Raw genomic sequence first — 57671 nt, 5'->3', positions numbered from 1 at the left:
GGCACCAGCGGCCAGAAAAGCCGTATGCGCTATGACCCGCGCAGCCTCGCGGGCGCTCAGTTCATGGTCGAGCGGATCTTCAGTCATTACGGCTGGTACTCACCAGATACGCCTTGCAATTACCTGCTGCTGAGCTACGAACCGCAAGGTGCGATCACCTTGGGAACGTCGTATACCGATCAGTTCCTGTGCCGCTTTGCTCCCGTCAACCGCGTCGCCTACGCGTTACGCAGTAACGGCGACGGCCATCAATTCGATGTGTTCGGCGTCATCACGGCCCTGCAATCGTTCGCCGCAGAAGGCCTGCCCGTGCGCATTTTCGGTTTCCCGGCGTTCCTTTGGCAGACCCTGCAACACATGCAGGCCACCGGCGTGCCTGAGCTGAAACTGCCGGCAGGTTCGCTGGCATTTTTTGGCGGTGGCTGGAAAACCCGAGCCAGCGAGGAAATCCCCAAACAGCAATTGTATGGACGCATCGCCCGGCAACTGGGCATCGAAACCTCGCGGTGCCGCGACGGTTACGGTGCAGTCGAGCACGCCGTGCCGTACATCGAATGTGACCGGCATCATTTTCATGTGCCGGTTTACGCCAAGGCGTACGTGCGCAATGCGCAGGATTTTTCCATCCAGCCCTACGGCCAGCAAGGCTTGCTGGGATTCGTCTCGCCCTACATTTCGTCCAGCCCGGCGCATGCGGTGGTGATGAGCGATCTGGCGACGCTGCACCCGGGCTCAAGTTGCGGCTGTGGCCTCGCCAGCGACTGGTTCGAACTGCATGGCCGTGCGGGCACCACCGCCGGCAGGAGTTGCGCGATGGCCGCCTCCGAATTATTGGGGAGGCACTGACATGTACCTGCTCAACGGAGAGCTTTTCGCTGAAATTGACCTCGACAACGCACTGGCGCAACTGCATCAGACCTTGCCGCACCACCTCAGCACACCGCTGGATAGCGCCGTCGTTCTGACCGCCGCGGGCAACTTTGCGCGGCATCTGCACAGCGCCGAACTGCCGCTGGATGACGAACAACGCCTGGCGCTGATTGATTTCTGTCAGCCTCACGCCCTGCAAACCAAACTTGAACGCGAACTGGGTGATCAGGCCGATTCACTGCGGCGTGTTGATTATCAGCAATCGCGCTTTGAGCGCTGGAGCCCCTTGGGCCTGGTGGTTCACATCACCCCGGCCAACGCGCCGCTGCTGGCCTGCTGCGCCATGCTCGAAAGCCTGTTGGCCGGTAACCTCAACTGGCTACGCCCCAGCCGCAGCGACCAAGGCCTGACCGCGCGCCTGCTGCACGCATTGGTGCAATGCGACCCCAGCGGTCAACTATGCCATTACGTCGCAGTGTTACCCGTAGCCACGGAGCAGATCGGCCGCTTGTGCAAAATGGCCAATGGCGTATCGGCGTGGGGAGGCGAAACCGCGCTGCAAGCCATCCGCCAACAGTTGCCACCCGGATGCCGCTGGATCGACTGGGGGCACCGCATCAGTTTCGCCTACCTGACGCCAGACGCGGCCTCGCCGCCAGCACTGGACGCAATTGTCGATGAAGTCTGCCGACTGGACCAACAAGCTTGCTCCAGCCCGCAATGGTTGCTGGTCGACAGCGACGATCCCACCGTTGTGCAAGGCATCGGCAGCGCACTGGCCGAGGCATTCGAGCGTCGCGTCGGGCAATGGCCGGCGCTGACTCCGACGGTTCAGGAAGCCAGCGAGATCACCAGCCATACCCTGATGGCGCGTCTGGGCCAAAGCTTTTCCGGCAGCACCGGGCAGGTCTGGAGCGCGACGGGCTGGCGGCTGATCTGGAGCCATGATCGGTTGCTTGCGCCTTCGCCGCTGTTTCGCACATTGCTGCTCAAACCACTGCCACGGGCGCGACTGACGCAAACGCTGCTGCCTTGGCGCAACGTGTTACAGAGTTGCGCGCTGGTCTGCGGTGAGGCGCAGATCAATGAACTCGCACGCACATTGATTGCAGCGGGCGTCAGCCGAATTACGCCGATCAATGCGATCCATGACGGCTACGACGGCGAGCCCCACGACGGCGTTTACGCACTGCAACGCCTGAGCCGCCGCGTGTCGGTCAGCCTCGCGCCAACGCAGTTGCCCACCCATATGAACCTCGACCAGCCACCTTGCGCACTCACACTGACAGGTCTGCCGACCACCGACAAAGCAGCGTTTATCGGGCAACCGACGACAGCGGCGGCGCAGCTGTTTTTCCGCTCCGGCGGCAGCAGCGGCACACCGGCGCTGTCGGGCTTCAGTTACCGCGATTTTCAACGGCAAATGCGCGCGACGGCCGATGGGTTGTTCGCGGCGGGCCTTGATCCGCGCCGCGACAAGGTGATGAACCTGTTCTTCAGTGGCGGCTTGTACGGCGGCTTCTTCAGTTTTGCCAAAGTCCTGGAATTGCTGGGTGCGACGCACCTGCCCATGGGCGCGCCGGCCGACGATGATTACCGCGATATTGCGCAAGTGATCATCGAGCAGCGCGTGACCGTGCTGATCGGCATGCCCAGCACCCTGCATCGATTGTTCCTCAACGAGGGGCCGCGTCTGAGTCGTTATGGGGTGATTGAAAAGGTTTTCCTCGGCGGAGAGCACATCAGCGATCAGTGCCGCGAATTACTGCATCGCTGCGGCGTCGCCAGCATCCGTTCGGCGGTGTACGGCAGTGTCGATGCGGGGCCATTCGGGCATGCGTGCGCCGCCACCGGCGACGGCGTGTTTCATCTGATGGACGCTATCCAGCAGCTGGAAATCGTCGCACTGGAGCAGGACAAGCCGGTCATTGGCGATGAAGTCGGCCGTTTGCTGTTCACCTCCAAAGCACGTGAAGGCCAACAGGTGCAGCGCTATGAAGTCGGCGACACCGGCCGCTGGCTGCCCGGCGACTGCCCGTGCGGGCTGAGTTCGCCGCGTTTCGAATTGCTGCAACGACACGGCCGGCTGCTGCGCATCGGCAGCGATTTCATCTGTCTGAACGAACTCGCCCGGCACTTGCAGGCGCCGTTTCAGTTACACCTCGATCACGCCCCCGATGGCCTCGAGCGCCTGCTGATTCACAGCCCTGGCGAACCCGCAGACATTCTCTGCCGACTCGAGGGCTACGCGACGCTGGCGACACTCGTGCGCACCGGGCTTCTCACCGTGCAGGCGCAAACCTGTGAGCCGCAACATTTCGACAGAAACAAACACAGCGGAAAGATACCGCCAGTAATCGATTCGCGCCGTTAACAGCGATCGTCAGCCATGGCCAAAATAATTAACGAGAGCACCATGAATACAACAACAGAACTTGGCAAGTTGTTCGCTTTTGCCCGCGAACATTCAGCGTATTACGCCAGACATTTGCAAAACGTTGCGCCGCAGACAAACACCCTGGATGAACTTCCGGTAATTGATCCACAACAATACTGGGCAAGTAGCGAAAACCTGGAACAATGGCCGGTACTGACCTCAACGGTCGAACGCGCCCTGGTATTCAAGACCGGTGGAACAACCAGCGCCGGTAAACTTTCAGTATTTACCCGCGAAGAATGGCAGACACTTGTGCGGGACTTCGGCAGCCATCTCGCCGGTCAACTCAATCCCGGCGACCGGGTGGCGAACCTGTTTTTCGTCGGCGACCTGTACGCCAGTTTCATTTTTATCCACGACGCCCTGGCGCACGAACCGGCGGGTGTTACCGAATACCCGTTTACCGGCGACGTCGACCCTGCGGTGCTGGCCGACTCGATCCGCCAACACCGGATCAATGTGCTGGCCGGCGTACCCGCACAATTGCTGACATTCGCCGGCGTGCTGGAGCGTCAGGCGCGAACCCTGGGCGAAGTCGAGACAATCCTTTACGGCGGAGAAAGCCTGTTCACCGGACAATTGCAGGCGTTGCACCGGGTGTTTCCCAACGCGCGGATTGCCTCGATCGGTTACGCCAGTGTCGACGCCGGTTTCATCGGTGCCGCAAGCCGCGATTGCGCACTCGGCGAGCATCGGATGCTGGCCAGCCACAGCGTGCTGGAAATCGTCGATGAACACACCGGTGAAGTGATCGAAGAATGCGACCGAACCGGGCGACTGCTGATCACCAACCTCACCCGCCGACTGATGCCGCTGATCCGCTACCCCGTGGGTGATCTCGCTTGCTGGCGAGAGCCGGCTACCGCGTCGATGCGCAAGTTCGCCTTGATGGGCCGCAGCGCCAGCAGTCAGCGGGTGCGCGTGAGCAGCCTGACTCTGTTGATCGAAGACATTGCCGCAATCGTCGCACGCATCACCGCCAGCGACGACTGGCAACTGGTCATCAGCCAATCGGCCAACGTCGATATCGTATGCCTGAAATGGCTACCCGACACGCTGACGGCCGAGACCGCTGACGCCAACACGACCTTGCAGCGTGCACTGATCGAGCAATACCCGCTGATCATGCAACTCTGCGCTGAGCGCTTGATCGAGTTGCAGATTACCCATTGCACACCCGATGAACTCGCTCGCCATCCGCGTTCCGGCAAGCGCCAACGCGTCGTCGATCTGCGTGTCTACGCCACGCCCGGACCGGAGCAACGTCCATGGACAACTTGACGCTGCGCAGTTATCGCCGATCCGACGCCAGGGCGATCAGCCATCTGTTTCGGGAAATCTATGGCGACCACTACGTGCAGCCGCACGTGTATTTGCCGTTGATGATCAATCAGAACCATGGCGAGGGTCGCTGGCATTCGCTGGTGGCGGAATCCGGGAAAAAAATCCTCGGCCACGCCACGTTGTGCAGAAACGCGGGATCGCCTACGGCGGAACTGGCGTTGAGCGTGGTCCATCCGTCAACACGCGGGCAGAACATCGCGACGCAGTTGGGCATGCGGCTGTTGATCCATGCCCAGGCACTTGGTTGCCACGGCGTGACCATCAAACAGGTGACGCAGCATCTCTACACCCAACGCATGGCTGACCGACTCGGTTTTTGCAGCACCGGGTTGTTGCTTGACTACGTACCCTCACCGTTTGGCGAGCCACTGCCGGAGTCCATCGTCATCGGCTACACCCCTGTGGAAGGCTATCGCCGCCCGCTCCCGGCATTGTCCTGGCCGCAAAGCTGTCACGATTTCATGGCGCACTTGTGCGGCGTATACGGAACACAAGACAAAGAAGCGCGTTGGGTGGGAGAGCCGATGCAGGTTGAACAATGCTCAGGACGTTATGACGTGGTGCTGAAAAAACTCGACGCCGGCTTGCTTCAACAGCTACGACGACTGCCCGAACACTGGATGATCTCGATCAGGCTAAGGCTGGCAACAGGCTTCGCCAATGCCGTGGATAGCCTGTCGGCAATGGGCTTCGTCTTCACCGGGATTGCCCCGAATGAACGGGGTGCTGGATGGTTGGCTTTGTTTCATCGAGGCTATCGCGCGCGATCGCTGGAGCTGCGCTGCCCACACCTGCAACGACTGCATGATCAGGCTCAACAACGCGTCGCAGCACGCTGAAGCAAGGCGTTGCCGGGTTTTTGCACATAAACCAGCCCGTTCAAGCGTTGAGCGGGCTAAACGGTCAGCCTCAAGCTTTGGCTTTGACACCTTCATCGACCGGTTTCGCGGCGTTGCCTTCACCGTAGGTCTTGAGGTTCTGCAGGACATAGATCGCTTTCTTGAACTCGGGAATCAGACTCTGGCCGTAAGCGTTGCCATTGAGGCCATTATTCTGAATGGCGTCGAGCTGGGTCGCGAAATACTCCAGGGCGTTGAATTTGGCATCGATATCTTTGGTCACGCCAAAACGGTCGAACTTGTCACCGGCGTTCTTCAAGGTAAACGACGTGATCTCGGAGATCAGGCCGCGGCTGCGCAGCATCTCGCTCAGATTTCCCAATTGCTTTACCGAAACATTCGCAGGATCAAAGCCCTTGATGGCCTTGCGCATGCCCTGCTTGTCCATTTCAGCGGTATTCAGCGCGGTGGGATTGGTACCGACCTTGGTCAGCATCTGCTGCACTTTGATGCTCTGGGCCACTTGTTTTTTCGCGCCGGTGTTACGAACCATAACGCCTGCCTTGCTCTCCCAGCCGCCGACAATACCGATCGTCATGAAAAGACTCCCTGTGAAATGAACATAAAAAGTATCCGTATTGAACGGCAATAATGGACGCGAGTATCGGCGGGCGAATTGATGGCACCAACCTATTTCTGCACATTTTTACAATTCTTGTACATTCTCGATACAAAAGCCAATTAGCCCGTAACGACTGCCCCGAAGCTGTCATGGCAATGCAATGAAATTTGCTTTTTCGAGCGCTAATAGGCACTGATCAGCCGCTATGTATCAGCCATGGTACTGACCAGTCATCGGCACGCGCATTTTTTAGGACGCGAGTACCTAAAGCTTCCAGGCACCACGACGATACGCTGTAGATACCCGCACTGTTCTATCCCCGCCCCCTAATAAGAAACGCTGCTCAAGGACCGGTCTCCATGCCCGCATTCCGCACTATTCAGGCTCGCTACACGCTGTTTCTGGTTCTGTTCATCCTGCTGTTGTCGGTGTTGACCGTGGTCGGCATCAGCCAACTGGTCGCCCCCAAGTTGCGTCACACCGAAGAACAGGTGGTACTCAACCGCATCGCCGAAGTCGCCGAGCAGATTCAGGGCGAGTTGAACAAAGTGCAGGCGCAACAGCGCAGCATCACCCAGACCATCCCGCTGCTCGACAGCGCCGCCATCGACGCGGTGCTGCCAGGTCTGGTCGATCAATACGGCGAGCTCAAAGTATTCGGCGGCGGGATCTGGCCTCTGCCGGGGCAACGTGAAGCCGGGCGCAACAAATTCAGTACGTTCTGGCACCGCGATGCCTCGGGCAAACTCGCCGTCAACACGTTCTGGAACAGCGACGCGGCGCCCAACTATTACGACCAGAGCTGGTACAAGGGCGGCATGGCCACACCACGCGGTCAATGCGCCTGGGCGGCGGCGTATAAAGACGACGCCAGCGCCGAGCCGCGCACCAACTGCGCCATGGCCATCCAGAAAAACGGCAACGCGTGGGGCGTGTCGACGATTGACGTCACCCTCGGCTTCTTCAACGATCTGGTGGCGCGCAAGGAAAAAGACCTCAACGCCGAGATGCTGATCGTTGAAGCCGACGGCAAGATCATCAGTAACAGCTCGCGCATCAGTGGCCCGATCGTGCTGAAGAACATCAGCGAACTGGCCGGCACGTCGACTTTCGCCAGCCAGGTCAAAGCCGGGCTGCAAAGCCGCGATCAGGCGCAGCGCATCGAGTTCGATAACAACGGCGAAGCCAGCACGTTCTTCATGCGGCCGATTGAAGGCACGCCGTGGTTCCTCGCCACGGCGCTGCCGACGAAAATGCTCACCGCCCAGCGTGATGACGTCCTCAGCACCTTGAGCCTGTTGCAGATTCCACTGGTGATCCTGCTGGTGCTGTTGCAGGTCTACGCGATTCGTCAGTTGGTGCAACGCATGAAAGCCTTGAAAGCCAACATCGATTTGCTGTCCAGCGGCGATGCTGACCTGACCCGGCGCATCACCATTCGCGCCGAAGATGAACTTGGCGCCATCGGTCACTCGGTGAACACCTTTATTGCCTACCTGCAAAACATGATCGGTGAAGTCACCCAGGCTACCGGCGCCATGGCCTCCAGCCTCGACAACCTGCAACGCACCTCGGCACACACCAGCCAGATTCTGTTGCGTCATGCTTCGGAAACTGATCAGACCGTTACCGCCATCACCGAAATGAGTTCGACGGCAGAAAGCGTTGCGCAGAACGCCGCCGAAACCGCCGCGTTTACCCAGCGCGCCAATGAAAACGCCGACCGTTCGCGGGTGGTGGTGGGCGAAGCGACCAACAGCGTGGTCGCGTTGATCGATGAAGTGGCCAGTGCGACACACAAAGTTGAAAACATGCAGCAGGACGCCCAGCGCATCACCGAAATTCTCGGGGTGATCGGCGCGATTGCCGGGCAGACCAACCTGTTGGCGCTCAACGCGGCCATCGAAGCGGCACGCGCCGGTGAACAGGGCCGTGGTTTTGCCGTGGTTGCCGATGAAGTGCGTGCCCTCGCCGCGCGCACCCAGGCCAGCACCTCGGAAATCAACGAGATGTTGACGCGTCTGACTCAGGGCGTGAGCTCGTCGGTCAGCGCCATGGAAAACACCCAGGCCAGTTGTCAGTCCGCCGCCGACGCGACCGCACGGGTCAACTCCGGTCTGGATGAAATGGCCGGTTCGGTCAGCCACATCAACAGCCTCAGCACCCAGATCGCCACCGCCGCCGAGCAGCAAAGCGCCGTGACCGAAGAAATCAACCGCAGCATGGTGCAGATCCGCCACATGGTCGATGAGCTGGTGCAGAGTGGCAAAGCCAGCGAACTCAACACTCACCAGTTGCTTGAAGCCAACAGCCGGGTGAGCGCGATCATGGGGCGTTTCAAAGTGCGCTGATCGAAGCTCCCATAAGGGTTCTCTGCCCAACAGATAATCCTTGTGGGAGCGAGCCTGCTCGCGAAAGCGATCTTTCAGTCCCCGCTTCAGTGTTTGAACTACCGCATTCGCGAGCAGGCTCGCTCCCACAGGTTGGTGCTGCGTTTTGCAACAACTGGAAACATTGCGTTGATGCCCGGCGGCAAAAACCGGTCAAAATGCGTGCTTTCCGATTGTCACCCGAGCCGAGAATCCGTTATGCGAACCCACCTGCGTCTGCTCGCCCTGAGCGCCCTGTTCATCTCCGCAATGGCCCAGGCCGCCGACCTGATTCCGATCGAAGTCCATCGCGATGCCAATTGCGGCTGCTGCAAAAAATGGATCAGCCACCTCGAAGCCAATGGCTTCAAAGTCGAAGATCACGTCGAAAACGACATGAGCAGCTTCAAGCAGCAACATGGCGTACCGCCGCGTCTGGCCTCGTGCCACACCGCGATCATCAACGGCAAATTCGTCGAAGGCCATGTGCCCGCGGAACAGGTTCTGGCCCTGAGCAAGCGTGACGATCTGCTCGGCGTCGCCGCACCGGGCATGCCAATGGGCTCGCCGGGCATGGAAATGGACGGCATGAGTGATGCTTATCAGATTATCGGCCTGAAGAAAGACGGGGCTGACGTGGTCGTGGCGGATTACCCGGCCCATTGATCATCGCGGCGTACGGCGGCCTGTTTCTCGCCGCTTTCGGCGCGGCGACCTTGTTGCCGCTGCAATCCGAGGCGTTACTGGTCGGCCTGATCGTCAGCGAGCGTTACTGGCTGTGGGGGCTGCTGGCGGTGGCGACACTGGGCAATGTACTCGGCTCGCTGGTCAACTGGTGGCTGGGGCGCGGGATCGAGCGCTTTCAGGATCGGCGCTGGTTTCCGGTCAACCCCGCGCACATGGCCAAAGCGCGCAAACACTATGAGCGCTACGGTCACTGGTCGTTGCTGCTGAGCTGGTTGCCGATCATTGGCGACCCCCTGACACTGATTGCCGGTGTCATGCGCGAACCACTCGGGCGCTTTCTGTTGATCGTCACCCTGGCCAAAGGTGCACGTTACGGCGTGCTGGCCCTGCTGACGCTGGGGTGGCTGGGTTGAACGTTCGGGCGCGGGCATTGCCTGTGTTTAACGTCGGCGTAATCCGCTCGTTCCAGCATCGGCCGATTTCAAACGGAGTTTGACCTTATGTCTGTCATGTTTTCCCGTTGGCTTCCCTCCCTGCTCCTCTGCGCCGCCCTGCCCCTGTCGGCGCAGGCTGCGACGTCAAGCGAAGCGACGCCGGAAGGCCCGGCCTATGGCCCGGAACTGCAAGGCTTCGATTATCCCTACACCCTTAAACACTTTGCCTTTCAGTCACAGGGCAAATCCCTGCAGATGGGTTACATGGACGTCGCCGCTCACGGCAAGGCCAACGGCCGCACTGTGGTGCTGATGCACGGCAAGAACTTTTGCGCAGCCACCTGGGACAGTTCGATCAAGGCCTTGAGCGAGGCCGGTTACCGGGTGGTCGCACCGGACCAGATCGGCTTTTGCACCTCCAGCAAACCCGACAACTATCAATACAGCTTTCAGCAACTGGCGACCAACACTCAGCAGTTGCTCAAAGCGCTGGGCATTCAAAAAGCCACGCTGCTCGGTCATTCCACCGGCGGCATGCTCGCCACGCGTTTTGCCTTGCTGTTCCCCGAGCAGGTCGAGCAACTGGCGCTGGTCAACCCGATCGGCCTGGAAGACTGGAAAGCCCTCGGCGTGCCCTATCGCACCGTGGATCAGTGGTATCAGCGTGAGCTGAAAGTCACTGCCCAAGGCATCCGTGATTACGAACGCACCACTTACTACGACGGCCGCTGGAAACCGGAATTCGACCGTTGGGTAGACATGCTCGCCGGCCTGAGCAAAGGCCCGGGCAAGACTCAGGTCGCGTGGAACTCAGCGCTGATCTACGACATGATTTTCACCCAGCCGGTGTATTACGAGTTCAAGGACCTGAAGATGCCGACCCTGCTGCTGATCGGCACCTCCGACACCACGGCCATCGGCAAAGACCTCGCGCCGCCTGAGGTGAAAGCGAAAATCGGCCATTACGACGTACTCGGCAAACAAGTGGCCAAGCTGATCCCGCAGTCGACGCTGGTGGAGTTTCCCGGCATGGGCCACGCGCCACAAATGGAAGAACCGGCACAGTTCCACAAGGCCTTGCTCGGCTGGCTGAATACAACCAATCCCGTTCGTTGATGAGGTAAGGCTGATGGCGGTGCAGATTGCAGTAATCGATGACTGGCAGGACGTGGCCCGCGACGTGGTCGACTGGTCGGTGCTCGATAGCCTCGGTGAGGTGACGTTCGAGCACGATTACCCGGCGGACAATGCCACACTGGCCGAGCGACTGGGCCGCTATCAGGTGATCTGCGTGATGCGCGAGCGCACGCGCTTCGATGAGGATTTGCTCAAGCGTTTGCCTCATCTGAAGTTGCTGGTCACCGGCGGCATGCGCAACGCAGCGCTGGATATGCAAGCGGCCGCCAGGCTGGGGATCAAGGTTTGCGGCACCGACAGTTACAAGCATGCCGCGCCGGAATTGACCTGGGCGCTGATCATGGCGGCCACGCGCAATCTGGTGAATGAAGCCAATGCCCTTCGCGCCGGCCATTGGCAGCAAGGGCTGGGCGGCGATCTGCATGGCAAGACCCTCGGGATTTTGGGTCTTGGCAGCATCGGCCAGCGCGTCGCGCAGTTTGGCCAGGTGTTCGGCATGCGGGTGATTGCCTGGAGCGAAAACCTCACCGCCGAACGCGCTGAACAGGCTGGCGTGACGTACGTGAGCAAACAGGCATTGTTCGAACAGTCCGATGTGTTATCGGTGCATCTGGTGCTCAGCGAGCGCAGTCGCGGGCTGGTCGATGCGCAGGCACTGGGCTGGATGAAGCCGACGGCCCTGCTGGTCAACACCGCCCGCGGGCCGATTGTCGATGAGGCGGCGCTGATCAAGGCGTTGCAGAAACAGCAGATCGCCGGGGCGGCGCTGGACGTGTTCGAACAGGAACCGCTGCCCGCGATGCACCCGTTTCGAACGCTGGACAATGTACTGGCGACGCCGCATGTCGGGTATGTCAGCCGGCAGAACTATGAGCAGTTCTTTTCGCAGATGATCGAGGATATTCAGGCTTGGGTGGCTGGTCATCCAATCCGTGCGTTAAATTAACCCCCACTGTAGGAGCTGCCGAAGGCTGCGATCTTTTGATCTTCGCTTTTAAATGCAAAATCAAAAGATCGCAGCCTTCGGCAGCTCCTACAGGTGTTGTCTGTGGTCAGCCGATCAACTAACTGCCCGCACCACAACAGTGCAACCGCACTTTCCGCTAGCACAGAATCGTGACCGATCAGTCACCGTTTTAGCCCTCCCTCGCAGAAAAACCTGCACTTCGTCGGTGCGTTCCCCCCTCAAAAGCACGGTCGGCGTGGCCTGCCAACCGATTGTCGAACAATTTACCCATTTGCTCCGCCCCGCTCTAGGATCTGGCCTAGACTGACTTTCGCGGGGTAAAACCGACCGGTCACATCGCGGAAAAAAAGTCGAAACTTTTGCGCGCGGCGGCTGGTCATCTGAAAGACAGGGCCATAGCGACTGGTGCAATCCTTGCAACGGCCCGTTCACCCATTCTGCTTGCGCGTGTTGGGTAGCGTTTGCTCACCGATGCGTGGCGCGTTTGCGCCCGGCCACAGGACTTGGCCATGGACATCGCTTGTTCAAGACAAGAATCAGATCAACGAGACGGGAGATTCATATGATCAGTGCGGCATTGGAAATTCAGGGAGAGCGTGCTCAGCAGGCGGTTGGTGAATCGAGCACCATCAGTGTTCCTGGCAGCCGACAGATCAACATCCCCGGCACAAAAACGCTGACTCCGGTAGCGAGCCAGAATCCCAACAAGAAAAAAGTGTTGTTCGTCACCTCGGAAATCGCCGATCTGGTCAAGACCGGTGGTCTGGGTGACGTCTCCGCTGCACTGCCCCGGGCCATGGCCCATCTGCACGACGTGCGCGTGTTGATCCCCGGTTACCCGCAGGTGATGCACAGCGAAAACCCGATCCATATCATCGGCGAACTGGGTGGCCACGCAGCGCTGCCACCATGCAAGATCGGGCGCATGGACATGCCGGACGGTCTGGTCATCTACGTACTGATCTGCCCCGAACTCTACGAGCGCGAAGGTTCGCCCTACGGCGCCAACAACGGCCGCGACTGGCCGGATAACCACATTCGTTTCGCCCGCCTCGGTCTGGCCGCCGCCGACATCGCCGCCAACCTCGCGCAAATTCACTGGTGCCCGGATCTGGTGCACGCCCATGACTGGCCGGCCGGTCTCGCGCCTGCCTATATGCACTGGCGCGGGCAGCGTACGCCCACCCTGTTCACCATTCACAACCTCGCCTATCAAGGCGTGACCAGCCTCGGCTCCTGCCCGGAGCTGGGCATTCCAGCCCATGCCCTGCAACAGGAAGGCATGGAGTTCTACGGCAAGATGTCGTTCCTCAAGGCCGGCATGGCGTATTCGAGCCATATCACCACGGTCAGCGCCACTTATGCGCAGGAAATCACCACCCCGGATTTCGGCTGTGGCCTCGACGGCTTTCTCGCCGCCAAGACCCAGCAAGGTTTGCTCAGCGGCATCCCCAACGGCATCGATGAGAGCTGGGACGCTGCGACCGATCCGCACCTGTTTGCACCGTTTGCAATTGGTGACTGGGAAGGCAAAGCGATCAACGCCGCGCACGTGCGTGAGCTGTTCGGCCTCAACGATTCCACCGGACCGCTGTTCGCTGTGGTGTCGCGACTGGTCTACCAGAAAGGTCTGGACCTGACGATAGCGGTATCCGAATACATCGTGCAGAACGGAGGCCAGATCGCAATCATCGGTCGCGGCGAACCGGAAGAAGAACAAGCCATGCGCGAACTGGCGCTGCGCTTTCCTGGGCAGATCGGTGTGCGCATCGGCTTCAATGAAACCGACGCCCGGCGCATGTTCGCCGGCAGCGATTTCCTGCTGATGCCTTCGCGTTACGAGCCTTGCGGTTTGAGTCAGATGTACGCCCAGCGCTTCGGCTCGCTGCCGGTGGCGCGCAATACCGGCGGTCTGGCCGACACCATTGAAAACGGCGTCACCGGTTTCCTCTTCGATGAGTCCACCGCTGAAAGCTATCAAGAGGCCCTGAGCCGCGCGTTCAAGGTATTCGCCTTCCCCGAACTGCTCAACGCCATGCGTTGCCGCGCAATGGCTGCGCCGTTCAACTGGTGCAAAGCGGTTGAACCGTACGCCGAACTCTACGAACAACTGGTCGCCAAGGCGCTGGGTAAAGCTCACCACAAATAACCAGGGAGGTTCACCACGATGCCGTTACGGTCTACTGAAACCTGGCCCCACGGCGCGATCATGCTAGACGCCGAACACACGCAATTTGCGCTATGGGCGCCGGATGCGTTTTACGTGAGTGTCGAACTTGAAAACGGCCAGTCGCTGCCGATGCTGCCTCAGGCAGAGGGCTGGTTTGTGATCAAGGCCCGCTGTCCGGCGGGCACCCGCTACCGCTACAACATCGACGGCGAACTGGAGGTGCCTGACCCGGCCTCCAGAGCCCAGGATGGCGACCTCGACCGCCAGAGTGTGGTGGTCGATCCTCTGGCTTATCAATGGCGACACACGGCCTGGCACGGTCGGCCATGGAGCGAAGCAGTGATCTACGAGTTGCACGTCGGTGCGCTCGGTGGTTTCGCGGAAGTCGAACAACATCTGGCGCGCCTTGCAGGCCTGGGCGTCACCGCCATCGAACTGATGCCGCTGGCGCAGTTTCCCGGCGAGCGCAATTGGGGCTACGACGGTGTTTTGCCCTTCGCCCCGCAAGCCTCCTACGGTACGCCGGAACAACTCAAACACCTGATCGACAGCGCCCACGGCCATGGTCTGGCAGTAATTCTCGACGTGGTCTACAACCACTTCGGGCCGGACGGCAATTACCTGCACCGTTACGCCAAAGGCTTTTTTCGCGAAGACAAGCACACGCCGTGGGGCGCGGCGATCGATTTTCGTCGCAGCGAAGTGCGCGAGTTCTTCATCGAAAACGCGCTGATGTGGCTGCTCGAATACCGTTTCGACGGCCTGCGCCTCGACGCCGTGCATGCCATTGAGGATCCGGATTTTCTCAGCGAAATGGCCCGACGCATCCGCGCGCAGATCGATCCCAGTCGGCATGTCTGGCTGACCGTGGAAAACGAACTCAACCAGTCGAGCCTGCTGGAATACGACTACGACGCGCAGTGGAACGACGACGGCCATAACGCCCTGCACGTCCTGCTCACTGGCGAAACCGATGCGTACTACGCCGACTACGCCGCACAACCCACCGAACAATTGGTGCGCTGCCTCAGTCAGGGTTTTGTTTTCCAGGGCCACATCACCCGCCATGGCGAACCACGCGGCGAACCCAGCGAACACCTGCCCTCCACGGCGTTCGTGCTGTTCCTGCAAAACCACGATCAGATCGGCAACCGTGCGTTCGGCGAGCGCCTGCATCACCTGGCCGATCCGCGTGCCGTGCAGGCAGCGACCGTGTTGTTACTGCTGTCGCCGATGATTCCGCTGATGTTCATGGGCGATGAGTTCGCCGCCGAGCAGCCGTTCCTGTTTTTCACCAGTCATCACGGTGAACTGGCCAAGTTGGTGCGCGAGGGCCGCCGCAATGAATTCGCCGCGTTCAGTGCCTTCACCGATCCGCACAAACGCGAGCAGATTCCCGACCCGAACGCCGAAAAAACCTTTCACGCCTCACAGCCCAGGTTGATCGGCAATGGCAGCGTGAAACAGCAGGAAACCCTCACGCTGTACCAGAAGCTGCTGCAATTTCGCCATCAATACATCATTCCACATCTGTCCGGCACGCAAGCGCTCGGCGCCCATATGCTCGGTTATGGCGCGGTCAGTGCGCGCTGGCGTCTGGGCAATGGCAGCGAGCTGCGAATTGACCTGAACCTCAGCGACACGCCAGTGGTCAACCCTCCACAGACCGAGGCCGTGTGGTTGTTTCAACAGCCATCCAGCGTCGATCTATCGGAATCGGGCGAACTGCCCGCGTATTGCGCGCTTGTCAGCCTCACGGCCGCAACCCCTTTGCAACCTCTGGATGGAGAGCGCCTATGAGCGATGCGCAACTGGAAATACTTGCAAGCCGCGCCGGCCTTGCCGTCGACTGGATCGACGCCAACGGCCGCCCGCAAAAAGTCGCCCCGGCGGTGCTGCGCAATGTTCTGATCGGACTCGGCCACCCCGCCAGCACCGCGCAGGAAATCGACGCCAGCCTGCTGGAACTGCAAGCTGCCCAACAAGACCGGCACTTGCCGCCGCTGCTGACCAGCGATGTCGGCGTCGGCCTTGATCTGGGTCGGTATTTCGCCCCGCAAACCCCGTGCGAAATCCACCTTGAAGACGGCTCGCGGCTGAACCTGAAACTGGACTCTGAAGCGGTACTGCCGGGACTGATTCCGGTCGGCTATCAACAGGTGCACATCGGCGATCAATACTTCACCTTGGCCGTGGCGCCTGAGCGTTGCTTCAGTGTCGGCGATGCGGTGGATAATCCGATTCCGCGTGTTTGGGGTCTGAGTGCGCAACTGTATTCGCTGCGCCGCCCCGGCGACGGCGGCTTCGGTGACACCCAAGCGTTGGAGGATCTGGTCCGCGTGGCCGGTGAACGCGGCGCCGATGCGCTGGCAATCAGCCCATTGCACGCCATGTTCAGCGCCGATACCGGGCGCTACAGTCCTTATTCGCCGTCCAGTCGTCTGTTCCTCAATCCCCTGTACGCCGCCCCCGGCGCGATTCTCGGTGAACGCGCTTTGCGCGATGCGATCGACGCAACCGGCCTGGCCGAGCAGTTTGCGCAACTGGAAGACCTGACCCTGATCGACTGGCCAAGCGCCGCCGACGCCAAGCAAAAACTCTTGCAAGCGTTGTACGAAGGTTTCATCGCCGGTGACCACCCACTGCACCCGGACTTCGGCAGTTTCCGCCATGCCGGTGGCGAAGCACTGGAAAACCACTGCCGTTTCGAAGCGATTCAGGAAATGCGCGCCGCCCGTGGTGAAAACCTCGACTGGCGGCAATGGCCGGAACACTGGCACGACCCACGCGGCGCAGCGCTCGAAGCGTTTGCCGAGGAATATGCCGAACGCATCGGCTACTTCGCTTTTTGCCAATGGCTGATCCACCGTTGCCTGGAGCGCGCGCAAACCGCTGCACGCAGCGCCGGCATGGGCATTGGCCTGATCGCCGATCTGGCGGTGGGTGCCGATGGCGCCGGGAGCCAGGCCTGGAGTTTCCAGGATGAATTGCTCGCGTCGCTGACCGTGGGTGCGCCGCCGGACATTCTCAATCGCTCGGGCCAGGGCTGGGGCATTTCCGCATTCTCGCCGGAAGGCCTGATTCGCAATGGTTTCCGTGCCTTCATCGACATGCTGCGCGCCAACTTCGCCCATGCCGGCGGCTTGCGCATTGACCATGTGATGGGCCTGCAACGACTGTGGGTGATCCCCAACGGCGCGGCACCGGCCGATGGCGCGTACCTGTATTACCCGGTCGATGACTTGCTGCGATTGCTGACCCTCGAATCCCATCGCCACCAGGCCATCGTCCTCGGTGAAGACCTCGGCACGGTGCCCGATGGCCTGCGTGAAAAGCTCATCGCCCGTTCCATGCTCGGCATGCGCGTGCTGCTGTTCGAGCAGGACAACACCTTTTTCAAACCGATTCTCGACTGGCCGGACAACGCCTTGGCAACCACCAGCACCCACGATCTGCCGACGCTCAACGGCTGGTGGCATGGCCGTGATATCGACTGGAACGCACGCTTGGGTTTCGTCGATGCCAACGGTGAAATCGAATGGCGGCATCACCGCCAGCGTGAGCGCGAAGGCCTGCGCAACGCGTTGAGCCAGGACCCGCAAAACTTTCGCGAGGAATCCCACGAGGCCGATCAAGTGGTCGATGCCGCTGTGCGTTTCCTCGGCCACACCCGCGCGCCGTTGGTGCTGTTGCCGCTGGAAGATGCGCTGGGCATCAATGAACAGGCGAATCTGCCCGGCACGATCGACACCCATCCGAACTGGTCACGGCGCTTGCCCGGCACCAGTGAGGCGCTGCTCGATGGCGCGGATGCGGCGCGACGCCTGGAATTACTCGCCTGCGCAAGGCTCCAGGCTGCCGAGCGTGACCAATGAATCAAACGCTCATCCAGCCCCTGCGTGCGACATTGCGCCTGCAATTTCATAAAGGTTTTACCCTCGAACACGCGGTGCCATTGGTGCCGTACTTCGCCCGGCTCGGCATCAGCCATATTTATGCCTCGCCGCTGCTCGCAGCGCGGGCCGGTTCGATGCACGGCTACGACGTGGTGGACCCGACCCAGGTCAACCCGGAACTTGGCGGCGAGCCGGCGTTACGGCGCTTGGTCAGCACGTTGCGCGAACACAACATGGGCCTGATCCTCGACATCGTCTCCAACCACATGGCGGTCGGTGGCAGCGACAACCCGTGGTGGCTTGATCTGCTGGAATGGGGACGGCTGAGTCCTTATGGCGAGTTCTTCGACATTCAATGGCATTCGCCGGACCCACTGATGGAAGGCCAGTTGCTGCTGCCGTTCCTCGGCAGCGATTACGGCGTAGCCTTGCAGGAAGGCACGCTGAAACTGCACTTCAATGCGCAGACCGGCAGTTTCCATGTCGAGCACTACGACCATCACTTCCCGGTGTGCCCGAATGATTACCCTGAGCTGCTGAAATCCGCGGATGCACTGAAGCCGTTGGCCGATCGCTTCGGCGCCCTCAGCTATCAGACCGATGCCCATTCACTGGCGATGCCGCTGAAAGAACAACTGCGGCAACAGGCGACAGACCCGCAGATCCTCGAAGCGATCCAGAACAACCTGCAGCACTACGACTCGACCACCGAAGAAGGCTTCCACAAACTGCATGAGTTGCTCGAACGTCAAAGCTATCGCCTGGCGAGTTGGCGCACGGCGGCTGACGACATCAACTGGCGGCGCTTTTTCGACATCAACGAACTCGGCGGGCTGCGCGTTGAGCGCCCGGCAGTGTTCGAAGCCACCCACGGCAAGATCTTCCAGTTGATTGCCGAAGGGCTGGTCGACGGTTTGCGCATCGACCACATCGACGGTCTCGCCGACCCGCGCGGTTACTGCCGAAAACTGCGCCGCCGGGTTGATCTGCTGGCGCCGGGCAGGCATCTGCCGATCTACGTCGAGAAGATCCTCGGCGCCGGCGAAACCCTGCACCGCGACTGGGCGGTGGATGGCACCACCGGTTATGAATTCATGAATCAGCTGTCGCTGCTGCAACACGACCCGGACGGCGAATTTGTGCTCGGTGACCTCTGGCAACGGCGTACCGAACGTCCGGCCGCGTTCATCGAGGAAGCGCAACTGGCGCGCCAGCAGATCCTCAACGGCTCACTCGCCAGCGATTGCGAAAGCGTCGCCCAGGCGCTGCTGCAAGTCGCTCGCGATGACCTGATGACCCGCGACCTGACCCTCGGGGCGATCCGCCGAGTGCTGCAAGCGTTGATCGTGCACTTCCCGGTGTATCGCACGTACATCAGCGCCATGGGCCGCTCCGCGCAGGATGAAAAGTTCTTCCAGCAGGCCATGGACGGCGCGCGACAGAGCCTCGGTGAAGGCGACTGGCCGGTGCTCGACTGCGTTGCCGCCTGGCTTGGCGGTACGCCATGGCGGCGTAAACCGCGCGGGCGTTCGCGCAAGATTCTCAAGCATGCCTGCGTACGCTTTCAGCAACTGACCTCACCGGCAGCGGCCAAAGCCGTGGAAGACACCGCGCTGTATCGTTCCGCCGTGCTGCTGTCGCGCAATGACGTCGGCTACAACACCGAACAGCTCAGCGCTCCGCTCAGCGACTTTCATGCGGTCAATCAACAACGGCTGAGTGAATTCCCCGACAACTTGCTGGCCACCGCGACCCACGATCACAAACGTGGTGAAGACACCCGCGCACGTCTGGCCGTACTCAGTGAACGCAGCCATTGGTACGCCGAGCAGATCGAGCTGTGGCGCGCCCTCGCCCGCCCGGTGCGGGTGGATGATCAGATGCCATCGAGCGGCGATGAGCTGATTCTCTATCAAGCGTTGCTGGGCAGTTGGCCGCTGCAACTGCGTGACGACGACCAGGCGGGTTTCGCCGATTACGCCAAACGCATCTGGCAATGGCAACAGAAAGCCCTGCGTGAAGCCAAGCTGCAAAGCAGTTGGAGCGCACCGAGCGAAAGCTACGAAAACGCCGCGCAAGCGTTCACCGAAAAACTCCTCACCGGTGAGGAAGGCGAACTGCTGCGCGCCGCGCTGAGCAAGACCGTCAACAGCATCGCCGCCGCCGGCGCGCTCAATGGCTTGGCGCAAACCTTGCTGCGCATGACCGTGCCGGGTGTGCCCGATTTGTATCAGGGCAATGAGTTCTGGGACTTCAGCCTGGTCGATCCGGACAACCGCCGGCCGGTGGATTACGCCGCTCGCGAACACGCTTTGCAGGAGCCATTGCCACCTGTGGAGTTGCTGGCGAACTGGCGTGACGGGCGTATCAAGCAAGCCTTGATTGCCCAAGTGCTGAACCTGCGCGTGGAGTATGCCGAGCTGTTCCGCCGGGGCAGCTACCAGGCCCTGGAGGTGCTCGGCAGTCAGGCGCACAACGTGCTCGCGTTTGCCCGTGAGCACGCGGGCAAGCAGGCCATCGTGATCGTGCCGGTCCGTTGCGCGACCCTGCTGGAAAACGGTGCTGTACCTCAGGTCGATGCGCTGCGCTGGGGCGATACGCGAGTGGTTTTACCGTTCGCCGCCTCTGCGACAAACCTGAAGGGACTTTTTTCAAGCAGCGCAGTCACAAAAAACAGGGAGCTGAATATCAGCGACGCGCTGGGGGATGTCCCGGTCAATCTCTTTATCCAACACTTAACGTAAGCATGAGTTCAGTTCAGGAGCATTGCGATGAGTACCGACGATAAACGCATCCGCGAATTCGCCTATCAAATCTGGGAATCGGAAGGTAAGCCCGAGGGGCATGAAGAACGCCACTGGGAAATGGCGCGCAAGCTCGCCGAAGCGGAAGCGCTGGCACCGAAGAAACCGCCGAAAGCCACCGGCAGCAAACCGGCTGGCAAGACAGCCGAGGCCAAGGCCCCGGCCGCTAAGCCGAAACCACCGGCCAAAGCCAAACCGGCCAGCGCCGCCAAAGTGATTCCCCCGGGCGAAAAGCCTGCCGAGAAAAAGCCTCGGGCGCCGCGAAAGCCTTCGGCGATCTGACGCTTTAACGACGATTGAACTGAATGACCGTGTGGCGGGTTCGCTCGCCACCGAGGGCTCACTCGCCCTGAAGAAACACATAAACCCTGTGGGAGCGAGCCAGCTCGCGAAGACGTCGGCACATCCGACATCTGTGTCAGCTGACCCACCGCTTTCGCGAGCAGGCTCGCTCCCACAGGGGAAACAGTGTTAACCGAACCATCCCGATTTTTGCAGGAGCAATCATGACCCGTCCAAAGAATGCCGAGCCCACCGCGCACGCCGAGCCGTCGAGAATCCGTGAAGGCCTGCCCTTCCCGCTCGGTGCGACCTGGGATGGTCTGGGGGTGAACTTTGCTCTGTTTTCCGCCAACGCCACCAAGGTCGAACTGTGCATCTTCGACGATGCCGGCGAAGTTGAACTCGAACGCATCGAACTGCCGGAATACACCGACGAGATCTACCACGGCTACCTGCCTGATGCGCACCCGGGGCTGATCTACGGTTACCGCGTCTACGGCCCGTATGACCCGGCCAACGGCCACCGCTTCAACCACAACAAATTGCTCATCGACCCGTACGCCAAACAATTGGTCGGCCAACTGAAATGGTCGGAAGCGTTGTTCGGCTACACCATCGGCCACCCCGACGCCGACCTCAGTTTCGATGAACGTGACAGCGCGCCCTTCGTGCCCAAATGTAAAGTCATCGACCCGGCGCACACCTGGGGCAACGACCACCGCGTCAGCGTGCCGTGGGACAAAACCATCATTTATGAAACCCACGTGCGCGGCATCAGCATGCGTCACCCTTCGGTACCGGAGAACGTACGCGGCACCTTTGCCGGGCTGATGGTCGACGACGTGCTCGAACACATTCGCAAGCTCGGCGTGTCTACCGTCGAATTGCTGCCGATTCATGCCTTCGTCAATGACCAGCATCTGCTGCATAAAGGCATGACCAATTACTGGGGTTACAACAGCATCGCGTTCTTCGCCCCGGACCCGCGCTACCTGGCCAGCGGCAAGATTGCCGAATTCAAGGAGATGGTCGCGCACCTGCACGAAGCCAACCTCGAAGTGATCCTCGACGTGGTCTATAACCACACCGCCGAGGGCAACGAGCAAGGCCCGACCCTGTCGATGCGCGGCATCGACAACGCCTCGTACTATCGCTTGATGCCCGACGACAAGCGCTACTACATCAATGATTCCGGCACCGGCAACACCCTCGACCTGAGCCACCCGTGCGTGCTGCAAATGGTCACCGACTCGCTGCGTTACTGGGCCAGCGAGATGCACGTCGACGGTTTCCGTTTCGACCTGGCGACGATTCTCGGCCGCTACCACGACGGTTTCGACGAGCGTCACAGCTTCCTCGTTGCTTGCCGTCAGGACCCGGTGCTGCGTCAGGTGAAGATGATCGCCGAGCCATGGGACTGTGGCCCCGGTGGTTATCAGGTCGGCAACTTCCCGCCGGGCTGGGTCGAGTGGAACGACAAGTTCCGCGACACCGTGCGCGCGTTCTGGAAAGGCGACGACGGCCAGGTTGCCGATTTCGCCAGCCGCATGACTGCCTCCGGTGAGATGTTCAACCAGCGCGGGCGGCGGCCGTACTCCTCGGTGAACTTCATCACCGCCCACGACGGTTTCACTCTCAACGACCTGGTCTCGTACAACGACAAGCACAACGAAGCCAACGACGAAAACAATCAGGACGGCAGCAACAACAACCTGTCGTGGAACCACGGCGTCGAAGGCCCGACCGACGATCCCGAAATCAATGCCCTGCGCCATCGGCAGATGCGCAATTTCTTCGCCACCCTGCTGCTCGCCCAAGGCACGCCGATGATCGTCGCCGGTGATGAGTTCGCCCGTACCCAGGACGGCAACAACAACGCCTATTGCCAGGACAGCGAGATCGGTTGGGTCAACTGGGACCTGAGCGAGGACGGCAAGGCATTGCTGAAATTCGTCAAGCGCCTGATCAAGCTGCGCCTGGCTTATCCGATCCTGCGTCGCGGCCGCTTCCTGGTTGGCGAATACAACGAGGACATCGGCGTCAAGGACATCACCTGGCTGGCGCCGGATGCCACCGAGATGACCACCGAGCATTGGCACGATGCGCACAACCGCTGCCTGGGCATGTTGCTCGACGGCCGCGCGCAGGAAACCGGGATTCGCCGCAAGGGTGCGGATGCGACGCTGCTGCTGGTGGTCAACGCCCATCATGACATCGTCAACTTCACCCTGCCGGAAGTACCGGAAGGCAGTTTCTGGACCTGCATGATCGACACCAATCAGCCGTCGATCCGTGGTCAGGAACGCTTCGATTTCGGCCACGAATACTCGGTCACCGGGCGCTCGCTGCTGCTGTTCGAACTGCAACGTGATGAAGAAGACTGATATGGACCTGCACCGTTATCTGAGCCGACGACCAACGGATTATCCGCACACCGCAGCCCTCGGCGGGTGCCTGCGGGCGCTGGTCGAGGCCGGGCTGGATCGTCTGCCGTTACCGGGCAGTGGCCGCACGCTGGAGCGCTTTCAGCAGTTGGCGGAAGTCGGCGGGCATGACCTGGGTCTGTGCAAACTGTTTGAAGGCCACACCGACGCGCTGGCGATCATTGAACAACTCGGCGGCTCACCTACGCCGGGCAGCACTTGGGGCATGTGGGCAGCGGAGCCACCGCAAGCACGAGTCAAAGTCAGCCCAGTCGGGCACATGGTCGCGCTGCATGGACGCAAGGCATGGTGCTCCGGCGCCGCCGTGCTCAGCCACGCCTTGCTCACCGCCTGGGATGGCGACGATCAGCAGCAACTGGTCGCCGTCGCCCTCGACCAACCGGGCGTCACCGTCACCGAGCAAGGCTGGCAAGCGGTGGGCATGGCGGCTACTGGCAGCGTCGAGGTGCTGTTCGACGGTGCCGAAGCGCAGGCCATTGGCAATCCCGGCGACTATCTGCAACGCCCGGGTTTCTGGCAGGGCGGGATCGGTATTGCCGCGTGCTGGTACGGCGCCGCACGGCAAATCGCCGACGCGTTGCGCATCCAGTGTGAGCAACGCCCGGAACCGCACGCCCTCGCCCATCTCGGCGCGGTCGATAGCGCCTTGCAGGCCGCGGCGGATGTGCTGCGCTTCAGCGCCTTGCACATCGATGCGCACCCGGAAGACAACGCCGAATTACTCGCCCGTCGTGCCCGCGCGGTGGTCGAGCAGTCGGCTGAACAGGTGATGCGTGAGGTCGGGCGCGCCCTCGGTGCCGGGCCGTTTTGCAAGGATCGCCACTTTGCCCGGCTCAGCGCTGATCTGCCGGTGTTCCTGCGCCAGAGTCATGCCGAACGGGATCTGGCCGCGCTCGGGCAAATGGTGGCCGGGCACTCCGCGGAGGCATGGGCGCTATGAAAACCAATCCGATTGTCGGCCAGGGCACCAGCCTGCACCAATGGCAGGCTTCGCGGCATCTGGCGGAACTGGATAGCATCGACATCCTCAGTCTGGTGCCTCCGGGCGCGCGGGCGGTGATTGTCGCGCCGCACCCGGACGACGAAGTGCTCGGTTGTGGCGGTTTGCTGCAATTGCTCGCTGAGGCCGGTCGGCCTTTGCAACTGATGTCGGTCACCGACGGCAGCGCCAGTCATCCCGGTTCAAGTCGCTGGCCGGTGGAACGTCTGAGCGTGGTGCGGCCGCAGGAATCGGCCGAAGCGCTGCGTCGTCTCGGACTGCCGATGCACCGCGTGAAGTGGCTGCGCGGTGGCTTCAGCGACACCCAGGTGGCGGCTCAGGAAGCGGAGCTGGTCGATTTCATCGAACGTCATCTGCGTCCCGACGACGTGCTCTTTACCACGTGGAGCGAGGACGGACATTGCGACCACGAAGCCGTCGGCCGCGCCAGTGTCGAGGCTGCCCGTCGCGTCGGCGCGACTTGCCATGAACTGCCGGTGTGGACTTGGCACTGGGCAACTCCGGAAGACGCCTTCGTACCGTGGCAACGCGCACGCAAGATTCTTCTGACGCCGGCGCAAGTCGCGCGCAAACGCCACGCGGTGCACGCTTTCGCCAGTCAACTGGAAGGCGATCCTGACGCCGGACTCGGTCCGGTGCTCGCACCGTATGTGCTCGATCGCCTCTTACAGCCCTTCGAAGTGGTGTTTCTATGAGTGTCGAGGATCGCTATTTCGACGGTTTGTTCGCCGGCAACGATGACCCATGGGCGTTCCGTGAGCGCTGGTACGAGCAGCGCAAACGCGCGATCACCCTCGCCGCCCTGCCGCGTCCGCACTACCGGGCAATCTTCGAACCGGGTTGCGCCAACGGCGAGTTGAGCGCCGAACTGGCCGCGCGTTGTGATCGGTTGTTGTGCTGTGACACGGCCAGTGCGGCAGTGGCTCTGGCGCGCACGCGGTTGAGCGTGTTCGACCACGCCGAAGTGCGGCAAAACCGTCTTCCGGGCGACTGGCCGGAGGAAAAATTCGACCTGATCGTATTTAGCGAGATCGGCTACTACCTGGATAGTCAGGATCTGACAGAAGTGATCCGTCGAGCCAGTGATTGCCTGACTGCCGACGGCCAGTTCCTCGCCTGTCACTGGCGTCCGCCCATTGACGGCTGCCCGCTGAATGCGCGGCAGGTTCACGACCTGATTCACGAAAAACTGCATCTGCCCCGTCTGGTCTTGCATCAGGAAGCGGACTTCATCCTTGAGGTGTGGAGCCGCGAACCGCGCTCGGTGGCGGCACTGGAGGGCTTGCGATGATCGGCATTCTGATCCCGGCGCACAATGAGGAAGACTTGCTCGACGACTGCCTGAGCGCGGCCATGCGCGCCAGCCGCCACGGTTTGCTGGCCGGTGAAAAGGTTGAAGTGTTGGTGGTGCTCGACAGCTGCACCGACCGCTCGGCGCAGATTGTCAGTCGCTATCCGGTGCTGAGCCTGCACATCGACGCACGCAATGTTGGCCAGGCCCGGGCGGCCGGCGCGCAGCTATTGCTGGAGCGCGGCGCGCGCTGGATCTCTTGCTCGGACGCCGACAGCCGCGTGGCCGACGACTGGCTGGTGGCGCAACTGGGGTTGGGCGCGGACGCGGTATGCGGTACCGTCACGGTCGAACGCTGGCACGAGTCGTTCGATGAAGCGGCGCAAATCCGCTATCACCGGCATTACCATGCCAGCGATGGCCATCGGCATATCCACGGCGCCAATCTGGGCATCAGCGCCGACGCCTATCGCTGGGCCGGGGGCTTTAAACCGCTGGCCTGCGACGAAGATGTGCAATTGGTGCGGGAGTTGGAACTCGACGGCGCGAACATCGCCTGGAGCCATCGCCCGCAAGTGCTCACCAGCGCGCGGTTCGACAGCCGTGCGCGCGGTGGCTTTGGTGACTATCTGCGAAACCTGGCACAGATGGAGCAAAAAAAAGCGGATCAGATTGATCTGTGACGCGACGAACTACGCTTCATGAGCAATACTCTGCTGCGCGGCAATCCAGGGTTCGGAGCGTCGCTGGGCAATCAACCAGCCTTCACGGGTCGGCGGCGTCTGGCAATCACCGCCAAACGCACGACTGAGGGCGAAACAACACAAGGACGTCACACCATGAAACCGTTAACCCTCAGCGACAGCAGTTCGTCGGCGCAAATCTGGAACAGCGCCCCGCAACTGGACAACATTCCGGTCATCAATACTTTAAGTCTGGTACCCGCCGGCGCCCGCGCCGTGGTCATCGCGCCGCATCCGGGCGATGAAGTGGTCACCTGTGGCGGTCTGCTGCAATTACTCTCCAGCCTCGGTCATCCGTTGCAATTGCTCTCGATCACCGATGGCAGCGCCAGCCACCCGGGTTCGCGGCAATGGTCGGAAAAACGCCTGAGCGTGTTCCGCCCGCAGGAAAGCGTCGAGGCCCTGCGCCGTCTCGGCTTGCCAATGCACAGCCTGAAATGGGTGCGCGGTGGTTTCACTGACAACGCTCTGTGCGAACAGCAAGCGCAAGTGACCGAATTCATCAGCCGCTACCTGCGCCCAGGCGATGTGGTGTTCAGCACCTGGCGCGGCGATGGCAACGACGACCATGAAGCGGTGGGTCGGGCCAGCGCGCATGCAGCGGAACAAGCCGGGGCGACCTTCCACGATGTACCAGTCTGGGCCTGGCACTGGCCCGAGCGCGACCAGCAACTGATCCCTTGGGAACGCGCGCGCAAACTGCGCCTCGACACCTGGACCGTCGCGCGCAAGAGCCACGCCACCCATGCTTACGCCAGTCAGCTCAAGGGTGAACCGGCGATTGGTATTGCACCGATGCTGCCGCCGGTGATTCTCGAAAGAATGCGCCTGCCCTACGAAATCGTGTTTGTCTGATGCCGTTTCGGGTGGGAGCGAGCCTGCTCGCGAAAGCGGTGGTTCTACCAACTTATGTATTGGATTTACCGACGCCTTCGCGAGCAGGCTCGCTCCCACAGGAATTGGGTTGTCATCAACCATGATTTGCAAGGAACTGCCGCACCTCGCCATCAGTCGCATGAATAAGCGGCCCGCAATCCAGAGGAGTGAACGTGTCCAGCGAACCCAAGCGTCATGTTGCCGACGCGCCTGTCATTCATCGTCTTAGGGTGCTGACGGTCAACACCCACAAAGGCTTCACCGCGCTTAACAGGCGATTCATCCTGCCGGAGCTGCGCGAAGCGGTGCGCAGCACCTCGGCCGATCTGGTGTTTCTGCAAGAAGTGGTGGGTGAACACGAACGGCATTCGAACCGTTACAACGAATGGCCACAAACCTCGCAATACGAATTTCTCGCCGACAGCATGTGGAGCGATTTCGCCTACGGGCGCAATGCCGTTTACCCCGACGGCCACCATGGCAATGCCCTGCTGTCGAAATACCCGATCCGTGAATACCGCAACCTCGACGTGTCGATCACCGGCCCCGAGCGCCGTGGACTGTTGCACTGTGTGCTCGACGTCCCGGGTCACACCGAGGTCCACGCAATCTGCGTGCACCTGAGTCTGCTCGAAAGCCACCGGCAATTACAGCTGCAACTGCTCTGTCAATTGCTCGAATCGCTGCCCGACGATGCCCCGGTGATCATCGCCGGCGACTTCAACGACTGGCAGTTACAGGGCAACGCCGCCCTCGCCCGTCGTGACTACCTGCACGAAGCGTTCGAGCGCCACCATGGGCGCCCGGCCAAGACCTACCCGGCGCGGTTTCCATTGCTGCGACTGGACCGGATCTACCTGCGCAATGCCAGTAGTCATGACCCGCAGATCCTCGGCAACAAGCCGTGGACGCATCTGTCCGATCACCTGCCGCTCGCGGTAGAGGTGCATCTGTAAGCGCATTTCTGACAAGACCGTCCGTCAGCCATGCTTGAACCGCGAGGAAATTCATCTACACCTAAAAAAGCTCAAGGAGTAGCGCATTCAATCCGTTAGATCATGGACTTGATGTAAGGCATCAACTGTAAACGATGCCTAGACCATGACACGCTCAGGGATGAATTCCCCGAATTTGCCGTAGGGAATGACCATGCCGCGCTACTCCACGCACTTGCTGACATTACCGCACGCCTTGCTCCTGCCTGCTTCCTTGCTGATTTTGACCAGCCACCCCGTTTCAGCGGCCTGCACGCTCGTGCCCGGGCCGGGCAATGACAATTTCACCTGTGACAGCGGTACCAGCGGTTCGCTGACGGATCTCGCCGGCAACAACAGCCTGACATTCGCCGCTAACGGCAGCGGTCAGATCAATGGCAGCGTGACCTTCGGCGCTGGAGCCGACCGGGTCGAAATCAACTCCGGCGTGATTACCGGCGCGGTCAATCAGGGCAACGGTATCGATGACTTTGTCATGACGGGCGGCTCAATTGGCTCGTTGGCTCAAGGCGACAGCCGCGATACGTTCTTGATGAACGGGGGCATCATCGTCGGCGCCTTTGAGGATGGCGACGTCGCGCGCATGACGGGCGGCACCATCGGCCGCGTGGACATGAAACTCGATAACAATATTTTTGACCTGTCGGGCGGGCAGATTATTGGCAATCTGGTCACCGGTTTCGGCACTGACACCATTATCGTTTCCGGTGGCCGCATCGGCGGCAACATCAGTGTCAGCGGCGGCAACGACAGCATCACGGTGAGCGGTGGGGAAATCGTCGGCGAGGTTCGCGCCAGCGTGGGTGATGACCGTTTGCTGTGGGATGGCGGCGGCATTATCCGTTCGACGATCCTCATGGACGTCGGCAATGACACCGTCACCCTGCGCAATCTCGACGATAATATTCTTGCGCTGACGCCCAGCGTTAATGGCGGCGTCGGTAGCGATACCCTGTCACTGGATAACACCCGCACGGCCCTGCCCGCGAGCTTCATCAATTGGGAAGCGGTGAGCCTGGTTAATGGCTCGCAACTCGATCTGGGGTCGTCAGGACTGGTGCTGGGGGACGCCGGCACCGGCAGTGGCGTGTTGAACATCGATACCCGCAGCACATTGTTTGCCACACAAGGTACGGTGGCATCGGCGGTGGCGGGTCAGCCAGTGACGCTGAATAACGCGGGGATCATCGATTTGACCCGCAATAACAGCCGCACTGACGATACGCTGACCGTACAGGGCAACTACGTCGGTAACAGCGGCCAGTTACGCTTGCAAAGCTTGGTCGGTGGCGATGATTCACCGAGTGACAAACTGGTGGTCAACGATGGCAGCTTAAGCGGCGGCACGGTGATCACGGTCAGCAACCTCGGCGGACTAGGCGGCCTGACCGAGGTGAACGGCATCCAACTGGTGCAGGCGCAAGGCAGCACGCTGAGCAGCAATAACGCCTTCACCCTCAATGGCCCGGTGTCGGCCGGAGCTTACGATTACTATCTGTTCAAAGGAGGTGTCACTGCCGGCACGGAAAACAGCTGGTATCTGCGCTCCGCCATCGTTGCGCCGCAGCTGGTGAGCGCTCCCAACCCCGATCCAACGCAGCCGCCCATCCTGGTGCCGGTGGTCGCTACCCCCGTAGCGGCGGCGACGCCGGCCGGGAGCCCGCCGTTGCCGGTATTGCCCGCAGCCGTTGCGGGAGCCGAACCGATCCCTTTGTATCGCCAGGAAGTCCCGACTTGGTCGGTGTTGCCGCCCGCTGCCGCGCAACTGACGCTTAACGCCCTGGGCACCTTTCATGACCGTCAGGGCGATCAACGCCTGCTCGCGGAAACCGGTGCATTCGGCGCCGGATGGGGCCGTGTCTATGGTAAAAATCTCGAGCAGACCTGGGCCGGCACGGTCACGCCGCGACTGGATGGCTCGCTCAATGGCTTTCAGGTCGGCAACGATCTGTACAGCTCGCAGACGTCCGGCAGCCTGAATCAGCGCTTGGGTTTCTTTGTCGGTCACAGCCGCTTGCAAGGTGATGTCGACGGTTTCAACGAAGGCTTTCAGCACAACAGCGCCGGCAAGATCAAACTCGAGGGCGACAGCTATGGCCTGTACTGGACGCTGATGGCGCCCACCGGCGGGTACCTCGATACCGTAGTAATGGGCACTCGCTTCGACGGTGACAACCATTCCGATCGCGGGGTAAAACTGGACAATCGCGGGCACGCCCTGACGTTGTCCACCGAGGCCGGTTACCCGTTGCCGATCAATGACACCTGGGTGATCGAGCCGCAGGCGCAGCTCATCCATCAGAAAATCTCCCTCGACAGCCAGAACGACGGTATTTCACGCGTCTCGTTTGATTCCGACGGCGCCTGGACCGCTCGCCTCGGCGCACGCCTCAAAGGTCGATATCAGGTCAGCGGCCTTCCTGTCGAACCGTACCTGCGCGCCAATGTGTGGCATACGTTTTCCGCTACTGACTCGGTCACGTTTGGCGACAACGATGTGATTTCCAGCGAACGGAAATCCTCGACAGCGGACATCGGCCTGGGCGTAGTGTTGACCCTTGATCGCGCGGTCAGTGTGTACGCCAGTACCGATTACACCAGCAATATTGACAGCAATGACGTGCGCGGCGTGGTGGGCAACCTGGGCATTCGCCTCAGTTGGTAGACCTTCCGTCGACAATTTAAACTCTCTACCTTGCGGCTCTCAATGCGTTCTTCCATACAAACAACCACTTAGTTATGTGCAGAAAAACAAACGCTTGCAAAGCCTGTTTTGCCACTACCGCTCATCGTTCAATTTCTTGACGGCGGCGCGCGACTCTTCTTATCTCTACCTTACTACCCCCGGAATCACTACCGGGACGAGCCTTCGGACACTCGCGAAATCGAGCGGCCACGGTTCGCCCCGCTCCATTCGGTCGCCCCTCGTTCGGGGTAGGAGAGACGCCACATTGAGATGCCGCATGCGCCTGCAAGGTAGACCTCCATGAGAACTTCAATCACCCCACACGAGATCAAAATCACTTTCTGCACAGTGTCGAGTTCTATCTTGCTGTGCTCATCCATGGAGGCGCAGGCCGGTCCTGCGGCGGATGAAACGACCCCGTGGTACCGCGCGGATGTGCCCGTGATGACGTTGCCCGCCACCGTCATCACCCCCGGCCCGCAACGCTTCAGCCCACGGCCCGATCTGCAGGGCACACGCTTGATTACCGAAGACCTCGCACCGTCGGCCTGGGACGAGTTGTACGGTAGAAGCGCCCGTCAGGCGCAAACCGATGTGCTGTCGTCAGGCTACGCAATGCCCGGCAGCGGCGACTTCAAAGGGCCGGCCGTGTTGACCGTACAAGGTGGCGGGCATACCCAGACCATCGGCTTGATCGGCGGCGTCAATCAGATTCAAGCCAATGGCAACGGGGTGCTCACTAGTCGCGCCTTGGCCGATCCGAACACTGACACCCTCAATCTACAAGGCCAGAGCCTCGGGGCCTACTACAGCCTCACTGGTGCGCAAGGCTGGCACGTTGATCTGTCGGCCAGCGGTGGCCGGGTCAGCGGCTTCAGTCGCAACGGCCAAGGCGCCCGGCAAGCCACCGAAGGCAGCGCCATGACCTTCTCGGTCGAAGGCGGTTTTCCGATTGGCTTGAGCGACAACTGGGTGGTCGAACCGCAGGCGCAATTGATCAATCAACGCATCACCCTCGACACGCCGTACGCCGGCTCGGGCAATGCGTCCTCCACCGATCTGACCGCCTGGAGCGGCCGCGTCGGTGCCCGTTTGAAAGGCAGTTACGATTTGAATGGTCTGCCGCTCGAACCTTATGTGCGCACCAACCTGTGGCACACCGTTTATACCGGCAGCACGGTGACGCTGGATCAGGTCGACAAGATCAGCAGCAGCCGCAAGTCATCCACCGTTGAGTTGGGACTGGGGCTGGTGGCGCGGGTGACGCCGGTGGTGAGTCTGTATGTCAGTGCCGATTACAGCAGTGATGTCGATGACAATGATTTGAACGGGATCATTGGCAGCCTTGGGGTGCGGATGCGCTGGTGAGCGTTGAGCCGGATTTTGGAGGTGTCTGAACTGGCGCCTTCGCGAGCAGGCTCGCTCCCACATTTGGAATGTATTTCCCCTGTGGGAGCGAGCCTGCTCGCGATGGCAGCGACGCGGTCTCGGATCAGCCCTCTGGCTTGAGGATCAACACCGCCAACGGCGGCAGATTCAGCTCCAGCGACAACGACTGGCCATGACTCGGCACTTCCTCGGTAAACGCCCCGCCGCCATTGCCGTAATTGGAACCGGCATAGGTGTCGGCATCGCTATTGAGCAATTCAGTCCAGCGCCCGGCAAACGGCACACCCACGCGATACGCCTGACGCGGCACCGGCGTGAAGTTGGCCACCACCAGCACCGGTTTACCTTCCTTGCTCCAACGCAGCCAGGCATAAACGCTGTTGATCGCATCGTCACCGATCAACCACTGGAAACCCTGCGGCGCGTCGTCCTGATCGTGCAGCGCCGGCTCTTCGCGATACAGCCGATTGAGATCGCCGACCAGTTTCTGCACGCCCTTGTGCTCAGAATACTGCAGCAGATACCAATCCAGTTGCTGATCGTGATTCCACTCGCGCCACTGGCCAAACTCGCAGCCCATGAACAACAGCTTCTTGCCCGGGTGCGTCCACATAAAACTCAGATACGCGCGCAGGTTGGCGAATTTTTGCCAGCGATCGCCGGGCATCTTGTCGATCAGCGAGTGCTTGCCGTGCACCACTTCATCGTGGGAAATCGGCAGGATGAAACGCTCGGACCAGGCGTAGACCAGACCAAAACTCAACTCATTGTGATGATGCGCGCGGTACACCGGATCCTGCTGAATGTAATGCAGCGAATCGTGCATCCAACCCATGTTCCATTTGTAGGCAAAACCGAGACCGCCCTGCTGCGTACTTTGGCTGACACCCGGCCACGCGGTTGATTCTTCAGCGATCACCAGTGCGCCCGGCGCTTCCAGTTCGACCACGTCGTTCAAATGCCGCAAGAAGTCGATGGCCTCCAGATTTTCCCGGCCGCCATGGCGGTTCGGCACCCATTCGCCAGCCTTGCGCGAATAGTCGCGATAGAGCATCGAGGCCACCGCATCGACGCGCAGGCCGTCGACATGGAAATGCTTCAACCAGTGCAACCCCGAAGCGAGCATGTAGCCATGTACTTCGGTGCGGCCGAGGTTGTAGATCAGCGTGTCCCAATCCTGATGAAAACCTTCCAGCGGGTTGCCGTATTCGTACAGCGCGGTGCCGTCGAACTGGGCGAGACCATGAGTATCGGTTGGGAAATGCGCCGGCACCCAGTCGAGAATCACGCCGATCTCGGCCCGGTGGCAGGCGTCGACGAATTCAGCGAACTGCGCCGGCGAGCCGTACCGCGCACTCGGGGCGAATTGCGAGAGCAGTTGATAACCCCAGGACCCACCAAACGGGTGCTCCATGATCGGCATCAGTTCGATGTGAGTGAAACCCAGTTCCTTGACGTAGGGAATCAAGCGTTCGGCGAGTTCCGGCCAGGTGTACTGGCGGGCGACTTCACCGAGATCATCCAGTTCGCACTGCCACGAACCGGCGTGCAGTTCGTAAATCGACAGCGGCGCGGAATGCTTCTGGCGGTCACGGCGGCTGCTCATCCACTCCTGATCCTGCCAATCGATCTGCAGTGGCTCAGCGACTTTCGAGGCGGTGTCCGGCGGCAGACTGGTGGCCAGCGCCATCGGGTCAGCCTTGAGCGGCAGGATCCCGTGAGCGCCAAGAATTTCATATTTGTACAGCTCGCCTGCTTGCAGGCGCGGGATGAACAATTCCCAGACCCCGGACGGATGCCGCAAGCGCATCGGATGGCGGCGGCCGTCCCAGACGTTGAAATCCCCCACTACGGATACGCGCCGGGCATTCGGCGCCCACACGGCAAAACGCACACCGTCGACGCCATCAACGGTTTTCAATTGCGCGCCGAGACAGGCGCTGAGATCACGGTGATTGCCTTCGGCGAACAGATACAAATCCATTTCACCGAGCAACTGGCCGAAGCTATACGGATCCTCGGCAACCTGCTCGCCGCCGACCCAGCGCGTGCGCAGCTGATACGGCCGCGCCTGATCGAAATGGCCGACAAACAGCCCCGGTGTTTCAGTCTGCTCCAGTGGCCCGCGTTCTTCGCCGCTGTCCTTGTCCAGCACCACGACACTCAACGCACCCGGTAAATAAGCGCGAATGAACTGCCCACCAGCGCCATCGCCGTGCGGGCCAAGAATGGAAAAAGGGTCGTGATGTTCAGCGCGGACCAAGGCATCGATATCTTTCGCCGAGGGCAGCAATGCTTCTTTGACCGCACCCTGTTCCTTGTTCGAGAAACTCATGACTACTCTCCACCAAGATCGGAAAAGGGTTTAAGCCCCGTCAATAACCCATACAAACCGTGCAACGGCACGGGCAGCCACGTGGGGCGATTTTCGGCTTCATAGGCCACTTCATAGGCCGCCTTCTCCAGGCCGAACAACGCCAGCGCGGCGTCGGCACCTTCAGGATCTTGCCAGGCATGATCAAGACTAGCTGCCGCGCGGCGATATGCCTGAACAAATGCCTCGCGGGCCTCACGCAGATAGCGCTCGGCGACTAGACGCCGCGCCGTTTCAGACTCGGCGCTGTGGTCAACGTTGTGCACGTTGATGGTCATTGCGGCCGCATAATCGAAGGAGCGCAGCACGCCGCTGACATCCTTGTACGGACTGTGTTTGCCACGACGCTCGCCCAGTGGCCGCGCCGGTTCACCCTCGAAGTCGATCAGGTAGGCATCGCCCTTGATCACCAGCACCTGGCCCAAATGCAGATCGCCGTGGACGCGAATGCGCAAACCGCCGACGGCTTTTTTCGCCAGATCCTGCACGTGCGTGAGGATGGTTTTCTTCTCGTCGATCAGGCGTTTGACCAGTTTCTGATCCGCCGCATTGAGTTCGCCCTGATGCTGCTTGAGCAGTTTCAGCGCGTGTTCGACCTGCGCCACAACATCCTTGCCGGTGGCCTGCATGTCCTTGGCCGTCGACACCTGTGGGGCGAAGTCGGCATTGTCGGTGGGCGCGGCGAGCACCTTGTGCATCTCGCCCAGACGCTGACCGAGCATGCCAGCAAAATCCTTCAGCTCACTGAGGGCGTTGTAATGCTGTTCCTGTTCGGACATGGCATCGGCCAGCTCATCGCGCAGCGCCCGTTCAAGGTTGTTCTGCGTCCATTCCCAGGCGTCGCCCTGATTGCTCAGATAGCCTTGGGCGATCATCAGCAGATTGTCTTCGCCCTTGGCATCGCGGCGAATCACCGAGCCGAGCAGCGGAGAGATATTGGCAAATCCAGCCTCGGTCAGGTAAGCGCTCATCTCCAGTTCCGGGTGTACGCCAGAAGCGACTTTGCGTATCAGCTTAAGTACCAGGCTATTGCCGATCACCACCGAACTGTTTGATTGCTCGGCAGACAGATAACGCACTTCCGACTCGGCACTGAGGCCAAGCGTTTCCAGATGCGGCGTCGGTGCAAAGCGGATTTCGCCTTCGCTCGACTCCAGCACGGCGTTGTTCTGCATGCCTTGCAGCACCGCACGAATAAACGTTTCAAGGCTGAACGCGTCAGTAATCAAGCCGACCTGTCGCACTCGGCGTACACGGGACAAGGCCAATTGCTGCGGCAACGCCGGGCCGACCTGATCTTCGGAAATAAAACCGAACGGCAACTGATAACGACTGGTCTGCCCGCCGCTGGTGACTTCAATTTCGCTGAGCAGCACCGGATGCTGCGCATCGCCGAAACGCACGCCGTAGGCCAGATGCACCTTGTCGATGGCCGCGTCCTTGCCGGCGAACCAGCGGCGATTCTGCAGCCAGCTCGGCAGGATGCTTTGCTCCAGCGTCGTGCGCGACGGCGCTTCGAGCAATTCTTCCATGCGTTTTTTCAGCACTAGGGTGGTGAAGTCCGGCAGGCTTTGCGCCGGCTCCACGTGCCAGCTCGGCATCTGATTTTCCGCAGCCAGTGCAAACCAGTAGAAACCGTACGGCGCTAACGTCAGAAGAAAATTCAACTGGCCGATCGGCGGGAAGGCGTTACCGCCGAGCATCTCCACCGGCACCATGCCGACGTAGGCCGACAGGTCCAGCTCCACTGCTTGCGCACTGCGCGAAACGTTGGCCACGCAGAGAATGATTTCGTGTTTGCCATCGGCATCGGTGAATTCACGGGTGTAGGCCAACACGCGACGGTTGTTCGGCGAGAGCATTTTCAACGTGCCACGGCCGAACGCCTTGGACTGTTTGCGCACAGCGAGCAAGCGTCGGGTCCAGTTGAGCAGCGAATGCGGATCGCCGGACTGGGTTTCGACGTTGACCGACAGATAGCCGTATTGCGGGTCCATGATCGGCGGTAGCACCAGGCTGGCCGGATCGGCACGGGAGAAGCCGCCGTTGCGGTCGATCGACCACTGCATCGGCGTACGCACACCATCGCGGTCGCCAAGGTAGATGTTGTCGCCCATGCCGATCTCGTCGCCGTAATACAGGGTCGGCGTGCCCGGCATCGACAGCAGCAGGCTGTTGAGCAATTCGATGCGGCGGCGATCACGCTCCATCAACGGCGCCAGACGACGGCGGATGCCGAGGTTGATCCGTGCGCGACGGTCAGCAGCGTAGTAATTCCACAGATAGTCGCGTTCTTTATCGGTGACCATTTCCAGGGTCAGCTCATCGTGGTTGCGCAGGAAAATCGCCCACTGGCAGTTGGCAGGAATTTCCGGGGTCTGGCGCAGAATATCGGTGATCGGGAAACGATCTTCCTGAGCCAGGGCCATGTACATGCGCGGCATCAGCGGGAAGTGAAACGCCATGTGGCATTCGTCGCCATTGAGGCCCGCCGCATCGGTATCACCGAAGTACAGCTGAGTGTCTTCGGGCCATTGGTTGGCCTCGGCGAGTAGCATGCGATCGGGGTAATTGGCGTCGATCTCGGCGCGGATCTGCCTGAGGACGTCGTGGGTTTCCGGCAGGTTTTCGTTATTGGTGCCGTCACGCTCGATCAGGTACGGAATCGCGTCGAGGCGCAGGCCGTCGATGCCCATGTCCAACCAGTAGCGCATCACCGAGAGCACGGCTTTCATCACTTGCGGATTGTCGAAATTCAGATCCGGTTGGTGCGAATAGAAACGGTGCCAGAAGTACTGGCCGGCGACCGGGTCCCAGGTCCAGTTGGATTTTTCCGTATCGAGGAAAATGATCCGCGTGCCGTCGTATTTCTGATCGTCATCCGACCACACGTAAAAGTCCCGCGCCGCCGAGCCGGGCTTGGCCTTGCGCGCACGCTGGAACCACGGGTGCTGGTCGGAGGTGTGGTTGATGACCAGTTCGGTGATCACCCGCAAGCCACGCTTGTGCGCCTCGGCGATAAAGCGCTTGGCGTCGGCCATGGTCCCGTAATCGCTGTGCACGCCACGGTATTCGGCAATGTCATAGCCATCGTCGCGACGTGGCGAGGGATAGAACGGCAACAGCCAGATGGTGTTTACGCCGAGGTCAGCGATGTAATCGAGTTTGGCGATCAGGCCGGGAAAGTCGCCGATCCCGTCATTGTTGGAGTCGAAAAACGATTTGACGTGAACTTGATAGATCACCGCGTCCTTGTACCAGAGCGGGTCTTTGATAAAGGTGGCTGCCTTGGGTTTCTTCGCCATGTGAAACTCCTGCTGAATGCTTTAAAAGCGCCCCACGATGATCGTTCCCCCGCTCCGCGTGGGAATGCCGCCATGGACGCTCTGCGTCAGTTTCTGGGACGCGGAGCGTCCCGGGATGCGTTCCCACGCAGAGCGTGGGAACGATCATTACGTAGCGGTAATTCGCCAGATGCCGAATGGCTGGTACGCCGGGTCGATGCGCATGAACTGATACTTGCCGTGCCAGTCCCAGCGATGCCCGTTCATCAAGTCTTCGCCATGGGTCGTCGCATCGTCGGGCAGGCCCATTTCCCACAGCGGCAGTTCGAAATTCGCCTCCTGCACGTTGTGCGGATCAAGGCTGACCGCGACCAGAATGAAGTTGCTGCCGTCAAAGCTGCGCTTGCCGAAATACAGAATGTTGTCGTTCCAGGCGTTGTAGACCTTCAGACCCAAATGCGTGTGCAGCGCCGGGTTCTGCCGGCGGATGCGGTTGAGCTGGGCGATCTCGGCAATGATGTTGCCCGGCGCGGTGAAGTCGCGGACGCGGATCTCGTACTTCTCCGAGTCGAGGTATTCCTCTTTGCCCGGCACCGGTGCCGACTCGCACAACTCGAACCCCGAATACATGCCCCACAAGCCTGAACCCATGGTCGCCAGCGCCGCACGGATCAGAAAACCCGCGCGCCCGGATTCGTGCAGGAATGCCGGGTTGATGTCCGGCGTGTTAACAAAGAAATTCGGCCGGTAGCATTCGCGCCACGGCGATTCATTCAGCTCAGTGAAATACGTCGCCAGCTCAGCCTTGCTGTTGCGCCAGGTGAAATAGGTGTAGCTCTGCGTGTAACCGACCTTGCCCAGCCGCGCCATCATCGCCGGCGTGGTGAACGCTTCGGCGAGGAAGATCACTTCCGGGTACAACGCGCGAACATCGGCGATGAACCATTGCCAGAACGGCAGTGGTTTGGTGTGCGGATTGTCGACGCGAAAGATCTTCACGCCCTCTTCGACCCAGCCAATAACGATGTCGCGCAACTCGACCCACAGGCTCGGAATGGCGTCCGGCGCATAGAAGTCGACGTTGACGATGTCCTGATATTTCTTCGGCGGATTCTCCGCGTATTTGATCGTGCCGTCCGGGCGCCAGTTGAACCAGCCCGGATGCTGCTTGAGCCACGGGTGATCCTGGGAACACTGAATGGCGAAGTCGAGGGCGATTTCCAGACCGTGATCGGCGGCGGCAGCGACCAGTCGACGGAAGTCCTCGCGAGTGCCGAGTTGCGAGTGAATGGCTTCGTGGCCGCCCTCCTCGCTACCGATGGCATAAGGGCTGCCGGGATCATCGGGGCCGGCGGTCAGGGAATTGTTGCGCCCCTTGCGATGGGCGCGGCCAATCGGGTGGATCGGCGTGAAATAGAGCACGTCGAAGCCCATGTCCTGAATCATTGGCAAACGCGCGTGCACATCGTTAAAAGTGCCATGACGGTGGGGATCGTCGGTGATCGAGCGCGGAAACAGTTCGTACCAACTGGCAAATTCGGCCAGTTCGCGTTCGACGTCTACCGGGAATTCCGGACTGACGCTCAGGTAGGCACGGTGATCGGCCTCAGCCATCAACTGCGCACTGCGCGAGTGCAGGAACAGCGCGACCTGCTCGGTTTCGAGCAGCCCGGACAATTCATGGTGCAACGCGGCGAGCTGTTCGCTGAGCTGACCTTCGCTGCGCTCGGCGGCCTGTTGCACCATGCTCCGGCCTTCCTGCAACTCCAGCGACACCGGTACAGCAGCATTGTGTTTCTTCTCCAGTTCATACTGAAAACTGGCGAATTGGTCGATCCACGCCTCGATGCAATAGAGGAAGCGCCCTTGGTGTTCAGGGCGGAACTGGCCTTGCCAGCCGTTATTGCCCTGATCGGTCATGACCTCGCTTTGCCAGGTGTCTTCGCCTTCCTCGCGCCAGCGGATGCGCACCGCGAGTTTGTCGTGACCGTCGGCAAACACCTTGCTGGTGACCACCACCTCACGGCCGGCAATCGACTTCACGGCGAACTGCCCGCCATCGAGGGTCGGCATGGTGTTTTCGATGGCAATGCGCGGCAGCAGCAACGCCTGCGACAGCGGCATGTGCGGGTTGTAGCTCAGTTCAGAAGGTCTTTCAGCAGTCATTGAGCATCTCTCCTTAACGCCCCAAGGACGCTCTTGTGCCGGATCAGTGTTCACAACGAAGCGCCTGCCCCGAAATGAACTCACTTAGGTTCCGAGCGACCGGCGCCGGGAAAAGTTCAGATGAAATTGCCGTGTCAGAAAAGCGGATCGAATTGCGTGCAGGGTGGTCAATCCACTTAAGCACTTCTCACGCCATGTGCCACACGGAGGTCATCAGATGAATATCCCGATCCCGGCCGAAACGCCCGATCCGAACATCGACAAACCCACGCTGCCCGAGACCGAGCCGCAGCCAATTCCCGAGCAGGAACCACCCGGCACCACGCCACCGCCGAAAGAAGAACCACCAACGACGATGCCTCCCGTGATCCTCTGACTTGCAATAACTGATCATTCCCACGCTCCGCGTGGGAATGCAGCCCCGTACGCTCCGCGTCCCAAAGCGGACGCGGAGCGTCCATTGAGGCATTCCCACGCAGAGCGTGGGAACGATCATCCGGCGCAGGAATGATCAGTGGTCATCAGTCTTTTCCTCGTCCTTTTCGAACAGCTTCACGATGCGCGGCATCACGCTGAAAATCCCCAGCGCCAGTAAGGTACTGAGCAGCGCCGTGGCTTCCCGGCCAAGGCCGGCAGCGACACCAATGGCCGCCGTCATCCACAGCCCGGCAGCGGTGGTCAGGCCTTTGACATGGCCTTCATCGCCTTCCTTGTTTTTCAGGATAGTCCCGGCACCGAGAAAGCCGATCCCGGCAATCACCCCTTGCACCACGCGACTCATCGCATCCGATTCCGCCCCCGACGTCTGCGGCACCAGCACAAACAGCGCGGCCCCGAGCGCCACCAACATATGCGTGCGCACCCCGGCAGCCTTGCCCTTGTGCTCGCGTTCAAAACCGAGAATGCCGCCCAGAATGGCGGCCATCAGCAGGCGCACGGTGATGCGCGTCAATTGCGACGCATCCGCGACGTCGGCGAATTCCGCCTGCAGGGTTTGCCACACTTCATGCCACCACGCGTTCATCGTGCAGTCCTTGTTATTGGGTCTATAGAGGATGGACAGCGACGACCATTAATCAGTTGCGCAGAACGATCAGCGCAGCGTGCGCCCTAACATTTCAGACACCCCTGAAAAAAGGACTGCCCTCATGCCCGTTCGAGTCGATCAATCCAATCCCGAACAGAAAGTGTGTTTTTTCACCGTTGAACATGGCGAGGAAATTCGCATTTGCGACACCCTGGAAGTCATGACGGATAGCGAAAAATCCATGTCATTCGTGGAAATAGAAGGCCGGCGCGTTTACATCAGCGAAAAAGAAGCCGATGCCTTGACCGTTGCCGGTGCCAAGGACGGTCGCAAACACCTGAAAGCCGACGACAGTGATTCGGTGATTTGACTGACCCTGATCAACACCCCGCGCAAACGTCTGCGATAGGCGTTTGCGCCTTTGCCTGCGGGCTGCTTCAAGTTGTCGCAGGCGTTGCGCAGAATCGCATCTGATCCGCTTTTTATTGAAATAGCTGAGTCTGTTATGCAAACAGATCGACGCTCATAGTGCTCTGGCCTGATGGAGGCTGATGAGCGAATAACCATGAGCGAACAAATCCCCGTCCGAACCGTAGAAGCATCTCCAACTATCAAAAGTGTGCCCGCACGCCCAATGAAGGCGACGGCCAAGTCCAGCGACAACCAGATCCACACCCGCAGCTTCACCGGCCTGTTCCGCACCTTGCGCATGAGCGGCGCGGGATTTCTGTTCGTGCTGTTTTTCGGCACCGTGTGGCTGAACTGGGGCGGACGTCAGGCGGTGCTCTGGGATCTTTCCGAAAGCAAATTCCACATCTTTGGCGCGACGTTCTGGCCGCAGGATTTCATCCTGCTTTCCGCGCTGTTGATCATTGCCGCGTTCGGCCTGTTCGCCATCACCGTGTTCGCCGGCCGGGTCTGGTGCGGTTACACCTGCCCGCAAAGTTCGTGGACGTGGATTTTCATGTGGTGCGAGAAGATCACCGAAGGCGAACGCAACCAGCGCATCAAACTGCAAGCCGCGCCGTGGAGCCTGAACAAATTGGCCCGACGCGCGGCCAAGCACACCCTGTGGCTGGCGATCAGCGTGCTGACCGGCCTGACCTTCGTCGGTTACTTCACGCCGATCCGGCCACTGGCCGAAGAACTGCTGACCCTGCAAATTGGCGGCGTCAGTCTGTTCTGGGTGCTGTTTTTCACCGCCGCCACCTACATCAACGCCGGTTGGCTGCGTGAGGCGGTGTGCATGCACATGTGCCCGTATGCGCGGTTCCAGAGCGTGATGTTCGACAAGGACACCCTGGCGATTTCCTATGACGTCGCCCGTGGCGAAAACCGTGGCCCGCGCAAACGCGACGTGAAACCGCTTGAGGCTGGCTTGGGTGATTGCATCGACTGCCAGTTGTGCGTGCAGGTCTGCCCGACCGGCATCGACATTCGCGATGGCCTGCAGATGGAATGCATCGGCTGCGCGGCGTGCATCGACGCTTGTGACTCGATCATGGACAAGATGAACTACCCGCGCGGCTTGATCCGCTACAGTTCCGAGCGCGAACTGCAGGGTGGCAAAACCCACCTGCTGCGGCCGCGTTTGATCGGTTACACCGTGGTGCTGGTGGCGATGATCGGCGCATTGGCATTGGCGCTGGTCGAGCGGCCAATGGTCTCGCTGGACGTGACCAAGGATCGCGGGTTGTTCCGCGAGAATGGTCAGGGCCAGATCGAAAACATCTACACCCTCAAAGTCATCAACAAGACCCAGCAGCGCCAGGACTACAACCTGAGCCTGGTGGATGGCGACGGCTTCCAGTTGCAGGGCAAGACTGAACTGAGCTTGGCCCCAGGGGAAATTGTCGATGTGCCGGTGTCGGTGGCGATGACCACGGAACGCCCGGCCAGCAGCTCGCAGACCTTGAGTTTCAAGATTGTCGACAGCGATGAGCCTGAGGTTTACAGCGTGGCGAAGAGCAGGTTTGTTGCGCCGATGAATCGCTGAGCCGTTAGAATCCGCTCCCTCACCCCAGCCCTCTCCCGGAGGGAGAGGGAGCCGACCGAGGTGTCTGTCGCTATACATCGACCTGACAGACCGAGTCGATTATGGATTCAGCAAAGCACTTTCAGGCCGAGTCGATTACGGATTTAGCAAAGCTCTTTTCAGGCTGAGTCGATTATGGATTCAGCAAAGCACTTTTCAGGCTGAGTCGATTATGGATTCAGCAAAGCACTTTTCAGGCTGAGTCGATTATGGATTCAGCAAAGCACTTTTCAGGCTGAGTCGATTGTGGATTCAGCAAAGCACTTTTCAGGCTGAGTCGATTATGGATTCAGCAAAGCACTTTTCAGGCTGAGTCGATTATGGATTCAGCAAAGCACTTTTCAGGCTGAGTCGATTGTGGATTTAGCAAAGCACTTTCAGGTCTGTGTAGTTCGCAAGCATCCCCCAATCAGTCCCCTCTCCCTCTGGGAGAGGGCTAGGGTGAGGGGCAGTTCCCCTGACACACCTCATCATCAACCAGCACCAAGGCTCCTCGATGAAACGCTACGAAAAATTCGCCGACGACATCGCTGAACTGATCCGCTCCGGCGTCCTTGGCCCCGGCCAGCGCGTGCCCTCGGTGCGTTACGCCAGCCAGACCTACGGGGTCAGCCCGTCCACGGTGTTCCAGGCCTATTACCTGCTCGAACGCCGTGGCCTGATCCGCGCCCGGCCGCGCTCCGGCTATTTCGTCAACACCCATGCACCGAGCCCGTTCTCGGAGCCGGTGATCAGCAGCCACGTCAACGATTCCACCGAAGTCGACGTCAGCGAACTGGTGTTCTCGGTCCTCGATTCGATCAAGGACCCGAGTACCGTGCCGTTCGGTTCGGCGTTCCCCAGCCCGACCCTGTTCCCGTTGCAGCGCCTGTCGCGTTCGCTGGCCAGCGCGGCCCGCGAGATGGACCCGCGCATGGTCGTCACCGACATGTCGCCGGGCAATCCGCAACTGCGCCGGCAGATAGCCCTGCGCTACATGGTCGGCGGGCTGATGCTGCCGATGGAAGAACTGCTGATCACCAACGGCGCCCTTGAAGCGTTGAACCTGTGCCTGCAAGCCGTCACCGAACCGGGCGATCTGGTGGCCATCGAAGCCCCGGCGTTCTACGCCAGCCTGCAAGTGCTCGAACGGCTGAAACTCAAAGCCGTGGAAATTCCCGTGCACCCGCGCGATGGCATTGACCTCGGCGTACTTGCGCAAACCCTCGAACGCCATCCGATCAAGGCCTGCTGGTGCATGACCAGTTTCCAGAACCCGATGGGCGCAACCATGCCCGAGGCGAAGAAACAGGAACTGGTCGAACTGCTGCGCCGTCATCAGGTGCCGCTGATCGAAGACGACGTGTACGCCGAACTCTATTACGGCCAACAAGCACCGAAACCGGCCAAGGCGTTCGACACGGAAGGTCTGGTGATGCACTGCGGTTCATTCGCCAAAAGCCTCGCCCCCGGCTACCGCATCGGCTGGGTCGCTGCCGGGCGCTACGCGCAGAAGATCGAACGACTGAAACTGATGACCTCACTGTGTGCGTCGATGCCAGCGCAAGCGGCGATTGCCGACTACCTGCAACACGGCGGTTATGACCGGCACCTGCGCAAACTGCGTTACGCACTGGAAGAACAGCAGAGCGCGATGCTCGCGGCGATTGCCCGCTACTTCCCGGCGCAGACGCGGGTCAGCCAACCGGCGGGCGGCTATTTTCTGTGGCTGGAACTGCCACCGCAAATGGATTCGCTGAAGTTGTTTCAGATGGCACTGGCGCAGGGGATCAGCATTGCGCCGGGGCCGATCTTTTCGCCGACGCAGCGCTTCAGGAATTGTATTCGGTTGAACTATGGCAGCCCTTGGACCGAGGATTCGGAAAAGGCCATGGAGACATTGGGGCGGATTGTGCGGTCGTTCTGAAAGATTGTTGCTGACTGCACTGGCCCCATCGCTGGCAAGCCAGCTCCCACAGTGTTCTATGTCACCGCGTATGTTGTGTACGACACAGAAACCTGTGGGAGCTGGCTTGCCAGCGATGGGGCCGGATCAGGCAACACAAATCCCAACGATCAGCGCCCGCCACCCAAATCAACAAATGTCCCGGTCGCATAAGAAGCCTTATCCGACAACAACCAGACAATCGCCTCCGCCACTTCATCCGGGCGCCCGCCACGGGCCATCGGAATCGCCGACTCGAGCTTGCTGACCCGATCCGGATCGCCGCTCAAGGCGTGGAAATCGGTATAGATGTAACCCGGGCGCACCGCGTTGACGCGAATCCCCTCGCCCGCCACTTCTTTGGACAAGCCAATGGTGAAGGTGTCGAGCGCACCTTTGGAGGCCGCGTAATCGACGTATTCGTTGGGCGAACCGAGACGCGCGGCCACCGACGACACGTTGACGATGCTGCCACCCTGCCCGCCGTGCTTGGGCGACATGCGCAGGATCGCGTGTTTGGCGCAGAGAATCGGCGCCAGGACATTGGTTTTCATGATTTTGAGGATGCGGAATTCGGACATTTCGTCGACCCGCGATTTGTGTCCGACAGTGCCGGCGTTGTTCACCAGCGCGGTGACGCGGCCCAACTCGGTGTCGACCCGATGGAACAATGCGATCACTTCGTCTTCGATGCTGACGTCGGCACGCACGGCGATGGCCTGGGCGCCCAATGCGCGAACTTGCTCGAGCACGCTTTGCGCAGCTTGCTCATCCGACTGATAGTTGATGCAGATCCGATAACCTTGCTCGGCAGCCAACAGCGCCGTAGCGGCGCCAATCCCGCGCCCGCCACCGGTGATCACAATGACTTTATCCATGCTGGCCTTTCCCCCAAATGCACACGTAACAGTCGGGGGGAAGAATAACCGCCATTGGCGGGTTTTGCATGAGGTCTGTTGTGTCGGGCCGGACGCCTTCGCGAGCAGGTCGAATCGTCGCACCGTCGCTCCCACAGGGGTGTGCATTCCAAATGTGGGAGTGAGCTTGCTCGCGAAGAACGATAACGCGGTCGATCAGACCGCCGCTGACTGCTCACTGCGCGCAATATCCTGCATGAATTTTTCCGCCGGCATCGGATGCCCGAGCAGATAACCCTGCAACGAATCACAGCCCAGTTCAGTCAGAAACGCCTGCTGCACACCGGTCTCGACACCTTCAGCGACAATGCGCAAACCCAGTGCCTGCCCCAACGCGACAATCGCCGAGACAATCGCCGCATCATCGCTGTCATGCTCCAGATCGCGCACAAAACCGCGATCAATCTTCAGCTCATTGGCCGGCAACCGCTTGAGGTACATCAGGCTGGAATAACCGGTGCCGAAGTCATCGATCGACAGGTCGACGCCCATGTCCGACAGTTCCTGCAACACCATCATGCTCGCATCGGCATCGCTCATCGCTGTGGTTTCGGTGATTTCCAGGGTCAGGCTGTTGGCCGGCAAGTGGTGAGTAGCCAACGCCTTGGCCACGCTGCGCACCAGTCCCGTGTGGCAGAACTGCAACGCCGACAGATTCACCGCGATACGCCAATCGGTGTAACCGAGCACGTACCATTCGCGCATCTGGCGGCAGGCTTCGTTGAGCACCCAGTCGCCGATCGGGATGATCAGCCCGGATTTTTCGGCCAGGTCAATGAACTTGTCCGGCATCAGCATGCCGTGAATCGGGTGTTGCCAGCGCAACAGCGCTTCAGCCCCGACCGGGCGGCCGTTGGCGGCGTCGAACTTGGGTTGGTAATGCAAGCTGAACTGGCTGTGTTCCAGCGCCGCGCGCAGGTCCTGCAACAACTGCAACTGCTTGCGCGCGTTGTTGTTCATCGACGCATCGAAAAAGCTGTAACCGTTTTTGCCGCCGCCCTTGGCGTGGTACATCGCCGCGTCGGCGTTCATCAGCAGTTCCTGCGCGGTCTGGCCATTGCCCGGGTACAGGGCGATGCCAACGCTAGCGGAGATCTGCAAGTCATGCTCGGCAACGCGGAATGATTGTGCGATCAGACCGACCTGACGCGCCGCCAGTCCCAGCGCATCATTGGGTTCGCTGAGGCGCACCAGTAACACGAATTCATCGCCACCGATCCGCGCCAGCGTGTCGAGGCTGCGCAAGTCTTCACGCAGACGCACGCCGACTTCGCGCAACAACTGATCACCCATGTGATGACCGAACGCATCATTAACCGGTTTGAAGCCGTCCAGATCGATGAACATCAAGGCAAAGCAGCCGCCCTGCTCGTTGACCTTTTTCATCGCCTGATTGATCCGGTCGTCGAGCAACATGCGATTCGGCAGGCCGGTCAGGGTGTCGTGCAGGGCCAACTGCGTGAGTTCACGGTTGGCGACGGTCAACGAATGCGCCAGATCGGCAGTGCGCGCTTCAAGCCGTGCGTCGAGGATCGAGGTGAGCAAGGCAATCGACAGCACCGCCAGCGTGGTGATCAGCACCAGGCTGTCGAGGCCGCTGCCCTTCAAACCGTTGACGGTGGCACCGCAGAAACTGCCGTCTGGAAATTGCGCGGCGGCCATGCCGGTGTAGTGCATACCGACAATGGCGATACCCATGATGACCGCTGCGCCGCCGCGAATCAGGCGCACATACGGCGAGTGCTTACGCAGGCGAAAGGCAATCCACAGCGCCGCTGCCGACGCGCCGACCGCAATCAGCAACGAAGCGCCGAACAGCGTCGGGTCGTAGTCGATCCCCGGCGTCATGCGCATCGCCGCCATGCCGGTGTAATGCATGGCACTGATCCCGGCGCCCATGATCAGCGCACCGAAGGCCAGTTGCAGAACCGGCAGTTTCGGCTGGCTGACCAGCCACAAGGCGAACCCGCAGGACAACACGGCAATCAACAGTGAGAGCGCGGTCAGGGTGATGTCGTAGCCAAGGTCGATCGGCAGTTTAAAGGCAAGCATGCCAATGAAATGCATCGACCAGACGCCGATGCCCATGGCAAACGCACCGCCGGCAGTCCAGAAATGCACCGCGCGGCCCTTGGCCGTGGCAATGCGACCGGTGAGGTCGAGCGCAGTGTAGGAAGCAAGAATCGCCACGCACAACGAAATAAAAACCAGGGTGGAGGAATAACTACCGATGAGCATGGGATTTCTCGTGGCCACCCAACGCGGACTGCGTCCATTCTCGGTCGGGCAAATGCGGCGATTGTACTGATTGCACAGAAGAACGCACTGACAAAGTGAGCAATTGGCCATCAAGCCGATGAAACGCTTGCTTGATTGTTCGGCAAGGCTCTGGAGTGGGCCTTTCTGCAGCTTGCGCAACTCACTGTGGGAGCGAGCCTGCTCGCGAATAGGCGCGTTGATCGTTCCCACGCTCCGCGTGGGAATGCAGCCCGGGACGCTCCGCGTCCCTTCAAAGCCGAACGCGGAGCGTCCGTTGAGGCATTCCCACGCAGAGCGTGGGAACGATCAGTGAAGCCAGCCTTCAGCGGGTGTTATCACTTACATCCAGTTGCCCATCCCAACCGCCGCCCAGCGCTGCGATGAGTTGCACGCTGGCAATCAAGCGGCTTTGCAGAATGTTCAGCACATTGCGCTCATTGCTCAACGCTGTCGCTTGCACCACCACCACATCGATGTAGGCAATCAACCCAGCCTTATACTGGTTTTCCGTCAGGCGCAGGGAGTCGCGGGCCGCATCAAGGGCTTCCTGGCGCACCGCCGCTTCATCTTCGTACACCTTGAGCTGCACCAGATAGTTTTCCACCTCGCGGAAACCGTCGAGCACAGTCTGGCGGTACTTGGCCACGGTCTGGTCGTAGGCCGCTTCAGTGCGGTCGACTTCTGCCGAACGAATGCCACCGTCAAACAACGGCAGCGCCAGTTTTGGCCCCACCGACCAGAAGCGGTTCGGCAGGCTGACCAGGTTCTGCGAGGTACTGCTGCTGTAACCGCCGCTCAGACTCAGGCTCAGGTCCGGGTAATACGCCGCTTTGGCCACGCCGATATTGGCGTTGGCGGCAATCACCGAACGCTCTGCCGAAGCGATGTCCGGACGCCGCTCAAGCAACTGCGAGGGCAGGCTCAACGGCACCTGCGGCAGCTTTGGAATGGTCTGTACTTCGGCAATGTTGAAGTCCGCCGGCGCCTGCCCGGTCAGCACGGCAATGGCGTTTTCGAACTGCGCGCGCTGCCAGATCAGGTCGACCAGATCAGCCTGGGTGCTTTTCAGTTGCGTCTGCGCCTGCGCCACTGCATCACGCCCGGAAACCCCGGCGCGGTACTGATTCTGGGTCATTTTCAGCGAACGTTCGTAAGCGGCAACCGTGGCTTCGAGCAGGCGTTTTTGCTGATCGATCACGCGCAGTTGCAGGTAGTTCTGCACCAACTCCGACTGCTGGCTCAGGCGCATGGCGGCCAGATCGGCAAAACTGGCCTGAGCACTGGCCTCATCGGCTTCCAGACCACGGCGCAATTTGCCCCAGACATCGGCTTCCCAACTGACGCCAAGTTCGGCGTTATAGGTGTCGCGGATGCCACTGGAGGAACTGCTCAGGCTCGAACTGCTGCTGCCGGTGCCCTGACTGGAGCGGGTCTTGCCCAGGCTCAAGTCTACTTTGGGATAAAACGCGCCACGGGCACTGCGCACCAAGGCCTGAGCCTGGCGGTACTGGGCTTCCGACTGCGCGACGGTCTGGTTGGAATTGTTGAGTTTTTCGATCAGCCCGTTTAGCTGCTGATCGCCATACAACTCCCACCACGCACCACGGGCCAGCGAGTCGCTCGGGTTGGCCTGGGTCCAGCCAGCGGCTTCCTTGTACTGGGTGATTTCAGCGGTTTGCGGACGTTGATAGTCCGGGCCGACGGCGCAGGCACTGAGCATCGCCACGCACAGTGACAGGCTCAGCAAGCGCGAGCCCCGAACAGTGGCCAGATTGATAAGCGAACGGTCAGTCATAGCGGAGTTTCCAGAGCGGCGTCAGTACGCACGCCACGCCATTTGTTGAAACGATGGCGCAGCTTGTCGAGATAGAGGTAAACCACAGGCGTGGTGTAAAGCGTCAGCACCTGACTGAAGATCAGCCCGCCGATGATGGTGAGGCCCAGCGGCTGGCGCATTTCCGCGCCCTCGGCCCGGCCGAGCAGCAATGGCAAGGCACCGAGAATCGCCGCCAGCGTAGTCATCAGGATCGGTCGTAGCCGTTGCAGACAGGCGCTGCGGATCGATTCCAGCGGGGTAAGGCCCTGATGCCGTTCCAGTTGCAGCGCAAGGTCGATCATCAGAATGGCGTTTTTCTTCACCACGCCAATCAGCAGGAACAGCCCGAGCAGCGAGATCAGGCTGAACTCGCCGCCCAGCGCATAGATCGACAGCAACGCGCCGACACCGGCCGACGGCAGGGTCGACAGAATCGTCAGCGGATGGATGTAGCTTTCATACAGCACGCCCAGCACCAGATACACCGCCAGCAACGCGCCGAGAATCATGAACGGCTGGCTCTTCTGCGTCGCGGCGAAGGCGTCGGCAGTGCCGGCCATTTTCGCGATGACGTCTTCCGGCAGGCCGAGCTTGGCAATCGCCCGCTCGATCGCGGCACTGCCCTGCTCCACCGTCACGCCTTCGGCCATGTCGAAGGAAATGTCTTCGGAGGCGAACTGGCCTTCGTGGCTGACGCGGTCGTCTTCCAGGCTGTTTTCGTAATGAGCGAACGTCGACAGCGGCACCCGCGCACCGTCAGCGGTGATCACCTGCACTTGCTTGAGCGTCACCGGATCCTGGGCGTATTTCGGATTGACCTCCATCACCACCTGATACTGGTTGAGGCTGTCGTAGATCGTCGAGATCTGCCGCTGGCTGTAGGCGTTGTTCAGCACCGCCGTGACCATGTTCATGTCGACACCGAGGCGTTTGGCCTGGTCGCGATCGACAATCAGCGTCACTTGTTGCGCCCCGGCGCCTTCTCGGGCATCAATGGCGGTCAGTTCGGGCAGGGCTCGCAATGCCGCGACCACTTTCGGGAACCATTTACGCAACTCGCCGAGGTCGGCGCTTTGCAGGATGTAGCTGTATTGCGAACTGGTCTGCTCGCGACCGCCGCCAAATTGCAGATCCTGGTCGGCCATCAGCATCAACTGCGCACCGGGCACTTTGGGCATTTCCTTACGCAGACGCTCGATGACTTTCTGCGCCGACAGTTGCCGCTCCTTGATCGGTTTTAGACGCACAATCATGAACGCGTTGTTGGTGCCGTTGCTGCCGCCGATGAACCCGGCGACGCTTTCCACTGCTTCGTCCTTGAGCACCGCGCGGCGGAAGATTTCCATTTTCGGCTGCATCACACTGAACGACAGGCCGTCGTCACCGCGCACAAAACCGATCAATTGGCCGGTATCCTGCTGCGGCATGAATGTTTTCGGCACCACCACGTACAGCGCGACGTTGACGCCGACGGTGATCAGCAGGCTGAGCAAGGTCAGGCGCCGGTGACGCAACACCCAATCGAGGCTGGTGGCGTACTTGCCGACCATCCAGTCGTTGGTGCGGCGGCTCCAGCGTTGCAGGCGATTTTCCTGCCCCGGCGTGTGCGGCTTGAGCCAACGGGCGCAAAGCATCGGCGTCAACGTCAGCGAAACCACCAGCGATACGACGATGGCCGCCGCCAGGGTGATGGAAAATTCGCGAAACAGACTCTCGACAATCCCGCCCATAAACAGGATCGAGAGGAACACTGCGACCAGCGAAACGTTCATCGACAGCAAGGTAAAACCGACTTCCTTGGCCCCGAGGTACGCGGCCTGCATCGGTTTGACGCCTTCGTCGATGTGCCGCGAGATGTTCTCCAGCACCACGATGGCGTCGTCCACCACCAATCCTGTAGCGAGGATCAGCGCCATGAGCGACAGGTTGTTCAGCGAGAAACCGTAGAGGTACATCACCGCAAAGGTGCCAACCAGCGACACCGGCACGGCCAGTGTCGGAATCAGCGAGGCGCGGAAGTTACCGAGGAACAGGAATACCACCAGAATCACCAGCGCCACGGCAATCAGCAAGGTCATCTCGGCTTCATGCAGCGTCGCCTTGATCACCGGCGAGCGGTCCATGGCCAGATTCAGCTTTACGCTGGCCGGCAACACCGCTTGCAAAGCCGGCAGTTGCGCCTTGATCTCGTTGACCGTCTCGATGATGTTGGCGCCAGCCTGGCGGTTGATCACCAGCAGCACCGCCGCGTCATCGTTGAAGAAGCCGCTGTTGTAGCGGTCTTCAACGCCGTCGCTGACCTTGGCCACGTCCTTGAGGCGCAGCGCGGCGCCGTCGGCGTAGTGGATGATCAGTGACTCGTAATCCTTGGCTTTCTCCAACTGGTCATTGGCCTGGATCTGCCACAGGCGTTGACCGTCCTCGACCGAACCCTTTGGCCGGCGTACGTTGGCATCGGCGATGGTCTTGCGCACATCGTCGAGCGCTACACCGTACTGGTTCAGCGCCTGCGGTTCGAGCTCGATGCGCACCGCCGGCAGCGAACTGCCGCCGATCTGCACTTCACCGACGCCCTGCACTTGCGACAGGCTCTGGGACAGAATGGTCGAGGCCAGATCGTAGAGCTGGCCTTTTTCCAGCACATCGGAGGTCAGCGACAGCACCATGATCGGTGCCTGCGACGGGTTGACCTTCTTGTAGGTCGGCATACTGCGCATGCCGCTTGGCAACAGATTGCGCGAAGCGTTGATTGCCGCCTGCACTTCCCGCGCAGCACCGTTGATGTCGCGGTCGAGATCAAATTGCAGAATGACCCGGGTCGAACCCTGACTGGAGCGGCTGCTCATGGTGTTGACGCCGGCGATTGCGCCGAAGGAACGCTCCAGCGGTGTGGCCACGGTGGACGCCATGACCTCCGGGCTCGCGCCGGGAAGGCTCGCCTGCACGACGATCACCGGGAAATCCATTTGCGGCAGTGGCGAAACCGGCAGCAGGCCGAAGCTGACACCGCCGAGCAGCATGATCGCCAGGCTCAGCAGCATCGTCGCGACCGGGCGCTTGATGAAAGGACCGGAGAGGTTCATTGACCGCGATCCCCAACGTCACACCAATCCCCTGTAGGAGTGAGCCTGCTTGCGATAGCGGTGTGTCTGTTTACATTGATGTTGCAGGTGCCGGCCTCATCGCGAGCAGGCTCACTCCTACAGGGGTTATGTGTTCGGACAGTCATACCGACACCTCTTCGTTATCGGTATTAGTCTTGCCAAAGCGCCGACCGAGGCGGTCGAAATACAGGTAGATCACTGGCGTGGTGAACAGCGTCAGCACCTGGCTGACCAGCAAACCGCCGACCATCACCAGACCCAGCGGCTGACGCAATTCAGCACCTGAGCCCGTGGCGAGCATCAACGGCACCGCACCAAACAGCGCCGCCAGCGTGGTCATCAGAATCGGCCGGAAGCGCAACAGCGCCGCCTGATAGATCGCCTGTTCCGGCGCCATGCCTTGCGTGCGCTCAGCATCGAGGGCGAAGTCGATCATCATGATCGCGTTTTTCTTGACGATACCGATCAGCAAGATGATGCCGATGATCGCGATCATGCCCAGATCATTGCCGCTGAGCAGCAACGCCAGCAAAGCACCGACGGCCGCCGACGGCAAGGTCGAGAGAATGGTGATCGGGTGAATGTAGCTCTCGTACAGCACGCCCAGCACGATGTACATGGTCACCACCGCCGCCAGAATCAGCAGCAAGGTGCTCGACAGCGAAGCCTGGAACGCTTCGGCCGCGCCCTGGAACTGGGTCTGCACGCCGACCGGCATGCCGATGCCCTTCTGCACCTGTTCAATGATGTCGACCGCATGCCCCAGCGCCACACCGGGCGCGAGGTTGAACGACATCATTACCGCCGGGAACTGGCCAATATGGGTGATCGCCAGTTGCGCCTGACGCTCCTCGATATGAGCCAGACTCGACAGGCGTACCTGCGCGTCATCGGTGGTCTTGACGTGAATCTGGTCCAGCGCCTGCGGGCCGATCTTCTCTCCGGCCTGGGCTTGCAGCACCACGCGGTACTGGCTCGCCTGGGTGTAAATGGTCGAGATCTGCCGCTGGCCAAAAGCGTCATAGAGCGCATCGGTGATGTTCGCCACCGAAACACCAAGGCGTGAGGCGGCATCGCGATCGATCACCAGATAAACCTGCAGGCCCTTGTCCTGCAAATCACTGGCAACGTCAGTCAGTTCCGGCCGCTGGGCTAGCGCTTCGACCAGTCGCCCGCTCCACTGGCTGAGCAGTTCGGAATCCGGCGAGGACATGCTGAACTGATACTGGGTCCGGCTGACACGGTCTTCGATGGTCAGGTCCTGCACCGGCTGCATGAACAGGCGGATGCCGACCAGTTTGTCCAATTGCGGTTGCAGGCGCGCAATCACTTCAGTGGCGCTTAGATCGCGATCGCCATGGGGCTTGAGGTTTATCAGCAAGCGGCCGCTGTTGAGCGTGGCGTTATCGCCGTCGACACCGATGTAGGACGACAGGCTCTGCACCGCCGGATCTTCAAGAATGATTTTCGCCAGTTGCTGCTGACGCTCGCCCATCGCCGCGAAGGAAATCGATTGCGGCGCTTCGGAAATGCCCTGAATCACCCCGGTGTCCTGCACCGGGAAGAAGCCCTTCGGCACCACCATGTAAAGAAACACGGTCAACGCCAGTGTGCCGATAGCCACCAGCAAGGTCAGCGGCTGATGCTTGAGCACCCAGCGCAGCATCCGACCGTACTCGGCGATCATCCAGTCGATGACAGCGCCGCTGGCACGGTAGAAACGGCCTTGCTCGTGTTCTTCAGGTTCACGCTTGAGCAGACGCGCGCACATCATCGGCGTCAACGTCAGTGAGACCACCAGCGAAATCAGGATCGCCACGGCCAGGGTGATGGCGAATTCGCGGAACAACCGCCCGACCACGTCGGCCATGAACAACAACGGAATCAGTACTGCGATCAGCGACAGGGTCAGGGAAATCAGGGTGAAACCAATTTGCTTGGCGCCTTTGAGCGCGGCCTGCATCGGGCTGTCGCCCTCTTCGATGAAACGCGCAATGTTCTCGAGCATGACGATGGCGTCGTCGACCACAAAACCGGTGGCAATGGTCAGCGCCATCAAGGTCAGGTTGTTGACCGAGAAACCGGCCAGATACATCACGCCGAAAGTGCCGATTAGCGACAGAGGCACCGCCACCGACGGAATGATCGTGGCACTGGCGCGCCGCAGGAACAGAAACGTCACCATCACCACCAGGGCGATGGCGATCAGCAATTCGTGTTGCACGTCAGTGACCGAGGCGCGGATGGTCTGCGTGCGGTCGGTCAGCACCGTCACTTCGAGGCCGGCCGGCAGGTTGTCGGTGATGCTCGGCAGCAGCGCCTTGATACGGTCGACCACCTCGATCACGTTGGCACCCGGCTGACGCTGGATGTTCAGCAATACCGCCTGATTCTGGTTGGCCCACGCAGCGAGACGTTCGTTCTCGGCGCCATCGACAATTTCCGCCACGTCCTTGAGCCGCAACGGCGCGCCGTTCTTGTAGGCGAGGATCAGGTTGGCGTAATCCTTGGGCGAGGTCAGTTGGTCGTTGGCGTCGAGCATCGACACCCGCGTCGGGCCGTCAAAGTTGCCCTTCGGCTGGTTGACGTTGGAAGCACTGATCAAGGTGCGCACGTCCGCCAGGTTCAAGCTGTTGGCCGCCAACGCTTCCGGGTTGACCTTGATGCGCACGGCCTGACGCTGGCCGCCGGCAATGCTGACCATGCCGACGCCGCTGATCTGGGCGATTTTCTGCGCCATGCGCGTATCGACCAGGTCATTGAGCTTGGGCAGCAGCATGGTTTTCGAGGTAATCGCCAGGGTCAGGACCGGGGTGTCCGCCGGGTTGACCTTGTTGTACACCGGCGGCGCCGGCAAATCGGTGGGCAGCAGATTGGTCGCGGCGTTGATCGCGGCTTGCACCTGCTGTTCGGCGACGTCCATGTTGATGTCGAGGCTGAAGCGCAGGGTCAGCACCGACGCACCGCCGGAACTGGTCGACGCCATTTGCGTGAGGCCCGGCATCTGCCCGAACTGGCGCTCGAGCGGCGCAGTTACGGCACTGGTCATCACATCCGGGCTGGCGCCGGGATACAAGGTCATGACGCGGATGGTCGGGTAGTCGACCTGTGGCAGCGCCGATACCGGCAGCAAGCGATAAGCGATCAGGCCGGCCAGAACAATGGCCAGCATGCTCAGGGTGGTGGCTACCGGTCGGAGGATGAACAGCCGCGAAATGTTCATGCGCCCTTCTTGGCCTTGTCGGTGACAGCAGCGTCAGTCGGGGTGGCGGCAGATTTGCCTTGCAGGTGTTCGGTCGGGGTGGTCGGCACTTGATTGCTGTCGTTGACCACTTCCACTTCACTGCCCTCCTTCAGACGGTCAGTACCTTCCAGCACCACGCGGTCGCCGGCAGCCAGGCCTTCGGTGACCACGGTGTTTTCGCCATCACTGGCGCCGATCTTCAATTGGCGAATGGTGACTTTCTTGTCGCCATCCAGTGCATAGACGAAGGTGCCGTTGGTGCCGAACTGGATGGCCGCCGACGGTGCCAGCACCACGCCTTTCAGCGTGTCAGCGAGCAAGTGAACGTTGACGAACTGGTTGGGGAACAGCGCCTGATCACGGTTATCGTAGCGGGCCTTGAACTTCAAGGTGCCGGTGGCAACGTCGATCTGGTTGTCGAGGCTTTGCAGAACGCCGGTGGCTTGCAGTTTGCTGTCGCCGCGGTCCCACGCCTCCGCCGGCAGCTTGGCGCCGCTGCGATAGCGGGCGAGCACGGTTTCCAGGCTGTTTTCCGGCAAGGTGAAAGCCACACTGATCGGTTGCGTCTGGGTGATCACCGCGAGGGACGTGGTGTCGTTGGCGGTCACCAGGTTGCCGACGTCGACCTGGCGCAGGCCGACACGACCGGCAATCGGCGCGCGGATCTTGGTGAATTCGAGATTGAGCTTGGCGTCGTTGACTGCGGCCTGGTTGGTCTTGACCGTGCCCAGATACTGACCGACCAGCGCTTCGGCGGTGTCCAGCGTCTGTTTGGCGATGCTGTCCTCTTTGTACAAACCGCGATAACGCTCGACGTCGACCTGAGCGTTTTTCAGTTGTGCCTGATTCTGCAGCAGAGTGCCTTCGGCTTGCAGCAAGGCGTTCTGGTACGGGCGTGGGTCGATCTCGGCCAACAGGTCACCGGCCTTGACCATCTGCCCTTCTTCGAAATTGATCTTGACCAGCTCGCCGCCCACCCGGCTGCGCACATTGATGGTGTTGAGCGCGGTCACCGTGCCCAGCGCCTTGTAGTACAGCGGGAAGTCGCCGGTAACCGCCGGCGCCACGCGCACCGGAATCGGCCCGGTGCCGCCTCCGAAGCCCGGCCGCATCATCCCCGAACGCCCGGTGTGCCCGACCGCCGCCTTGTCAGCGCCCTCTTTGTGGGCTGAACCGGCGGGCCAGAATTTCCAGCACAGGACGGCGATCACCAACAAGACCAGCAGGCTGATCAGCCAG

38 protein-coding genes and 2 pseudogenes (2 of these 40 cut by a window edge) are annotated in these 57671 nt (G+C 60.6%); 28 read left to right on the top strand and 12 right to left on the bottom strand.

What is annotated here, in order from left to right; all coding sequences use genetic code 11:
* The 4 genes in view from J0G10_RS15205 to J0G10_RS15190 are tightly spaced (at most 42 nt apart) and all read left to right on the top strand, a layout consistent with a single transcriptional unit that may run on beyond the window.
* A protein-coding gene (locus J0G10_RS15205) for a LuxE/PaaK family acyltransferase (RefSeq protein WP_095050745.1) crosses the window boundary here: on the top strand, positions 1-846 show its 3' portion. 285 nt of this gene lie to the left of the window's left edge; the window shows 846 of its 1131 coding nt (coding positions 286-1131); its start codon lies beyond the left edge, outside the window; its stop codon occupies positions 844-846.
* A gap of 1 nt (position 847) precedes the next feature.
* Entirely contained in the window at positions 848-3244 is a 2397-nt protein-coding gene (locus tag J0G10_RS15200; protein WP_220556120.1) for an acyl-CoA reductase, read from the top strand.
* Positions 3245-3286: 42 nt separating this feature from the next.
* A complete protein-coding gene (locus tag J0G10_RS15195) occupies positions 3287-4588 on the top strand; it encodes a phenylacetate--CoA ligase family protein (RefSeq protein ID WP_095126266.1) in 1302 nt (433 codons plus the stop codon).
* A complete protein-coding gene (locus tag J0G10_RS15190; RefSeq protein ID WP_220556119.1) occupies positions 4576-5490 on the top strand; it encodes a GNAT family N-acetyltransferase in 915 nt (304 codons plus the stop codon). The genes J0G10_RS15195 and J0G10_RS15190 overlap by 13 nt, the downstream gene beginning before the upstream one ends.
* A gap of 70 nt (positions 5491-5560) precedes the next feature.
* On the opposite strand, the gene J0G10_RS15185 is transcribed toward J0G10_RS15190, so the two are convergent.
* On the bottom strand, positions 5561-6088 hold the full coding sequence (locus J0G10_RS15185; protein WP_007918129.1) for a hypothetical protein: 528 nt from the start codon (positions 6086-6088) through the stop codon (positions 5561-5563).
* Positions 6089-6471: 383 nt separating this feature from the next.
* On the opposite strand from J0G10_RS15185, the pseudogene J0G10_RS30315 reads away from it, so the two are divergent.
* The 16 genes and pseudogenes from J0G10_RS30315 to J0G10_RS15110 form a co-directional block, all read left to right on the top strand.
* Positions 6472-7602, top strand: a pseudogene (locus J0G10_RS30315) (HAMP domain-containing protein); the annotation flags it as partial.
* Positions 7603-7944: 342 nt separating this feature from the next.
* Positions 7945-8463 (top strand): annotated as a pseudogene (locus J0G10_RS30310) (methyl-accepting chemotaxis protein); the annotation flags it as partial.
* 237 nt (positions 8464-8700) lie between these two features.
* Complete coding sequence (locus J0G10_RS15175) at positions 8701-9147, top strand: DUF411 domain-containing protein (RefSeq protein ID WP_095050740.1); 447 nt, start codon at positions 8701-8703, stop codon at positions 9145-9147.
* The gene (locus tag J0G10_RS15170; RefSeq protein ID WP_220558866.1) at positions 9147-9581 is read left to right on the top strand and encodes a YqaA family protein; all 435 of its coding nucleotides are present in this window, start codon (positions 9147-9149) and stop codon (positions 9579-9581) included. Before J0G10_RS15175 ends, J0G10_RS15170 begins: the two co-directional genes overlap by 1 nt.
* Positions 9582-9668: 87 nt before the next feature.
* A complete protein-coding gene (locus J0G10_RS15165; RefSeq protein WP_220556117.1) occupies positions 9669-10718 on the top strand; it encodes an alpha/beta fold hydrolase in 1050 nt (349 codons plus the stop codon).
* Between the two features lie 13 nt (positions 10719-10731).
* The gene (locus J0G10_RS15160; RefSeq protein WP_220556116.1) at positions 10732-11685 is read left to right on the top strand and encodes a D-2-hydroxyacid dehydrogenase family protein; all 954 of its coding nucleotides are present in this window, start codon (positions 10732-10734) and stop codon (positions 11683-11685) included.
* A gap of 583 nt (positions 11686-12268) precedes the next feature.
* Entirely contained in the window at positions 12269-13855 is a 1587-nt protein-coding gene (gene glgA, locus J0G10_RS15155; protein WP_095050737.1) for a glycogen synthase GlgA, read from the top strand.
* An 18-nt stretch (positions 13856-13873) separates the two neighbouring features.
* Entirely contained in the window at positions 13874-15676 is a 1803-nt protein-coding gene (gene treZ / locus J0G10_RS15150; protein ID WP_095050736.1) for a malto-oligosyltrehalose trehalohydrolase, read from the top strand.
* Entirely contained in the window at positions 15673-17751 is a 2079-nt protein-coding gene (gene malQ / locus J0G10_RS15145; RefSeq protein WP_220556115.1) for a 4-alpha-glucanotransferase, read from the top strand. Before treZ ends, malQ begins: the two co-directional genes overlap by 4 nt.
* Positions 17748-20516 carry a malto-oligosyltrehalose synthase gene (locus J0G10_RS15140; protein ID WP_220556114.1) on the top strand — a complete coding sequence of 923 codons (2769 nt, stop codon included), beginning with the start codon at positions 17748-17750 and terminating at the stop codon, positions 20514-20516. Before malQ ends, J0G10_RS15140 begins: the two co-directional genes overlap by 4 nt.
* Positions 20517-20543: 27 nt before the next feature.
* Positions 20544-20858, top strand: coding sequence for a DUF2934 domain-containing protein (locus J0G10_RS15135; protein WP_095126262.1), 315 nt, complete (start codon positions 20544-20546; stop codon positions 20856-20858).
* Positions 20859-21082: 224 nt separating this feature from the next.
* Positions 21083-23242, top strand: a complete 2160-nt coding sequence (gene glgX, locus J0G10_RS15130) for a glycogen debranching protein GlgX (RefSeq protein ID WP_095126261.1) — start codon at positions 21083-21085, stop codon at positions 23240-23242.
* 1 nt (position 23243) lies between these two features.
* Positions 23244-24242 carry an acyl-CoA dehydrogenase family protein gene (locus J0G10_RS15125; protein ID WP_095050731.1) on the top strand — a complete coding sequence of 333 codons (999 nt, stop codon included), beginning with the start codon at positions 23244-23246 and terminating at the stop codon, positions 24240-24242.
* Positions 24239-24997, top strand: coding sequence for a PIG-L deacetylase family protein (locus J0G10_RS15120; protein WP_095050730.1), 759 nt, complete (start codon positions 24239-24241; stop codon positions 24995-24997). Before J0G10_RS15125 ends, J0G10_RS15120 begins: the two co-directional genes overlap by 4 nt.
* A complete protein-coding gene (locus J0G10_RS15115) occupies positions 24994-25593 on the top strand; it encodes an SAM-dependent methyltransferase (RefSeq protein ID WP_220556113.1) in 600 nt (199 codons plus the stop codon). The genes J0G10_RS15120 and J0G10_RS15115 overlap by 4 nt, the downstream gene beginning before the upstream one ends.
* Positions 25590-26276: a glycosyltransferase family 2 protein gene (locus J0G10_RS15110; protein ID WP_095126260.1), complete on the top strand. Its 687-nt coding sequence runs from the start codon at positions 25590-25592 to the stop codon at positions 26274-26276. Before J0G10_RS15115 ends, J0G10_RS15110 begins: the two co-directional genes overlap by 4 nt.
* A gap of 9 nt (positions 26277-26285) precedes the next feature.
* Here the strand turns inward: J0G10_RS15110 and J0G10_RS15105 are convergent, their stop codons facing one another.
* Positions 26286-26429: a hypothetical protein gene (locus tag J0G10_RS15105; RefSeq protein ID WP_156685515.1), complete on the bottom strand. Its 144-nt coding sequence runs from the start codon at positions 26427-26429 to the stop codon at positions 26286-26288.
* Between the two features lie 3 nt (positions 26430-26432).
* On the opposite strand from J0G10_RS15105, the gene J0G10_RS15100 reads away from it, so the two are divergent.
* The 4 genes from J0G10_RS15100 to J0G10_RS15085 all read left to right on the top strand — a co-directional run bounded on the left by J0G10_RS15100 (position 26433) and on the right by J0G10_RS15085 (position 32261).
* The gene (locus J0G10_RS15100) at positions 26433-27191 is read left to right on the top strand and encodes a PIG-L deacetylase family protein (protein WP_095050759.1); all 759 of its coding nucleotides are present in this window, start codon (positions 26433-26435) and stop codon (positions 27189-27191) included.
* 194 nt (positions 27192-27385) lie between these two features.
* The gene (locus tag J0G10_RS15095; RefSeq protein WP_095050727.1) at positions 27386-28168 is read left to right on the top strand and encodes an endonuclease/exonuclease/phosphatase family protein; all 783 of its coding nucleotides are present in this window, start codon (positions 27386-27388) and stop codon (positions 28166-28168) included.
* A 193-nt stretch (positions 28169-28361) separates the two neighbouring features.
* A complete protein-coding gene (locus J0G10_RS15090) occupies positions 28362-30872 on the top strand; it encodes an autotransporter family protein (protein ID WP_220556112.1) in 2511 nt (836 codons plus the stop codon).
* Positions 30873-31193: 321 nt separating this feature from the next.
* Positions 31194-32261 (top strand): autotransporter domain-containing protein, encoded by a 1068-nt coding sequence (locus J0G10_RS15085; RefSeq protein WP_095126258.1) that lies wholly within the window; start codon positions 31194-31196, stop codon positions 32259-32261.
* 124 nt (positions 32262-32385) lie between these two features.
* On the opposite strand, the gene glgB is transcribed toward J0G10_RS15085, so the two are convergent.
* The 3 genes from glgB to J0G10_RS15070 form a co-directional block, all read right to left on the bottom strand.
* A complete protein-coding gene (glgB, locus tag J0G10_RS15080) occupies positions 32386-34617 on the bottom strand; it encodes a 1,4-alpha-glucan branching protein GlgB (RefSeq protein ID WP_220556111.1) in 2232 nt (743 codons plus the stop codon).
* A 2-nt stretch (positions 34618-34619) separates the two neighbouring features.
* Positions 34620-37961, bottom strand: coding sequence for a maltose alpha-D-glucosyltransferase (treS, locus tag J0G10_RS15075; protein WP_220556110.1), 3342 nt, complete (start codon positions 37959-37961; stop codon positions 34620-34622).
* 147 nt (positions 37962-38108) lie between these two features.
* Positions 38109-40106 carry an alpha-1,4-glucan--maltose-1-phosphate maltosyltransferase gene (locus tag J0G10_RS15070; RefSeq protein WP_220556109.1) on the bottom strand — a complete coding sequence of 666 codons (1998 nt, stop codon included), beginning with the start codon at positions 40104-40106 and terminating at the stop codon, positions 38109-38111.
* 217 nt (positions 40107-40323) lie between these two features.
* On the opposite strand from J0G10_RS15070, the gene J0G10_RS15065 reads away from it, so the two are divergent.
* Entirely contained in the window at positions 40324-40482 is a 159-nt protein-coding gene (locus J0G10_RS15065) for a hypothetical protein (protein WP_008087190.1), read from the top strand.
* A gap of 135 nt (positions 40483-40617) precedes the next feature.
* Here the strand turns inward: J0G10_RS15065 and J0G10_RS15060 are convergent, their stop codons facing one another.
* A complete protein-coding gene (locus J0G10_RS15060) occupies positions 40618-41130 on the bottom strand; it encodes an MgtC/SapB family protein (RefSeq protein WP_220556108.1) in 513 nt (170 codons plus the stop codon).
* Between the two features lie 124 nt (positions 41131-41254).
* Between J0G10_RS15060 and J0G10_RS15055 the strand changes: the two genes are divergently transcribed.
* The 3 genes from J0G10_RS15055 (at position 41255) to mapR (ending at position 45074) form a co-directional block, all read left to right on the top strand.
* Positions 41255-41503 (top strand): DUF3203 family protein, encoded by a 249-nt coding sequence (locus tag J0G10_RS15055; RefSeq protein WP_095126256.1) that lies wholly within the window; start codon positions 41255-41257, stop codon positions 41501-41503.
* Positions 41504-41698: 195 nt separating this feature from the next.
* Positions 41699-43129 (top strand): cytochrome c oxidase accessory protein CcoG, encoded by a 1431-nt coding sequence (ccoG, locus tag J0G10_RS15050; RefSeq protein WP_095050720.1) that lies wholly within the window; start codon positions 41699-41701, stop codon positions 43127-43129.
* A 535-nt stretch (positions 43130-43664) separates the two neighbouring features.
* The gene (gene mapR / locus J0G10_RS15045) at positions 43665-45074 is read left to right on the top strand and encodes a GntR family transcriptional regulator MpaR (RefSeq protein ID WP_007919188.1); all 1410 of its coding nucleotides are present in this window, start codon (positions 43665-43667) and stop codon (positions 45072-45074) included.
* Between the two features lie 149 nt (positions 45075-45223).
* Here mapR and J0G10_RS15040 read toward each other — a convergent pair whose 3' ends face one another.
* The 6 genes from J0G10_RS15040 to J0G10_RS15015 form a co-directional block, all read right to left on the bottom strand.
* The gene (locus J0G10_RS15040; RefSeq protein WP_064587387.1) at positions 45224-45970 is read right to left on the bottom strand and encodes an SDR family oxidoreductase; all 747 of its coding nucleotides are present in this window, start codon (positions 45968-45970) and stop codon (positions 45224-45226) included.
* A gap of 195 nt (positions 45971-46165) precedes the next feature.
* Complete coding sequence (locus J0G10_RS15035) at positions 46166-48247, bottom strand: putative bifunctional diguanylate cyclase/phosphodiesterase (protein WP_220556107.1); 2082 nt, start codon at positions 48245-48247, stop codon at positions 46166-46168.
* 343 nt (positions 48248-48590) lie between these two features.
* Positions 48591-50063 carry an efflux transporter outer membrane subunit gene (locus tag J0G10_RS15030; protein ID WP_220556106.1) on the bottom strand — a complete coding sequence of 491 codons (1473 nt, stop codon included), beginning with the start codon at positions 50061-50063 and terminating at the stop codon, positions 48591-48593.
* A complete protein-coding gene (locus J0G10_RS15025; RefSeq protein WP_095050717.1) occupies positions 50060-53167 on the bottom strand; it encodes an efflux RND transporter permease subunit in 3108 nt (1035 codons plus the stop codon). Before J0G10_RS15025 ends, J0G10_RS15030 begins: the two co-directional genes overlap by 4 nt.
* Positions 53168-53309: 142 nt before the next feature.
* Positions 53310-56411 (bottom strand): MdtB/MuxB family multidrug efflux RND transporter permease subunit, encoded by a 3102-nt coding sequence (locus J0G10_RS15020; RefSeq protein WP_220558817.1) that lies wholly within the window; start codon positions 56409-56411, stop codon positions 53310-53312.
* On the bottom strand, positions 56408-57671 hold the 3' portion of the coding sequence (locus J0G10_RS15015) for an MdtA/MuxA family multidrug efflux RND transporter periplasmic adaptor subunit (RefSeq protein ID WP_220558816.1). Its footprint extends 44 nt past the window's final position; the window shows 1264 of its 1308 coding nt (coding positions 45-1308); the start codon falls outside the window, past its right edge; it ends in the stop codon at positions 56408-56410. The genes J0G10_RS15020 and J0G10_RS15015 overlap by 4 nt, the downstream gene beginning before the upstream one ends.

The sequence above is a fragment of the Pseudomonas germanica genome (assembly GCF_019614655.1).
Lineage (GTDB): Bacteria > Pseudomonadota > Gammaproteobacteria > Pseudomonadales > Pseudomonadaceae > Aquipseudomonas > Aquipseudomonas neuropathica.
The sequence above is the reverse complement of the archived record's forward strand: the minus strand, read 5'-3'. Positions and strand labels throughout refer to the sequence as shown.

Coding starts and splice junctions, on each gene's coding strand:
- J0G10_RS15200 (WP_220556120.1), top strand. CDS start 848: ATGTACCTGCTCAACGGAGAGCTTTTCGCTGAAATTGACCTCGACAAC.
- J0G10_RS15195 (WP_095126266.1), top strand. CDS start 3,287: ATGAATACAACAACAGAACTTGGCAAGTTGTTCGCTTTTGCCCGCGAA.
- J0G10_RS15190 (WP_220556119.1), top strand. CDS start 4,576: ATGGACAACTTGACGCTGCGCAGTTATCGCCGATCCGACGCCAGGGCG.
- J0G10_RS15185 (WP_007918129.1), bottom strand. CDS start 6,088: ATGACGATCGGTATTGTCGGCGGCTGGGAGAGCAAGGCAGGCGTTATG.
- J0G10_RS15175 (WP_095050740.1), top strand. CDS start 8,701: ATGCGAACCCACCTGCGTCTGCTCGCCCTGAGCGCCCTGTTCATCTCC.
- J0G10_RS15165 (WP_220556117.1), top strand. CDS start 9,669: ATGTCTGTCATGTTTTCCCGTTGGCTTCCCTCCCTGCTCCTCTGCGCC.
- J0G10_RS15160 (WP_220556116.1), top strand. CDS start 10,732: ATGGCGGTGCAGATTGCAGTAATCGATGACTGGCAGGACGTGGCCCGC.
- glgA (WP_095050737.1), top strand. CDS start 12,269: ATGATCAGTGCGGCATTGGAAATTCAGGGAGAGCGTGCTCAGCAGGCG.
- treZ (WP_095050736.1), top strand. CDS start 13,874: ATGCCGTTACGGTCTACTGAAACCTGGCCCCACGGCGCGATCATGCTA.
- malQ (WP_220556115.1), top strand. CDS start 15,673: ATGAGCGATGCGCAACTGGAAATACTTGCAAGCCGCGCCGGCCTTGCC.
- J0G10_RS15140 (WP_220556114.1), top strand. CDS start 17,748: ATGAATCAAACGCTCATCCAGCCCCTGCGTGCGACATTGCGCCTGCAA.
- J0G10_RS15135 (WP_095126262.1), top strand. CDS start 20,544: ATGAGTACCGACGATAAACGCATCCGCGAATTCGCCTATCAAATCTGG.
- glgX (WP_095126261.1), top strand. CDS start 21,083: ATGACCCGTCCAAAGAATGCCGAGCCCACCGCGCACGCCGAGCCGTCG.
- J0G10_RS15125 (WP_095050731.1), top strand. CDS start 23,244: ATGGACCTGCACCGTTATCTGAGCCGACGACCAACGGATTATCCGCAC.
- J0G10_RS15120 (WP_095050730.1), top strand. CDS start 24,239: ATGAAAACCAATCCGATTGTCGGCCAGGGCACCAGCCTGCACCAATGG.
- J0G10_RS15115 (WP_220556113.1), top strand. CDS start 24,994: ATGAGTGTCGAGGATCGCTATTTCGACGGTTTGTTCGCCGGCAACGAT.
- J0G10_RS15110 (WP_095126260.1), top strand. CDS start 25,590: ATGATCGGCATTCTGATCCCGGCGCACAATGAGGAAGACTTGCTCGAC.
- J0G10_RS15100 (WP_095050759.1), top strand. CDS start 26,433: ATGAAACCGTTAACCCTCAGCGACAGCAGTTCGTCGGCGCAAATCTGG.
- J0G10_RS15090 (WP_220556112.1), top strand. CDS start 28,362: ATGCCGCGCTACTCCACGCACTTGCTGACATTACCGCACGCCTTGCTC.
- J0G10_RS15085 (WP_095126258.1), top strand. CDS start 31,194: ATGAGAACTTCAATCACCCCACACGAGATCAAAATCACTTTCTGCACA.
- glgB (WP_220556111.1), bottom strand. CDS start 34,617: ATGAGTTTCTCGAACAAGGAACAGGGTGCGGTCAAAGAAGCATTGCTG.
- treS (WP_220556110.1), bottom strand. CDS start 37,961: ATGGCGAAGAAACCCAAGGCAGCCACCTTTATCAAAGACCCGCTCTGG.
- J0G10_RS15070 (WP_220556109.1), bottom strand. CDS start 40,106: ATGACTGCTGAAAGACCTTCTGAACTGAGCTACAACCCGCACATGCCG.
- J0G10_RS15065 (WP_008087190.1), top strand. CDS start 40,324: ATGAATATCCCGATCCCGGCCGAAACGCCCGATCCGAACATCGACAAA.
- J0G10_RS15060 (WP_220556108.1), bottom strand. CDS start 41,130: ATGAACGCGTGGTGGCATGAAGTGTGGCAAACCCTGCAGGCGGAATTC.
- J0G10_RS15055 (WP_095126256.1), top strand. CDS start 41,255: ATGCCCGTTCGAGTCGATCAATCCAATCCCGAACAGAAAGTGTGTTTT.
- ccoG (WP_095050720.1), top strand. CDS start 41,699: ATGAGCGAACAAATCCCCGTCCGAACCGTAGAAGCATCTCCAACTATC.
- mapR (WP_007919188.1), top strand. CDS start 43,665: ATGAAACGCTACGAAAAATTCGCCGACGACATCGCTGAACTGATCCGC.
- J0G10_RS15040 (WP_064587387.1), bottom strand. CDS start 45,970: ATGGATAAAGTCATTGTGATCACCGGTGGCGGGCGCGGGATTGGCGCC.
- J0G10_RS15035 (WP_220556107.1), bottom strand. CDS start 48,247: ATGCTCATCGGTAGTTATTCCTCCACCCTGGTTTTTATTTCGTTGTGC.
- J0G10_RS15030 (WP_220556106.1), bottom strand. CDS start 50,063: ATGACTGACCGTTCGCTTATCAATCTGGCCACTGTTCGGGGCTCGCGC.
- J0G10_RS15025 (WP_095050717.1), bottom strand. CDS start 53,167: ATGAACCTCTCCGGTCCTTTCATCAAGCGCCCGGTCGCGACGATGCTG.
- J0G10_RS15020 (WP_220558817.1), bottom strand. CDS start 56,411: ATGAACATTTCGCGGCTGTTCATCCTCCGACCGGTAGCCACCACCCTG.